We start from the raw sequence: 55,103 nt of genomic DNA, 5'->3' as shown, positions 1-55,103 counted from the left end.
CAGATGATGAACCGCGCCCCGGGCACGGCGTCACGCGTCAGCCCGACCTCGGCCTCATCGGCGAACACGAGCGGAATGATCAGCTTCATGTCAGGCGCGACGGCCTGATAGTTGGGCCAGACGGCACGCAGGTTGTCGCGCGGGAACTGCCGCCCCGCATACGGATACACAATGCTCAGGTCATCGAGGTCGACGACGCCGTGCGCCACCCCGGCCTGCGCGAGCGTCTCGGACAGGGCCCGCGCCAGGGTGCTCTTCCCCGACCCCGGCGACCCGTGCAACACCAGCACATCCACCACGCCGCCATTGAACACGGACCCCGACCGCCACAACACCGATTTACGCCCGTGTGGTTGGCTGGCCGCCATGACTGAGCTCGGACCCGTCGCCTGGCCACCCGCTCCGATCCGGACCGAGCGGCTCGTGCTGCGCGCGTCGGAGGCCCGCGACCGGCCCGCGTTCGTCGAGTTGCTGACCTCGCCCGAGGTGAACACCTATCTGGGCGGTGCCCGGCCGCGCGAGGATGTCGAGGGCGAGTTGCCCGCGGTGCCCGAGCAGTGGCCCGGGAGCTTCGTCGTCGAGCTCGACGGGGGGATGATCGGCCAGGTCCTGCTGCGGCGCCACGACCGGCACCGCCCGGCCGCCGTGGGCAAGGTCGACCTAGGCTATCTCTTCCTGCCACGGGCTTGGGGCTCGGGCTACGCCGCTGAGGCATGCAAGGCCGCCCTGGACTGGGTGGACGACGCCTTGGGCGAGCCGGTCGTGCTGGCCACCCAGACCGCCAACGTGGCCTCGATGCGCCTGGCCGCGAGGCTGGGGTTCGCCGAGGTCGAGCGGTTCCGGGCCTGGGACGCCGACCAGTGGCTCGGCCTGCGGCCCGCGGCGTCTCAGTTGGTGAAGAACTCGTAGATCGTGATTCCCCGGACGACGATCCAGAGAACCAGGAGAAACGTCGACAGCGAATAGACGACGGTGATCGACCAGCCGATGACGATGGCCCAGCGGGCCATCGACTGCCCGCCGAGGCCGGTACCGCGGACCTTGCGGACGGCGACGTGGCCGAGCACCGCGCCGATCGGTGCCGCGACGAAGGTCGTCAGCCCGAAAAGCGAGACGACGAGGGCGGTGGCGGCCCACGGACTGGTCGAAGGGTTGTGCGCCGCGCGTCTCGTTTCCGGCCGACCCCGAAGGGCTGACGGCTCAGGCCTGGCAGGCGATCTCTGAGGAGCGTTGCCGCAGGCGGGCGGCGTGGTCGGGCCAGCCCTCGGCGGCGGCGAAGTCGGCGGCTGTGGAGAGGTCGGCCGCGGCCTCGGGGGCGGTCAGCAGGTGGTCGAGCAGGCGGGTCAGGGCGGCCCGGCGGTCGGCCCGGCGGTCCTCGTCGGCCGAGCGGCCCGCGGCGTAGACCCGGATCAGCTCGTGGATCGACCAGCGGCCGGGGGCGGCCGGCTGCACGAGGTGGTGCAGGGCGAGCTCGCGCAGCTCGTCGCGGATGCACGTGCCGGCCAGGGCATCGGCCGCGTCGGCGTCGAACGTGGGGCCGGGGTGCTGGGCCAGCAGGCGGAGCAGCTCGCGGGCGCGTGGGGAGACGTTGCGGTACGAGATGTCGAGCGCGGCCTGCACGCCGGGGTCGAGGCGGCCCGTGCGGCGGCGCTCGGCCAGCCAGTCGGCGTGGTCGGTGAGCGTCCAGCCGGGGCGTTTGCGCATGTGGCCGGTCACGAGCGCGAGCGCGAGGGGCAGATAGCCGCACGTGCCGGCGATGCGGTCGACGGCCGCCGGGTCGGGGCCGGCCGGGATCTCGGGCACCGCGGCCCGCAGGTAGGCGTGGGCCTCGGCCGGGGTGAACACGTCGACCGGCACCTGCCGCGCGCCGGTCAGGCCGTCGAGGCGGCGCCGGCTGGTGATCAGGGTGATGCTGCCGGGGGTGTCGGGCAGCAGCGGGCGCACCTGGGCCTCGTCGGCCGCGTCGTCGAGCAGGATCAGCGAGCGCGTGCCGGTCAGCCGCAGCCGGAACGAGGTGGCCCGGGCGGGCAGGCCGTGCGGCACGTGCTGACCGGCCATGCCGAGCAGGCGCAGGAAGCCGTCGAGGACCGCGCCCGGCTCGACGGGCGGCTGGTCGGGGTGGCAGCCCCGCAGGTTGACCACCAGCACCCGGTCGAACGGACCGGCCGCGGCCAGCTCGTGGGCCAGGTGCACGGCGAGCTGCGTCTTGCCCGCGCCGGCCATGCCGGAGAGCACCGTCACCGGGGCCGGTTCGACACTGGCCCGGGTGATCAGGCCCGGCGGGTCGGGCGGCAGCGCGTTGAGCACCCGCACCTGGGCGTCGGCGCGGGTCTCGCCGCTGACCACGCGCAGGGCCTGACGCCACTGGGTGGTGTAGCCGACGTCGTCGTGCAGGGCCTCGACGACCGCCACGACCAGGTCGGGGTCGAGCCGGCGGCGGCCCGCGCGGAAGCAGTCGACGACGGTGGTCTTGCCGACCTGCTCACCCGCCGGGCGCACCGCGTTGACCCGGGCGGCGATCGTCTCGTACGACGGGTTGCCGGCCCAGGTCTTGAGCATGCGCAGGCAGCTCGCGACCTCGTCCAGGGTCTGGGCCTGGCCGGGGTCGGGCAGCACGGCGAACTGCGACACGGCGGCTCCCGCGGGGGTCGGGACGTCGGACGTTCGACCTTAGTCGTTCGGTACCGGACGTTGTGTCGGTGGATCGACAACGACCGCACCCTGAGAAGTTGCGGGCGTTGTCAGCCGAACGGCCCGGGGCGTTTCCCCTGAACGTACGGGGGGCGAATCAGACATCCGGATTCGTTCGGATTCCGCATGCGGGCGCCGGATGTGCCGCAAAGTAGGTGGTGCCGGACGGATCCGATAACGGGGGGTCGTTCCCGCACGGGGGCGTGAGCGACACGGAATCCGGACGGCGAGTACCGGGCGTGGCTGCCTTCGAGGCCCACGCCCGGTTCTCGTTTTCGAATGCCGGGTCAGGCCGCCGCGCCGCGCAGGACGCCGTCGACCAGCTTCTCCACGAAGCCCTCGTCGGGCACCCGCGGCTGCCACTGGAACAGCCCGTGCATCATCGACGGCCCGGTCAGCATCAGCAGCGTGAGCTCGATGTCGAGGTCGTCGCGCAGCTCGCCGGTCGCGATGCCGCGGCGCAGCACCGAGCGCATCAGCTCCCGCCGCGGCTCGGTCACGGCCTTGTACATCTCCACGATCGAGTCGTCGCGCAGCAGCTCGGGCAGCAGGCAGGCGGTCACCTTGCTGAAGCCGCGCGCGTGACCGCTGCGGTTCGCCGTGATCAGCGTGACCAGGTCGTCGCGGACGGACTCGCCGGCCAGCGCCGGCAGCGGGCCCTTCATCGCCGCGACGGCGTCGATGATCAGGGCTTCCTTGTTGGCCCAGCGGCGATAGATCGTGGCCTTGCCGACCCCGGCCCGGGCGGCGACCGCCTCGATCGAGATGGCGGCCACGGTCTGGCCTTCGCTGAGCAGCTCGAGCACGGCGCGCAGAATCGCCTCGTCGGCCTGGGCGTTGCGGGGCCGGCCAGGAGCCTTGCGCTCCTGGCCGGCCAACGAGGCAGTGGTCATGTCGTTCATTGTTACCGACGCGTCACGCTTCGACCAGCTCGATGCCTTGCTCCTCGGCCAGCCCCTCGTCGGAGGTCGGCTTCGGGGCATCGGCCGGACGCTTGCCGGGCAGCCAGAGCAGGGCCACCACGGCGCCCAGCACGGCGAACACCGCCGACCCGATCGACGCGTAGTGCATGGCGTCGAGGAAGGCCGCGTTGGCCGCCGGGATCAGCTGCGGCACGGCCGCGCCGGCCTGCTCGGCGACCCCGTACGCCCCGGAGATCGACTCGCGGGCCGCGTCGGCCGCCGGGCCGGGCAGGCCGTCGGTCACGTTGCCGAGGTTGTTGCGGTAGACCGAGCTGAGCACCGCGCCGAGCACGGCCACGCCGAGCGCGCCGCCGAGCTGGCGGATCGTGTTGCTGACGGCCGAGCCGACGCCGGCCTTCTCGCGCGGCAGGGCCGACATGATCGACTCGGTGGCGGGCGGCATCACGTTGGCCATGCCGACGCCCATGATGAAGAACGCGGCGCCGACCACCCAGATCGGGGTGTCCTGGCCGATGAAGATCCAGACCGTCAGGCCGGCCGCGACCAGCAGCAGGCCGACCGTGCTGACCAGCTTGGGGCCGAAGCGCTTGACCATCGCGGCGCTGCGCGGGGCGAAGACCATCTGGGCCACGGCGAACGGGACGAACAGCGCACCCGAGGCGAGCGGGCCGTAGTCACGCACCAGCTGCAGGTAGAACGCGCCGAAGAACATCGCGCCCATCGCGGCGAAGAAGACCAGGCCGATGACGCCCGTGGAGGCCGAGAAGGTGCGGTTGCGGAACAGCCGCACGTCGAGCGACGGGAACTCGGTGCGCAGCTCCCACCAGACGAACGCGGCCAGGACGACCACGGCGCCGGCCAGCGTGCCCCACGCCTTGGGGTCGCCGAACCCGGCCTCGCCGCCCTCGATCACACCGTACGTGAGCAGGGTGAGGCCGACGATCGAGAGCAGGACGCCCGGGATGTCGATCCGGTTCGGGCGCGGATCGCGCGACTCGGGCACCAGGAAGCTGACGAGGAACACGCCGGCCAGCGCGATCGGCACGTTGATCAGGAAGACCGAGCCCCACCAGAAGTGCTCAAGCAGCAGGCCGCCGACGATCGGGCCGATGGCCACGCCGAGGCCGACGGCGCCGGCCCAGATGCCGATGGCGCGCGGGCGCTCCTGCGGGGTGAAGACGTTGGCGATGATCGAGAGGGTGGCCGGCATGACGGCGGCGGCGCCCAGACCCATCAGCGCGCGGGCCGCGATCAGCTGGTTGGCCGTGTCGGCGTAGGTGGAGATCAGCGAGGCCAGCGCGAAGATCGCGAGACCGGTGACCAGCGTGATCCGGCGGCCCAGACGGTCGGCCAGGATGCCCGCGGTGAACAGCAGGCCCGCGAAGACCAGGGTGTAAGAGTTGATCGCCCACTCGAGCTCGCTCTGCGTGGCCCCGAGGCCGTGCTCCGGGTCGGCGATCGTGCGCAGCGCGACGTTCAGGATCGTATTGTCGAGCACGACCACCAGCAGGCTGATGACCAGCACGCCGAGGATGACCCACCGCCGGGGGTGACCGGCCGGCGCGGTCGTTGAACTGGATGACATCTGGCGTATCCCCCATATTAAGAAACGGAACCGTTCCGTATCCGTAGACAGACGCTAGACCGATGAAATGTGAAACGGAACGTCTCCGTATTGGAATGTGGCAACGGTCACGTGTGCCCGCAATCGGACTGCTCCCGACCGGCTCCTCGCGGTGCACCAGCGGCACCCGAAGTTGAGCGCATGGTGACTGGGACGAACGGGCTGTCACGCTGGCTGCCGACCGGCGGCGGGCTGCGCGACGAGGACTGGGCCGGGCGGCATCTGCTGCTCACCCGCCTGCTGGCCGCGAGCATGGCGGCGCTGATCGTCTTCGGGGCCCTGCAGGACGCGCTGGGCGGCGGGGTCGCCACCTGGCTGCTCCTGCTGATCTCGCCGTGCCTGGTGGCCGCGGCCCGGCTGCCCGGGCGGCGGCTGCCGTCGATCTTCGTGGCGTTCGGCTTCGTCTCGGCCTGCGCCTCCTTCGTGGCGATGTGCCACGGCAAGACCGAGGCCCACTTCACCTTCTTCATCGTCGTCGGCGCGCTCGCCCTCTACCGGGACTGGGCGCCGTTCGGCATCTTCCTCGTCGCGACGACGGCCCACCACGGGTTTTTCGGGCTGATCGACCCCACGCTGACCTACGGGCACGAGGCCGGGCACACCCACCCGCTGTTCTGGGCGCTGCTGCACGGCGTCGCCGTGCTGGTCGCGGCCGCCTTCCAGGTGATCTCGTGGCGCCTGTCCGAGGCCGAGGAGAAGCGCGCCCAGGAGAACCTGGACGAGAGCCAGGCCCAGCTCACCGTCGCCTTCGACGAGACGCCGGTCCCGATGGCCATGCTGGCCCCGGACGGCCGCGTCCTGCGCACCAACTCGGCCTACCGGTCCTGGATGGGCCTGCCTGACGAGCTGCCGGCCGGCTTCCACATCGCCGACCTGCCGATCGAGCCCGTCGACCCGGCCGAGCGCCGGGTCATGGACCTGCTCGTCGAGGGCAAGGGCTCCTCGATCCTCGTGCGCGACTACCGCCGCACGACCACCGGCGAGATCATCTGGGTCGAGATCCACGGCACGAGCGTGTACGACAAGAAGGGCGAGCTGCGCCTGATCTTCGTGCACTGCCTCGACGTCACCGAGGCCCGCCGGCACCAGGAGGAGCTGCAGAACCAGGTGCGCCACGACGCGCTCACCGGCCTGCTCTCCCGCTCGGCCTTCGAGAACGACCTGGCCGCGCTGCTGGCCGGGGGCGAGCCGGTCAGCGTCCTCTACCTCGACGTCGACCGCTTCAAGTCGATCAACGACGGCTCCGGTCACGCGGCCGGCGACGACCTGCTGCGCGGGCTGGCCGTCCGGCTGCGCGACTCGGTGCCGGGCGGTTCGCTCGTGGCCCGCCTCGGCGGCGACGAGTTCGTGGTCGCGCTGGCCGCCACGCCGATCATCGGGGCCCAGGTGGGCTATGGCGTGCTGGCCGCGTTCTCGGAGCCGCTGCTGCTGGGCGACAGCCACCTGCAGGTGTCGCTGAGCGTGGGCCTGGCCACCGGCCGGGGCGCCGGGAAGGCCGACAACACCGTGCTGGCCGCCGACACCGCCATGTACGCGGCCAAACGGGCCGGCGGCAACCGGATGCAGATCTTCAGCGACGACATGCGGATCAAGGTGCGCGAGCGGCTGGACGCCGAGGCCCGCCTGCGCGAGGCCCTGGCCGGTGACCTGGTCGAGACCCTGCCCATCTGGTTCCAGCCGATCGTCTCGGCCGCGACCGGCGAGATCACCGGCGCCGAGGCGCTGGTCCGCATGCGCGCGCCGTCGGGCGAGATCCTCGGCCCCGGCCAGTTCATCCCGGCCGCCGAGGAGACCGGCCTGATCGTGCCGCTCGGCGAGCACGTGCTGCGCGGCGCCGTCCGGCAGCTCATCGAGTGGGGCGACCGGCTCGGCTACGTGTCGGTCAACGTCAGCCCGCGGCAGCTGGCCGAGGCCGACTTCGTGCCGATGCTGGCCAACCTGCTCGCGGCCCACCCGCGCCTGGACCCGTCCCGGCTGGTCATCGAGATCACCGAGACGGCGCTGCTCGGCTTCTCGGTCGACGTCCGGGAGCGGCTCGAGATGATCAAGGCGCTGGGCGCGCGGATCGCGCTCGACGACTTCGGCACCGGGTACAGCTCGCTGACCTGGCTGCAGTCGGTGCCCACGGACGTGGTCAAGCTCGACCGCTCGTTCGTGGCCGGGCTGTCGGCCGACCCGCGCAAGGCCTCGATCATCCAGGCCGTGCTCTGGCTGGCCCGCTCGCTGGGCATGTCGGTGGTGGCCGAGGGCGTCGAGGACCCGGCGGACTGGCAGGCCCTGCGCGGGCTGGACTGCCCGTCGGCCCAGGGCTACCTGTTCGGCAAGCCGGCGCCGGCCGCCGAGTTCGGCCGGACCTTGCGGACGGCGGTGGAGCAGGCCGCCTGAATCGGAAGCGGACGTCCGTTTCCGGTTCGTGTACCGTCGTGGACGTGAATGCCACGACCCGCCGTATCCCGCTCAACGCGACCTTCGCCGTCCTGGCGGCGTCGGTCGTCGTCTACACCCTGATGCAGTCCCTGCTCACCCCCGTCCTCGCGACGATGGTGACGGTCCTGCACACCACCCAGGGCACCGTCACCTGGGTGCTGACGGCGTACCTGCTGTCGGCCTCGATCTGCACGCCGATCATGGGCCGCGTCGGCGACCTGCTGGGCCGCCGGGGCGTCCTCGTCCTCACGCTCCTGGCGCTGTCGCTGGGGTCCCTGCTGGCGGCGCTGGCCACGAACATCACGGTGATGATCGTGGCCCGGGTCATCCAGGGTGTCGGCGCCGGCGCGCTGCCGCTGTCGTTCGGCATCATCCGGGACGAGTTCCCGAAGGGCCGGGTGGCCGGGGCCGTCGGGCTGATCGCCTCGCTGAGCGCGGTCGGCGGGGGCCTCGGCATCGTCCTGGCCGGCCCGATCGTCGACCACCTGGGCTACCGCTGGCTCTTCTGGCTGCCCATAATCGCGACGCTCGCGGCCGCCGCGGCGGCACATTTCCTGGTGCCGCCCTCCCCCGCCCGCAGTGGCGGAACGGTGAGCTGGCTGCCCGCGGTGCTGCTCTCGGCCTGGCTGGTGTGCCTGCTGCTGGCGATGAACCAGGCGCCGGCGTGGGGCTGGGGCTCGCCGGCGGTCATCGGCCTGCTGATCGGGGCAATCCTGGTCGGCTGGCTGTGGGTTCGGGCCGAGCAACGGGCCGCCACCCCCCTGATCGATCTGCGAATGTTGCGCCTCAGCGCCGTGTGGACCGCCAACCTGGTCGCCCTGCTCACCGGGGCCGCGATGTACGCGGTCTTCGCCTTCCTGCCGCAGTTCGTCCAGACCTCCCCCGCCGCCGGTTACGGGTTCGGGGCCTCCATCGCCCAGGCCGGCCTGCTGCTCCTGCCCTCGTCGATCACCATGTTCGTCTCGGGCGTGTTCGCCGGCCGCCTCGCCTCGATGGTCGCCGCCAAGCGCGTCGTGGTCCTCGGCTGCCTCATCGGTGGCGCGTCCATGGCCCTGCTCGCCGTCGCCCACGAGCACAGGTGGCAGATCTACCTGTCCTCGGCCCTGATCGGGGTCGGGCTCGGCCTGGTCTTCGCGGCGATGTCCGGTCTCGTCGTCGCGGCCGTCCCGCCGTCGCAGACCGGCGTGGCCAGCGGCATGAACGCCAACATCCGGACGATCGGCGGCTCGTTCGGCGCGGCGCTGATGGCGAGCGTCGTGACCTCGCACGTGATGCCGACCGGCCTGCCGCAGGAGTCCGGCTATACACTCGGCTTCGCCGCGATGGCGGTCGTCCTGGTGCTGGCCGCCGTGGCCGCGCTCTTGATCCCCGAAGCCCCCGGCGCGCCGGGAGAGGAGCCCTCGTGCGCCGAGACGCGGCCCGCAACCAGGAGCTGATCCTGCGCAGCGCCCACGAGGTGTTCTCCGAGCTGGGCACCGAGGTGGGCCTGGACGTGGTGGCCCACCGCGCGGGCGTCGGCGTCGGCACGGTGTACCGCCACTTCCCGAACAAGGACCTGCTGCTCGGCCGCCTCGTCAGCTCGATGTACGAGGGTCTCGTCGCGTCCGCGCAGGGGGCCCTCGCGCGCGGCGACGGCACCGGTCTGGAGGAGTTCCTCCGCCTGCTGAGCCGATCGCTGATCGACCACCTCGGCTATTCCGACCGGTTCGTCAGCGGCCGCGAACCGGGCGTGGGCGAGCAGCTCGACGGCCTGTTCGACGAGCTGCTGGCTCAGGCCAAGACGCACCGCCGGATCAACGACAGCACCACGAAGGAAGACCTGCAGATCCTCATCTGGGGCGTGCGCGGCGTGGTCGCCATCAGCGGCTCCGTCGCCCCGGACGCCTGGGAACGCTTCCTCGACATCCACCTGGCCGGACTCCGCGCCTCCCCGTTCCCCAGCGCCAAGCCGGGGCCGGACGCCGGGCAGATCAGGCGGATGCTCGAGGCTCGCGGCTAACGCTCGAGGATCGCGACCACGCCCTGGCCCCCGGCGGCACAGATGGAGATCAGGCCGCGGCCCGAGCCCTTCTCGTTCAGCAGCTTGGCCAGGGTGGCGACGATCCGGCCGCCGGTGGCCGCGAACGGGTGACCGGCGGCGAGCGACGAGCCGTTGACGTTGAGCTTGGCCCGGTCGATCGAGCCGAGCGGCGCCTCCAGCCCGAGCTTCTCCTTGCAAAACTCGGGCGACTCCCAGGCGGCCAGCGTGCTCAGCACCTGCGACGCGAACGCCTCGTGGATCTCGTAGTAGTCGAAGTCCTGCAGCGTCAGGCCGTTGCGGGCCAGCAAGCGCGGCACCGCGTACGCCGGGGCCATCAGCAGGCCCTCGTCGCCGTGCACGTAGTCGACGGCGGCGGTCTCGCTGTCGGCCAGGAACGCCTGCGGGGCCAGCCCGTTGACGTCGGCCCACTCCTCCGAGGACAGCAGCACGGTGGACGCGCCGTCGGTCAGCGGCGACGAGTTGCCGGCCGTCATCGTGGCGTCGGTCGTGCCGAAGACCGGCTTGAGCTTGGCCAGCTTGTCGAGGCTGGTGTCGGCGCGCAGGTTCTGGTCGCGGGTCAGCCCCAGGTACGGGGTGATCAGGTCGTCGAAGAAGCCCCGGTCGTACGCGGCGGCCAGGCGCTGGTGCGAGGCCAGCGCGAGCTCGTCCTGGGCATCGCGCGAGACGTTCCAGCGCAGGGCGGTGATCGCGGCGTGCTCCCCCATCGACAACCCCGTACGCGGTTCGGCGTTGCGCGGGATGTCGGGCTTGAACGCGAGCAGCGGGTTGAGCTTGGCCGCCGCCCGGAGCCGCTCGGGCAGCGTACGGGCGCGGTTGAGGTTGAGCAGGGCGCGGCGCATGTCGTCGTTGAGCTGCAGCGGGGCGTCCGACGTGGTGTCGACGCCGCCGGCCACGCCCACGTCGATCTGGCCCAGAGCGATCTTGTTGCCGACCAGGATCGCCGTCTCGAGCCCGGTGCCGCAGGCCTGCTGCACGTCGTACGCCGGGGTGCGCGGGTCGAGCCGGGAACCGAGCACGGTCTCGCGGGTGAGGTTGAAGTCGCGCGAGTGCTTGAGGACGGCGCCCGCCACCACCTCGCCGAGGCGCCGGCCGGCCAGCCCGTACCGCGCGACCAGGCCGTCGAGCGCGGCGGTCAGCATGTCCTGGTTCGAGGCCTGGGCGTAGCGGCCGTTCGAGCGGGCGAACGGGATCCGGTTTCCACCCAGCACAGCGACGCGGCGCACGGCAGCCTCCCACAGGGTCGGGCATTCATTACCGTTGAGTAGCTTAGCAATGGCGGGGCCGAGTATTCTGCGGCGCATGGGCGACAGGTACGCGAGCTTCGCGAATTCCGGTCCCGGGCGCGGCCTGGTCAAGCGGCTGGGCCTGCCGGATCCGCCACGGTTGCGGCGCTATCGGCCGGGCGACCCGCTGACCGAGGGCCCGGTGCTGCTCGGTGCGGCCCCGGGCGGGCGCCTGGGCGACCAGGTGCGCAAGGTGCTCTCGGCGGCCGGGGTCGACACGCTCGACGAGCCGCTGACCGACGGCAAGCACGGCGCGCTGATCTTCGACGCGACCGGCATCGCCGACACCACAGACCTTTCCCACCTGTACGAGTTCTTCCACCCCCACGCGCGGTCGGTGCGCCGCTCCGGCCGCGTCATCGTGCTCGGCGCCCCGCCCACGTCGGGCGATTCCCATGCCGACACCGCGCAACGGGCCCTGGAGGGGCTGACCCGCAGCATCGGCAAGGAGTTCGGCCGCGGCATCACCGCCCAGCTCGTCCACGTGGAGCCCGGCGGCGAGGGCGCCCTGGAGTCGACGCTGCGTTTCCTGCTCAGCGGCCGGTCCGCGTACGTGTCGGGTCAGGTCGTGCGGATCGGCGCCGGCAATCCGCCCGCGCCCGCCGACTGGCAGCTCCCCCTGGCCGGCAAGACCGCGCTCGTGACCGGGGCGGCCCGGGGCATCGGCGCGGCCATCGCCCGGGTGCTGGCCCGCGACGGCGCCCAGGTGATCGCGCTCGACGTGCCGCAGGCCGGGGACGCGCTGGCCGGGGTGGCCAACGACGTGCGGGGCCGGGCCTTCCAGCTCGACCTGACCGCGGACGGGGCGGGCGAGCGGCTCGCGTCCTATCTGAGCGGCCCGCTCGACATCGTCGTGCACAACGCCGGCATCACCCGCGACCGGACGATCGCCAAGATGGACGCGGCGGGCTGGCAGTCGGTGCTCTCGGTCAACCTGATCGCCCCCGAGCGGATCAACGAGGCGCTGCTGGCCAAGGATCTGATCCGCGGCGGCGGCACGATCGTCGGCGTGGCCTCGATCGCGGGCATCGCCGGCAACCGGGGACAGACCAACTACGCGACCAGCAAGGCGGGGGTGATCGGGCTCGTGCAGTCGAGCGCCCCGGCTCTGCTGGAACGCGGGATCACGATCAACGCGGTGGCGCCGGGGTTCATCGAGACGGCCATGACCGCGAAGATGCCGGTGACGCTGCGCGAGGCCGGGCGCCGGATGAACAGCATGGCCCAGGGCGGGCTGCCGGTCGACGTGGCCGAGACGATCGCCTGGTTCGCCTCGCCGGGGTCGGCCACCATCACCGGCAACGTCGTCCGGGTCTGCGGCCAGAGCCTGCTGGGGGCGTGACGCCATGCCGGGAACCACGCTGCGGGCGGCGCTGGGGCTGATTCCCCGTCGGCGGCCCGGGTCGCTGCCCGAGGTGGAGCTGGCCGACCGGGGCGTCACCGTCGACCGCGAGCATCTGGCCACGTACGACCGGGTCTGCGGTTTTCGCCTGAGCGACCGGCTGCCGGCGACTTATCCGCACGTGCTGGCGTTCCCGCTCTCGATGCGGTTGCTGACCGATCCCGGCTTCCCGTTCCCGGCGATCGGCCTGGTCCACATCGCCAACTCGATCACGCTGCGCACGCCGATCGACTCCGGCGCGCGGCTCGATCTGGCGGTGCGCGCAACGAACCTGCGCCCCCACGACCGCGGCCGGCAGTTCGACATCGTGGCGACCGCCCGGCTGAACGGCGAGATCGTCTGGGACAGCGTCTCGACGTACCTTTCGCGGTCGGGCGACGCACCTGGCACCAAGCGTGACTTCCCGGCGCCGCCCGTCCCGTCGGCCTCCTGGCGCGTGCCGGCCCGGGTCGGCACCGACTACGCCGCCGTGTCGGGCGACCGCAACCCGATCCACACGTCCCGGCTCGGCGCGCGGCTGTTCGGCTTCCCGCGGACGATCGCGCACGGCATGTGGAGTCAGGCCCGCTGCCTGGCCGCGCTGGAGGGCCGGCTGCCCGACGCGTACACGGTGGACGTCCAGTTCAAGCAGCCGATCCTGCTTCCGGCCACCGTCCACTTCGCTTACGCTGACGGGACGTTCGACCTGTTCGGGAAACGCCCGCATCTTGCCGGGCAAGTGACGCCTGCGTAACGTTACCCGCCAGTTAACTTTGGCGCGGAGGGTGCTCGCATGGAGTTCTGGCTCGACCTCAACGAGGAGCAGACCGAGCTCCGCGACTGGGTGCACGGCTTCGCCGAGGGCGTGATCCGGCCCGCCGCCGCCGAGTGGGACGAGCGCGAGGAGACCCCCTGGCCGGTCCTCCAGGAGGCAGCCAAGATCGGCCTGTACGGGTTCGAGTCGCTCATCAACACGTGGTCCGACCCGACCGGCCTGTCGTTGCCGATCCTCAACGAGGAGCTGTTCTGGGGCGACGGCGGCATCGGGATGGCCCTGTCCGGCACGGCCCTGGCGGTGGCCGCGATCTACGGCTCCGGCTCGCCCGAGCAGCTCGTCGAGTGGGTCCCGCAGTGCTTCGGCGACGAGGCCGAGCCCAAGGTCGGCGCGTTCTGCTCGACCGAGCCCGAGGCCGGCTCGGACGTCGGCGCGATGCGCACCCGGGCGGTCTACGACGAGGCCAAGGACGAGTGGGTGCTCAACGGCCAGAAGGCGTACGCGACCAACGGCGGCATCGCCAACGTGCACGTCGTCACCGCGTCGGTCGACCCGGCGCTGGGCTCGCGCGGGCAGGCCGCCTTCATCGTGCCGCCGGCGACGCCCGGGCTGGTGGCCACCAAGAAGCTGAAGAAGCTGGGGCTGCGCGCCTCGCACACCGCCGACGTCTTCCTCGACGACGTGCGGGTGCCCGGCAGCTGCCTGCTCGGCGGCAAGGAGAAGCTCGACGAGCGCCTGGCCAAGGCCCGCGAGGGCAAGCGTGCCGCGGGTTCGGCCTCGATGCGCACGTTCGAGCTGACCCGGCCGGCCGTGGGCGCGCAGGCCATCGGCATCGCGCGGGCCGCCTACGAATACGCGCTGGAGTACGCGCAGAACCGCGTGCAGTTCGGCCGGCCGATCGTGGAGCACCAGGCGATCGCGTTCGCGCTGGCCGACATGCGGATGGAGATCGACGCGGCGCGGCTGCTGGTGTGGCGGGCGGCGTGGATGGGCCGCAACGACCGGCCGTTCACGGCCGGCGAGGGCTCGATGTCGAAGCTCAAGGCGGGCGAGGTCGCCGTGGCCGTCACCGAGAAGGCCGTGCAGATCCTCGGCGGCGCCGGCTATCTGCGCGAGCACCCGGTCGAGCGGATGTTCCGCGACGCCAAGATCTACACCATTTTCGAGGGGACGTCGGAGATCCAGCGTCTCGTCATCTCGCGAGCCATTACCGGACGGCAGATACGCTGATGATTTTCGTGGCGCGGACGATGGCACGGCGCGGACTCCTCACCCCCGGGCCGCCACACCGCGTCGCGCGGCAGTTCGCGGCCCTGCACAAGTGGAAGTTCGGGCTGGCCGGGGAGCTGCGGCAGGCCGCCGCGCGATCGCCGTCACGGGTCGCGCTGATCGACGAGGGCGGCCCTGTCACGTACGGGGAACTGCTTGATCGGACCGCACGGCTGGCCGGGGCCCTGCCCGTCGCGCCCGGGGATCGAGTGGGGATTCTTGCCCGCAACTCGACGGCGATGGTCGAGGCGCTGATCGGCGTGGCCACGCTGGGCGCCAATCCGGTGCTGATGAACACGGGCCTGTCCTCGGGCCAGCTGGCGGCGGTTACGCGCGATCAACAGCTGCGGCTGTTGATTCACGATCCCGCTTTCACCCCGCCGCAGGGCGTGCCGGTGCTCCCCCTCGGACAAATCAGTTATGCCGCTCCGTTGACGAAACCTCCGGCACGACCGGGTCGCACGATCATCCTGACGTCCGGAACGACAGGGGTGCCGAAGGGTGCGCAACGCCCGACGCCGAGCGGCTTCCGTCCCCTGTGCTCGATCATCGACCGGATCCCGCTGACGGCCGGCATCCGCATGTTCATCGCGGCGCCGCTGTTCCACGCGTGGGGCTTCGCGGGCCTGCAGATGGCGCTCGCCCTGCGCGCGACGGCCGTGCTGCGCCCCCGCTTCGAGCCCGCCGACGCGCTCGAGACGCTGGCCGCCCACGACTGCGCGGCCATGATCGCCGTCCCGGTGATGCTGCAACGGATCATGGAACAGCCCGCGCGCGAGGTGCCGCTGCGGATCGCCGCCGTCAGCGGGTCGGCGCTGCCCGGCGGGCTGGCCACCCGGTTCATGGACCGCTACGGCGAGGTGGTCTACAACCTGTACGGCTCGACCGAGGCGTCCTGGGCGTCGATCGCCACCCCGGCCGACCTGCGCGCCGCACCGAACACGGCCGGCCGCCCGCCGCACGGCACGATCGTCGAGGCGCTCGACGAGCACGGCCGGCCGGTGCCGCGGGGCACGCCGGGGCGGCTCTTCGTGGGCAACGAGATGCTGTTCGAGGGCTACACCAACGGTGCTACGCGCGAACTGCACAAGGGGTTGCTGGCGACCGGCGACCTCGGCCATGTCGACGAGGCGGGCCGGGTGTTCGTCGACGGCCGCCAGGACGACATGATCGTGTCGGGTGGCGAGAACGTGTTCCCGTCCGAGGTCGAGGACGTGCTGGCCGCCCGGCCCGAGGTGCGCGAGGTCGCGGTGATCGGGGTGGCCGACGAGCAGTACGGGCAGCGCCTGGCCGCCTATGTCGTGCTGCACGACGGGGCCGAGCTGACCGCCGAGGCCGTACGCGACCACGTGCGCGCCGAGCTGGCCCGCTTCTCGGTGCCCCGCGACGTCGTCTTCCGGCCCGAGCTCCCCCGCAACGCCACCGGCAAGATTCTGAAGCGGCTGCTAGCTGACGAGCAGGCCTGACGACCCGCCGCTCAGGTGCAGCCGGCTCAGGGCGTACGTCATGGTCATCACGGGCGGCTGGGGACGCTCGCCCGCGCCGGCCAGCATCCGCGTGGCGTGCCGGGTGGCCAGCGGCAACGTGGGATACCGGCTGGCGGCGACCCGGTCGACGGGCTCGTGCTCCCGGCCGAACGAGGCCACCGAGCGCCACTGCCCGAGCGAGGCCACCCGATCGCCGTCGTAGCCGGGCGGGCCGGGCAGCACGGTGACGCTGTCGAACGAGGGGCTGCCACCCAGCCACCACTCGGCCGCGTCGACCGCGGTGCTCGACGCCGACTCGCACCAGTACGGGATCAGGCCCGCCGAGCGTGCCTGCCACGGGTCGAGCAGCCGGCCGCACTCGACGACGCAGCGGTCCCGCTCCTGGTGACGCCACTTGCGCAGCAGGTCGGCGACGCCCGCGCTGAGTATCTCGGGCCGGGCGTAGAGCACCCGGTACGACGTGCGGCCGATCTTGTTGAGGTCGACGCCGAGGGCGGGCTCGCCGGACCGCTCGGCATAGCGGGGCGGGGTCGCCGGGTCGGGGGCGACCCAGGTCAGCGCGCCCAGCTCGTCCAGCATGTGCCGGAACTCCCAGTTGTCGGCGCGATAGGCCTCGGGCCGCACGCCGGTGACCGGGCTGCCGATCTGGAACGCGTACCGGCGGGAGACCGACACGACCGGCCACGCGCGCAGGTCGCGCATCAGCAGCGTGCAGCCGCCGGGCGCGATGCGGGTGCGCAAGAACTTCTCGTACGCGGCGGGCAGCGCGTGCCAGCGCAGGTGCAGCCGCACGGTGGCGCCGCAGAGCGGGCCGTCGGCCATCGGGTCGTGCACCTGGCGCACGGTGACCGACGGGTTGCGGTCGCTGATCGTGGCGGCCAGGCCGGCGCCCCACGCGAGCGCCCCCGGCCAGTTGCCGGCCGAGCCGCCGGGCCAGCTCACCGTGACCGGGATGCTGGTCGGCAGCCAGGCGGCCCCGAGCGCGACGGCCAGGTGGGCGGCGGCGCCGTGCGGCGAGCCGAGCAGCACCGACGGGTAGGTGGAGGCCTGGTAGTGCCCGACGACCCACTCCGCGACCGCCTCGGCGTCGAGCTGGGCGGCCACCTCGTGGGGAACAGCTTCCGCGTACGCCTCCCGGGCGAGCTCCTCCCGGCGGCGCTCGGCGGGCAGCTGGCCGTGACGACCCAGCAGCGGCGTGCGGTGCGCCCAGTCGCCGGGAGCCCCGGAGACGGCGGCGAGCAACGTCCGGCTGAGGCTCTCGGCGCAGAACGCGCTCTCGGCGGGCAGGTCCCCGCGCGCCGCGGACAGGGTCTCGTACGTCGTCACCAGCGAAGCTCCCTCGGATAGGCCGCGCCCGCCTACCCACAGGGACTTGCGTCAAACATCAGACATGTTCACCGCGGCGCCGGTGTCTCGCGGCCCGCCTCGGAGTGTTCATCGCGGCGCCGGTGTCTCGCGGCCCGCCTCGGCGTGGAAACGGACAACCTTGTGGGTGCCGTCGCAGAACGGCTTGGTGGCCGACTTGCCGCACCGGCAGAGCGCGATGGTGCCGCGGCCGGGGTCGATCGGCTCGCCGTCGGGGGTCTGCAGCTCGAAGTCGCCGCGCACGATGAGCGGGCCGTCGGGGTAGGGGACGATCGTGGAGGACATGGCCGCGCGAATGCCCGGTGAGCTGCGGTCGAAACAGATCGTTTACCGGCCGGGGTGCGGGGAAATCGCGCTGCCATGCACCTTCCCGCAGCCCGTGGCCGGGTCTCCGCCGCGCTCATCGACGTCCTCGGCGGCCGGGCCGCCAAGCTCCCCACGTTCGCCCGCTTCGACGGCGACGAAGACCTGCACCTGACCCTTTTCGTCTGCTACGAGCTGGCCTACCGCGGCTGGGACGGCGTCGACGACCGCTGGGAGTGGGACCCGGGCATGCTGCGGCTGCGCGCGGCGGCCGAGCAAAGGTTCCTCGAGCACCTGTACGAGGTGGTGGGCCCGCCCGAGACCGGGGTGGACCCAGCCTCCGTGCCGTCCCGGCTGGTCGAGATCGTGGCGGCCGACGACGGGCCGGCCCTCTCCAAGCACCTGCGCGGGCGGGCCACGTACGAGCAGTTCAAGGAGTTCGTGACCCACCGCTCGGTCTATCACCTGCGCGAGGCCGACCCGCACACGTTCGCGATCCCGCGGCTGGGCGGGCGGGCCAAGGCGGCGCTGGTCGAGATCCAGGCCGACGAGTACGGCGGCGGGAGCGAGCCGCGCATGCACCAGGAGCTGTTCAAGCGGACCATGCGCTGGTTCGACCTCGACCTCACGTACGGGGCCTACGTCGACTCGGTCGGGGCGCGCACGCTGGCCGTGAACAACGTGATGTCGCTCTTCGGCCTGCACCGGGCCCGGCGCGGCGCGATCCTCGGGCACCTGGCCGCGTACGAGATGACGTCGTCGCTGCCCAACCGGGCGTACGGGAACGGGTTGCGCCGGCTCGGCGGGGACGCGGACGCGACCGCGTTCTACGACGAGCACGTGGAGGCGGACGCGGTGCACGAGCAGATCGCCGCGCACGACATGTGCGGTTCCTTCGCCGTGGGCGAGCCCGCGCTGGCCGGGGACGTGCTCTTCGGGGCCAAATGCGCGCTGGCCGTCGACGCGTGGTGGGCCACCGGGGTGGTGGACGCGTGGAACCGGGGCGCGTCGTCGCTGCGGCTCGCGACCACGGTTGAGGCGGGACTGGCCGGGTAGTCAGCCGTGATGCAAGCCAGTGTCACCTTCGTCGGCAACGCCACCGTCCTGCTCCGGCTGGGCCAGTTCACACTGCTCACCGATCCCGCGTACGGGCCGGCGGGCAGCCGCGTCCACCTCGGCTACGGGGCGTGGACCAAACGCGTACGGGATCCGGCCCTGGACGTGCTGACCGGGGTGCGGCTCGACGCCGTCATCCTGTCTCACCTGCACGGCGACCACTTCGACAGCGCGGCCCGGCAGCGGGTCGAGCCGTCCCTGCCGATCCTGACGACCCCGCAGGCCGCCCGCAAGCTGCGCCGCAAACGGTTCCTGGCCCCGCACGGCCTGCCACCCTGGGAATGCCACGAGTGGACCCGTGACCGCCAGCGCCTGCGCGTGACCGCGGTGCCCGGCCGGCACGGCCCCGGCGTGGTGAACAGCCTGCTGCCCGACGTGATGGGCTCGGTCATCGAGCTCGAGGTGGACGGCCGCCTGGCCACCCGCCTCTACATCACCGGCGACACGCTGATGGACGACATGCTGGGCCAGATCCCGCGCCGCTTCGGCGAGATCGACGCGATGCTCATCCACTTGGGCGGCACCCGGCTGGCCGGCCTGCTGCTGACCATGGACGGCCACCAGGGCACGGAACTCACCCACCTGATCCGGCCCACCCTGACGATCCCGATCCACTACGACGACTACAAGGTCATGAAGTCCCCACTGACCGACTTCACCACCCGCGCCGAACACCAGGGCCTGACCGGCATAACCCCGATCCCCCGCGGCGGCACGATCGACATCCCCCTACGCCCGGTTGTGACCGGCTTCAGCCACCCCCACAACCCGGCCGGCTGACCTACGCACCTTCTTCCCGTACGAGCTCCGAGATGAGCGCGTCGAGCACAGCCGGGTCGTAGCGGTCCGCTCTAGGTGCGGGCAGCTCGACGGGCAGGCCGCTCGGCGGCAGCTCCCACAACACCCGGCCCGGCGCCACCACTTCCCAAGCTCGATACCACTCCCGCAGGGGTGCGGCCAGGCGAGCATGCAGCGCGAAGTTACGCCGCCGGCGAGTGCGGTCGCCGTTCCGGCGGGCCAGCAGCTCGTCGCCGGACGGCAGCGAGACCAGCACGAGATCGGCGAATCCCAGCCGCCCGTCCGCAATCGCCGCCCGATTCGCGGCGACCTCGCGCTCCCAGAGCTCCTGACTCGCCTCGCCCATCCGCAGCAGGGACCACGTGTAGTGGAGCTTCATCGGGTCGTCGTCGCACACCGCAAGACCGGACGCTTCCTCACGCTCGACCGCGGCTCGCCACCGGTCGCAGTTCACCGAGCACCAGAAGGCCGTGGTGTCCCCGTCCACCGGTTCCGCCCCGGTCGGCGCGTACTCGGCGATCAGATAGTCAGCACAGTGCCGCCGGCACCACGTTGTCTTCCCGGCCGCACTCGGCCCGGTCACCACGACAATCACGGTGACCAGTGTGCGGTTTTTGAAGGCTCTCGCGGGCGGACGGGTCCCGCCTGATTAGCATGCTCTTCATGGATGACGTCAACGCCGGCGAGCTGCCCGAGCTGACGTTCACACTCCCGACCATCCCGGCCTCGGCCGGCGCCCTGATCCGTGGACGCAAGAACCGATTGCTCATCTTGAAACCGACATACAAGGGTGGCTGGACGATCCCGGGCGGGGTTGTCGAGGTCGGCGAGTCACCGTGGGACGCGTGTCGCCGCGAAACCGCGGAGGAGTGCGGCCTCACCGTCACCGCGGGCCGGCTCAAATGCGTCGACTTCCTCCGGCCACGGCCTCACCGCCCGGGCGGTATGCGCTTCCTCTTCGACTGCGGCATCTTCGACGACGCCGTCTTGGACACGGTCGTCATCCAGCCGCTCGAGATCGCCGAAAGCCGGATCCTGCCGATCGACGAGGCGCTGCCCCTGCTCAGCGGACCCGTCCGACGCCGGGTACGCGCCGCCTGGAAGGCGAAGCGGGTGCACTACCTGGAGGACGGCCGCCCGGTACAGGGAATCAGCCCTTAGCGATCCAAAACCGGCGACGTAAGCGGCTTTGATCGAGTCATTCTGGGCGTCAGCGAAGCCAATGAGCCGCCTGATGCAGAAGCGGACCGGGCTCTAACCACCCATCCGGAATGTCCGCATCAATTTATTTCCCTGGCGCGGCACAACGTTTCCAATGCACTCACATCGGCACATCCGGAAGCCGGCGACAGATCCTGGCTCGGTGTGCTCAGAGGTTTCTATGTCGCTTGCGCTCGTCGCACCTTTTCCGCAGTTCGTGGTCGCGGAACACCATCGACAGCAGTGCAAATGCCGTAGACCCGGGCGTAGCTCGTCCAGCCGTTGACACGGCCCCGGTTGTTGCTGATCTGCAGGCGGCCGGCCGGAGCGTTGACTGCGGAGACCAGGTGCAGGTAGGTAGTACCGGCAACACGAACCAGGACGATGTCGCCGACTTCCACCTTGGCCGGGTCGACCGGGGCGACGGTTACTAGCTGACGACTCCGAATCAGCGGGACCATCGACGAACCGGTCGGTCGAAACTCGACTGTCTGTCCGTCAGCAACTCGTCCAGCGTGCGAATCCAAGGCTCCCATCGACTGAATCATCTCGGATACGCCGCTACGAGGCGACCCAAGCTTGTGCGCCGGTGCGACCGATCAGGGTGCCGGTGCGGGATTGATCTCCGGTTGGCTGGAGGCGTTGTACGCGTTCTTGGCTGCGATCACGGCCGGCTGGACATGGTCGGGGTCGACGCCGTGGACGTTCAGCGGTGGGTGGAGGCGTGCGACGAGTTCAGTCTCGACGGAGGTTGGCTCCTCGTCTTCGGCCCAGGTCAAGCGTAGGTGCGCGTGCATCCACGTGGTCAGTCGCAGCTCGTCCTCGGGGGTCAGGACCACGCGATCGGTCCAGGTTGTCCGGTAGCTCTCGGATACGAGGAGGCCGGCCAACGTACGGCGGAGGGTGGAGCTGCCCGACCGCCTCAGGTGGTTGCGCACAATCCGGCCGCGCAGGCTCGTCGCCCGGCCGATGTAAAGCAGTCGGAATGACGGGTCGGTCTCGTTCGGTGGTCCGGGCAGGTCGGGCAGGACGGAGAGCGTCGCCCACCACGCGTAGACGCCGCTGCCCCGGCCGAGTCTCTTGACGGCGGCGTCGAGCCCGACCGGTTCGACGGACAGCAGGTGCAGGGCCTTGTCCGCCCGTGTCCAGGGCGTTGAGGCGTAGGTGGGTCGTTCTCCGGGAGCGGTCATCGAGGCCATGGTAGGCGTTCGAGGTCGAAAGTCAGGCCTCGACGTCGGTGGTGGCAGGCAGGTCGAGGCTTGTGCGGAGGGTGGCGCGGGGCAGGAAGATCGCGGCCAGCAGGCCGACCACGGCGATGGCCGCGCTGATCAGGAAGATGTGGCCGGTGGCGTCGCCGTAGGCGGCGCGGACGATGTGCTGGACCGCGTCCGGCAGGGCGGCGATGTTGAGGCTGCCGCCGGTGTCGCCGCCGGTGACCGGGACGCCCGCGGCGGTGAGGTCGTGGGTGATCTGGTCGGTGACGCGGTGGGCCAGCACGGCGCCGAGCACCGAGACGCCGATCGCGCCGCCCATCGAGCGGAAGAACGCGACAGTGGCCGAGGCGGCGCCGATGTTGCGCAGCGGCACCGTGTTCTGGACGGCCAGGACGAGGTTCTGCATGCTCGCGCCGACGCCCAGGCCGACCAGCAGCATGCCCAGGCCCACGAAGACCAGCGACGTCTCGTGGTCGATCGTGCCCAGCAGCACGAAGCCGGCGAACAGCACGATCAGGCCGCCGACGATGTAGGGCTTGATCGAGCCCGTACGGGTGATGATCCGGCCGACGATGATCGAGGACAGCAGGACGCCGGCCATCAGGGGAATTGTCAGCAGGCCGGCCTCGGTCGGGCTGTAGCCGCGGCCGATCTGGAAGTACTGGCCCAGGAAGACCGCGCCGCCGAACATGGCCATGCCGACCGCCAGGCTGGCCACGATGGACAGGGCCGTGGTGCGTTCGCGCACGATCTCGAGCGGGACGACCGGTTCGGCCGCGCGCGACTCGACCAGCACGGCCAGCGCCAGCAGGACGATCGAGCCGCCGACCATCGTGTACGTCTGCCACGACAGCCAGGCGAAGGTGCCGTCGACGAACGAGACCCAGATGAGCAGGATGCTGACCCCGGCCGCGATCAGCGCCGCGCCCAGGTAGTCGATCTTCACGTTCTCCCGGCGCTCGGTGTGCACGTGCAGGGTGAGCTGCAACAGGATGAGCGCGACGATCGCGAACGGCACGCCGACGAAGAAACACCAGCGCCAGCCCAGCCACGACGTGTCCACGATCAGGCCGCCCAGCAGTGGGCCGCCCACCGTGGCCAGGGCCATCACGCCGCCCAGGTAGCCGTTGTAGCGGCCCCGCTCGCGCGGCGGGATCATCGCGGCGATCACGACCTGGACGAGCGCCTGCAGACCGCCGACGCCGATGCCCTGGAACGCGCGAGCCGCGATCAGCTGACCCGCGGTCTGGCTGAACCCGCTGATCACCGAGCCCAGTACGAAGATGACGATGGCGATCTGGACGAGCAGCTTCTTGCTGAACAGGTCGGCCAGCTTGCCCCAGATCGGGGTGGTCGCGGTCGCGCTGAGCAGGGTCGCGGTGACCACCCAGGTGTACTGGGTCTGACTGCCCTCGAGCGCCCCGATGATCTTCGGCAGGGCGGTCGAGACGACGGTGCTGCTGAGCAGCGCGACGAAGAGCACCAGCAGCAGGCCGCTGAGGGCCTCCAGGATCTGGCGGTGGCTCATGTCCTCGGCGTTCTTGGTGATCGCGGGAGCGCTCAACGCGCCGCCTCCTGAGGTTCGAGTGCGCCGGAGAGCGCGATGATGAAAGTGCCGAGACCCAGGCTCAACCGCCGTACTTCGAGCGGCTCCCACTCGGCCAGCGCGTGCCCGAGCAGGCTGCCGAACCAGACGCGGGCGGCCTCGAGCAGGTCGTGCCCGGCCGGGGTCAGCGCCAGGGCCGACGCCCGCCGGTCGCTGCTGTCGGCACGCCGCTCGACGAGCCCCTGCCCGACCGCGGCGGCCACCGCCCGGCTGACCGTGGACGGGTCGAGCCCGGAGCGCTCGGCGAGATCTTTGGCGTGGCAGCACCGGTCGTCGCCGGTGCCGATCTCGTCGATCAGCTTGAGGATGCTGACCGTGCCGATCGGCACGTCGGGCCGCTCCCGCAGCCACTGCTGCCGCGCCTTGCGGACGAGCTGGGACAGCTCGAGGAGCTGGGCCGCCAGAACGTCTTCCATCGATGCCTGCCCGGGTCCGGTGTGTGGGTGGCCCAAGCATCCATCAATTCTGCCCATTGGGCAAGTTTGCTCGTCGCGCACTTTGAGTCGGGTGCGATCATGCCGGAATGACCACCACTGCCGACTGGTACGTCGACTTCGCCGACCGTCAGGCCCGGGGCAGCTCCCCCACCTACGAGCGCCTGTCCCGCGAGATCGCCCGCGACCCCGAACTGCTCGCCCTGCTCGACACGGTTCCCGAGCCCAAACGCCAGCCCAACCTGCTGCTCGCCGTCGTGCGCCTCCTGGGCGGCCCGCTCGGCGACTACCAGACCTTCCGCTCGTACGTCGTCACGCGCTGGCCGGCCGTCGAGCCCGAACTGCGCCGCCGGGCCACCCAGACCAACGAGATCGGCCGCTCGGCGCTGCTGCTGCCCGTGCTCTCCGAGCTCCCCCAGCCCCTGGCCCTGCTCGAGGTGGGCGCGTCGGCCGGTCTCAACCTCTACCCCGACCGCTACTCGTACGACTACGACGGCACCCGGCTCGGCACCTCCGGCCCGGTCCTCTCCTGCCACCTCACCGGCCGTACGCCCCCGGCCGCGCTGCCGACGGTCGCGTGGCGGGCCGGCCTGGACCTCAACCCGCTCGACATCACGGCCCCCGACGACCGCGCGTGGCTGGAGGCCCTGATCTGGCCCGAACACGACCACCGACGCGACCGCCTGCAGGCCGCCGCCACGATCGCCGCCGCCGACCCGCCCCGCCTGATCCGCGGCGACCTGGTCGACGACCTGCCCGCCCTGGCCGCGGAGGCGCCCACCGACGCCACCCTGGTCGTCTTCCACACGTCCGTGCTCTATCAGGTGCCGGCCGAGCGACGGGCCGCCTTCATCGCCCTGACCAAGACGCTGCCCGGCCACTGGCTGGCCGCCGAGGACCCGGAGGTCACCGGCCACCCCGACCGCCCCGCCGACGGCCTGCACAAGAACGTCCTCAGCCTGGACGGCCACCCCCTGGCCTGGGCCGACGGCCACGGCCGCAGCATGTCCTGGTTCTAGAGCGCGGCGCCGGCCCGGGTCAGCACGGCGCTGAGGACTCGGGCCGTGGTCTCGCGGTCGGCGGTGGGCAGGTCGCCCCACAGAGACTCCGTGATGCGGCTCGTGGCGGCCCGCACCGACTTCCACACCTCCAGGCCGCGGTCGGTCGGCGCCACCGTGAGGTCGGCGGTGGTGACGACCAGACCGGCCCCGGCCAGGGCGACGAGGTGCTCGCGGGCCACCGGCTCGGCCACGCGCAGGGCCTCGGCGACGCGGGCGGCCAGGGAAGCCGGCGGCAGCGTGCCCTCCGCCAGCACGGCCAGGGTCAGGGCGACCCATTGCGGCTCGGTCAGCCCGGTGCCGGCCAGCTCGCGGTCGAGCAGGGCGTTGAGGGCCTTCTCGGTGCGCCCGATGAGCTGCGGCCCGAACGGAATTGCGGTCATGACACGCTCCTATCGTTAGTCACACTAACGCTAATTAGTTAGTCCGACTAACGCAAGTGCTAGGCTGCGGCCGTGGAGAACATCGGGGCCGAGCGGCTGCGCACCCTGCGCACCCGGCTGCTGTCGATGGCGGCGACGCGGTCCGACCGGCGGGTCACCGAGGAGCTGGCCCGCGCCGACGCCCGCAAGTGGCACTACGCGGTGCTGGCCACGCTGGCCGAGCTCGGCCCGGCCAGTCAGGCCCAGCTCAGCGAGCGCACCGGCATCTACCGCAGCGACCTGGTCGCCGTCATCACCGAGCTCACCGAGCGCGACCAGGTCACCCGCGCCCCCGACCCGGCCGACCGGCGCCGCAACCTGATCGAGCTCACCGCGGCCGGCCGCCGCCAGCTGCGCCGCCTCGACCAGATCCTGGCCGCCGTGGACGACGAGATCTTCGCGCCGCTGAGCGCGGAGCAGCGGGAGCAGCTGTCCGCCCTCCTGACGCTCATGCTGGACGCACCAGCACCTTGAGGCTCTCCCGGTCGGCCATCCGCCGATAGCCGGCCGGCACTCCGGCCAGATCCGTGCTCACGTCGAACACCCGCCCGGGGTTCACCGTCCCGGCCAGCACGTCGGGCAGCAGGTCGGCCATGTAGGCACGCGTCGGCGCGGCCCCACCGGTGAGCCGGACGTTGCGGAAGAACAGGCTGCCCAGGCCGACGGGCGCCTCCTCGTACTGCGGCACGCCGACCCGGCTGATCGTGCCGCCGTTGCGGACGGCGCCGACGGCCTGGTCGTAGGCCGCGCGGGTGCCGACCGCCTCGATGACGACCGAGGTGCCGTGCCCGGCGGTGAGCTCCCGCACCGCGGCGACGCCCTCGTCTCCGCGGGCCGCCACCACGTCGGTCGCCCCGAACTCGCGGCCGAGGTCGGTGCGGGACCGGTGCCGGCCCATCAGCACGATCCGCTCGGCCCCTAGCCGCCTCGCGGCCAGCACCGCCAGGAGCCCGACCGCGCCGTCGCCGATCACCGTGACGCTCGACCCGGGCGCGACCCCACCCCGTACGGCGGCGTGGTGTCCCGTGCCGAACACGTCCGACAGTGTGAGCAGCGAGGGGACGAGCGCCGAGTCGGCCGCGACGGGCAGCTTGACCAGCGTGCCGTCGGCGTACGGGACCCTGATGGCCTCGGCCTGGGCGCCCTCCGCGTCGCCGAACCCCCACATGCCGCCGTGGGTGCAGGAGGTGGTCAGGCCCTCCCGGCAGTATTCGCAGATGCCGTCGCTGAACACCCAGGGCGCCACGACCAGGTCGCCCTTGCGCACACTGGTCACCTCGGCCCCGATCTCGTCGACCACGCCGACGAACTCGTGGCCCATCCGGGCCGGGGCGCCACCGGCCGGGTGCGACCCGTACGGCCACAGGTCGGACCCGCAGATGCAGGCGGCGGTCACGCGGACCACGGCATCGGTGGGCTCGACGACGCGGGAGTCGGGGACCTCCTCGATCCGCACGTCGCCGACGCCGTACAGCAGGGTTGCACGCATTCTGTCTCACTCCTGGAACTGGGGAATCTCGTGCTACTTAGGCAAGACCCTCGCCGCGGGCGGTGGCAGCATCGGTTCATCGGGGGGAGAGACGCCACCCCCTTACCGCGTCGATCTCGACGTACGGTGGTCGGCGTGAACAACCGCGCCGCCGTCCGTGACTTCCTGATCAGCCGCCGCGCCCGCGTCACTCCCGCCCAAGCCGGGCTGCCCACCAGTGGCCGGCGGCGGGTGCCCGGCCTGCGCCGCGAGGAGGTCGCCGTGCTGGCCGGGGTGAGCACGGAGTGGTACACCCGGCTCGAGAAGGGCCACATCCGCGACGTCTCGTACGACGTGCTCGACGCGGTCGCCCGGACGCTGCGCCTCGACGACGAGGAACGGCTGTACCTCTTCGACCTGGCCCGCGCGGCCCGCGCCGAGACGCCGGACGGCACCAGCCAGGACTGCCGGAGCGTGGCCGCGGCCGACGTGGAGCTGCCGCCGACCGTGCAATGGCTGCTCGACAGCATGACCCTCTCCAGCGCCACGGTGACCAATCGGCGCCTCGATGTGCTCGCGATCAACCCGCTCGGCCGCGCGCTCTACTCCCCCATGTTCGACAGCCCGGCGAGCGGCGAGCCCAACCACCCCAACCTCGCCCGCTACCACTTCCTCTGCCCGAGCGCCCGCGACTTCTACGGCGACTGGGACGTGACGGCCGACGTGCTGGTCGGGCTCCTGCGTACGGAGGCCGGCCGCGCCCACTGCGACGACGTCCTGCACGGCCTGGTGGCGGAGTTGTCCGACGCCAGCGCCGAGTTCCGCGCCCGCTGGGCGAAGCACCACATCGTCATCCACAACCGCGGCACGAAGCTGTTCCGGCACCCGTTCGCCGGGCCGCTCACGCTGGCGTACCACTCGATGCTGCTGCCGATCTCGGTGCAGGAGGCACAGATGACGACCCTGTGCACAGCCGAACCCGGCTCGCCCGACGAGGACCGCCTGCGCATGCTGGCCAGCTGGTCGGCCCCGTCCTCCCCCACCCCGGCGATCTCGTGACCACGCAGCTCGAGCGGATGATCGCCGCGCAGCCCGAGGTGATCGAGGGGCTGGCCGTGTCGGGGGCGGCCACGGAGGCGCGAGCTCGGCTGGCCGGAGCACGGCGGGTCTGGCTGATCGGCACCGGAACGAGCCTGCACGCGGCGGAACTGGGCGCCGCGGAACTGACTCGTACGGGCGTCGACGCGCGGTGGATCGCTTCCAACGGGTTCGAGCGCGAACTCCTGCGGGACGGTGACGCGGCCGTCGTGATCACGCACACCGGTCATACCGAGTACGCGCGGCGCAGTCGCTCTCTGCTTCTGGAGGCCGGAGTCCCGCTCGTATCGATCACCGGCCCTGACGTGGACTGGCCAGAGGCCGTGCGGACGCCGATCGCCGAGACTTCAGAAACGTATACGGTCAGCTACACGGCCGCTTTGGTCGTTCTGGCGCAGCTGGCCGGGGCCACCGCCGAATCCATCCAGACAGTCGCCGCAGCCCTTGATGCCGAAGACAATGACGTGCCGATGCCGGCGCGGGCCATGGCAATCGTCGGGCCGGGACCATGGTCGGTCACGGCCCGCGAGGGCGCGCTGAAGATCCGCGAGGGCGCGCGAATTCTCTGCGAGGGCTTCGATCCCGATCGGTTGCTGCACGGCGGCGCCGTTCCGTACACGTCGGCCGACACGCTCCTCGTCCTGCAACCGGACGAACTCACCAACGGCATCCGCCACGCCGCCCGCCTGGAACGCATGGCGGTGACAACGTGGACCAGCAAGGTCAGGACCGGGTCGCCGCTGCTCGACCAGATCCCGATGACCGTACGGCTGCAACGGTTGGCTCTGCGCTTCGCCCGGCTCCGCGGTCAGAACGCCGACGTGGCCATCACCGGCGCCTGGGCCGACCCCGAGCTATGGCCCAACTAGCCGGGTAGTCACGTCGGCAAGCTCGGCCGCCGACACGGCTCGGCCCTCCACGGCGTGGCTGAGCACCCCGTCGGCGACGATTCCCAGCCACGTGGCCAGCCGATCGGGCGTCCAGTCGGCCCGCACGACCCCCTGTCCCTGACCGGCTCCGATGACCGACGTGAGCACGTCGTGGGTCAGTGTGGCCTCCGCTGAGAGCAACGCCGTGACCGAGGGGTTGCCGGGGACGCTGCCGAGCACCGAGACGAAGCCGGCCAGGTCCTCGTCGGCTGCCTCGGAGAGGACGTGGTCGCGCCACACGGCGAGCGCGGCCAGGGCGTCCGACTCTCCGACCGTACGGATGTGGTCGAACGCCGCTCGGGTCTGGGCGAACGCGTCCTCGAGGACGGCGACGAGCACTGCGGCCTTGGTCGGGAAGTGATGGAAGAACGTGCCCGACGAGACGCCGGCCTCGCGGCAGATCTGGGCGGTGCTCGTGCGCTCGTAGCCGTTGCGCGCCATGCACCGGTAGGCGGCCGACACGATCGCGGCCCGCCGGGGGTTCGTCATGGCCACTAGAGTAGCCACTCTAGAGTACGTACTCTAGTCGCCATGCGGCTGTACGTGAGTCTGGTCCTGGGCGCGTTCGTGATCTCGTTTCGCGGGCCGCCGGTCGACGCGTTGCCCGGACCGCTGGCCGGCGACCCGTGGAAGTGGCTGGCCGCCCTCGCCCTGGTGGCAATCGTTCTCGGCGTCGAGCGGAAAGGCCTCGGCTCCCTGCTGCTGCGCCGGCCGTCGAAAAAGGATCTGGAGTGGGTCCTCTACGCGTTCGGGATCGTCATGACCTGGTCGTGGGTCATGAGCCTGCTCGCCCCGCAGGACGACAACGACGGCATCGACACGATCACCAGCCTCGGCATCCTGGGTGTCAGCGCCCTGATCGTCACCGCCGCCGTGACCGAGGAGGTCATCTATCGCGGCTTCCTGGCCGAGCGGCTCGGCACCGCCCTCCGATCACGATTGATCGGCGCTGCCCTGAGCGTGGTCGTCTTCGCGATCCCCCACGTGGTCTTCTTCGGGCCGTCCTGGTTGCTGCACCAACTTCCCGGCACCTTGGCGCTCGCTGCCATCGCCCTCTGCCGCCGCAATCTGCCCGCCGCGATGCTGCTTCACCTGCTGATCAACCTGCCGATTCTGATCCCCACGACATTGATGGTCATCAAGACTGGACACGGATAGTAAAACTAACTAATAATCGTCCTCCCCCGATATCCCCAGTGGAGGACGTCAATGCGCCGCTCCAGAAGACTGTTCCTGTCCGTCGCCACCGCGGTCGTCGCCGCGGGCATGGCCCTCTATGCCGTCACCCCGGCCAGCGCTGCCGCCACCACCGCCACGTTCGCCAAGGTCTCCGACTGGGGATCCGGCTGGCAGGGCGAATACACGATCACCAACGGCGGCAGCACCGCGCTGAACAGCTGGAAAGTCGAGTTCTCGTTGCCGTCCGGCACGAGCGCCGGCTCGTACTGGGACGCGCTGCTCACCACGAGCGGGCAGCGTTACACGTTCACCAACCGCGAGTACAACGGCCGGATCGCGGCCGGCCAGTCGGTCAAGTTCGGCTTCGTCGGCACCGGTTCGGGCGCTCCGACCGGTTGCTTGCTCAACGGAGTGTCCTGTAATGGAACAGTGACGCCACCGACAACGCCATCCGGGACCACCCCGGTGGCCAAGAACGGTCAGCTCAAGGTCTGCGGCCGGCAACTGTGCAACGCGCAGGGCAAGGCCATCCAGCTGCGCGGCATGAGCACGCACGGCCTGCAGTGGTATGCGAACTGCGTCAACGACGCCTCGCTCAACGTCTTGGCCAACGAGTGGAACGCCGACGTCCTGCGGATCTCGATGTACATCCAGGAGGGTGGCTACGAGACCGACCCGGCCGGCTACACGGCCAAGGTCAACGACCTCATCGAGAAGGCCACCGCCCGCGGCCTGTACGCGATCGTCGACTGGCACATGCTCTCGCCGGGCGACCCCAACTTCAACCTGGCCCGGGCCAAGACGTTCTTCCAGCAGATCGCGTCGCGGCACAAGGACAAGACCAACATCCTGTACGAGATCGCGAACGAGCCGAGCGAGGTGCACTGGTCGGCCATCAAGTCGTACGCGGATCAGCTCATCCCGGTCATCCGGGCGCAGGACCCGGACGGCGTGGTGCTGGTCGGCACCGAGGACTGGTCGTCGCTGGGCGCCTCGGGCGACGGTCAGGGCGTGGCGCGCATCCAGGCCAGCCCGGTCAACGCCACGAACATCATGTACACGTTCCACTTCTACGCGGCCTCGCACGACGACTACTACCTGAACACGTTCCGGGACGCGATCGCCAAGCTGCCCATGTTCGTCACCGAGTTCGGCACCCAGCAGGCCTCGGGCGACGGTGGCAACAACTTCGCCATGGCCCAGCGCTACCTCGACCTGATGCAGCAGCACAAGGTCAGCTGGGTCAACTGGAACTACTCCGACGACATGCGTTCCGGCGCGGTCTTCACCCAGGGCACCTGCAACGCCGGGTCCTACTCGGGCACGGCCCGCCTGAAGGAGGCCGGTGTCTGGATCCGCGACCGGATCCGTACCGCCGACGACTTCTAAGCGGGCGCCGATGACGGCAGACTGATCGTTCATGCGCCACTACTCGGTTCACCTTGACCATGGCACCGTCGCCGTCTACGGGCATTGGGGAAGGCCGCTGCTGGTCTTCCCGACCGAGAAGGGCGACGCCTGGGAGTGGGCGAACAACGGGATGGTGGGCGAGGTCGACAGCCTGATCGAGGCCGGCCGGGTGAAGCTGTACTGCGTCGACTCGTTCGACGCGGGCACCTGGTCGGCCCATCACCTGCCGCTCGAGGAACGGGCGCGCAACCACGCCGCGTACGAGTCGTGGATCCTCGACCAGGTCGTCCCGCACATCAGGGCCGACAGCGGCCACGCGGCCGAGATCGCGACGGCCGGGTGCTCGCTGGGCGCCTATCACGCCCTCAACTTCGCGTTCCGCCGCGCCGACCTGTTCCCGCTGGCGCTGTGCTTCTCGGGCAACTACGACCCCGGTACGTGGAACGCCTGGGGCGAGCGGGGCGACGCCGTCTACTTCAACAACCCCACCGACTACGTGGCCCACCTGCACGGCGACCACCTCGACTGGCTGCGCGAACAGCTGTCGATCCTGCTCGTCTGCGGTCAAGGTCAATGGGAGGACACGACGGGCGCCCTGGCCTCGACGCCGCGCCTGGCCGCGCTGCTGCGCGACAAGGGCATCCGCCACGAGCTCGACATGTGGGGAACGGACACGCCCCACGACTGGCCCGCGTGGCACGCCCAGTTGATCAAGCACCTGCCGCGCTTCTGCTAAGCCCGCCCGGGAAAGCGCCGACTGGGCAGGCATGCGGGTGATCTTCGCCCTCCGCGTGGGCGCGGTCGTGCTCACCGTCCTGTTCGCGGGCCTGCAACCGCTGGGCGACGTGCCGCTGTGGGCCGAGGCGGTGACGCTGAACGGTGTCTACCTGTGCGCGACTGCGCTCGTGGTGGCGCGGGCCGTGCTCGTGCGCCCGCACCGGGTCGTGTGGGCGCTGATCGGCGCCGGGCTGTGCTTCTACACGGCCGCGACGGCGTACACGTGGAGCGAGCAGTGGCAAGGTGACGTGCTGCCGTATCCGTCGCTCGCCGACGCGGGATGGCTGAGTTTCTATCCCCTCGCGTACTGCGGGATTCTGGGTTTCTTCGGTCGCCGCTGGCCGTCGCGGCGGCTCCTGCTGGACGGGGCGATCGCCGGGCTGGGTGGGGCCGCGCTGTTCTCGGTCCTGGTGGTCGACATTCTGCTCGGCAGCTTGAGCGGGTCAGGACTCGCCCAGTTCGTGACCCTGTGCTACCCGCTCGGCGACTCGTTGCTGCTGGGGACCCTGGTGTGTCAGGTGACCGCGGGGCAGGCGGCCGCGCGGCGCAACCCCGTGCTGATCGCCGGCGTCGCCATGTTCGTGGTCGCCGACACCAGCTACGTCGTGCTCTCGGCCAAGGGCCTCTACTCGTCCGGCGGCGCCGCCAACCTGCTCTACCTGACCGGGCTCACCCTGATCGGCATCTCGGCCTGGCACCGGCTCGACACCCCTACGGCCGTACGGGCCTCGCCGGCTCGGATGGCCGTGCCGATCTCGTTCGCGGTCGGCGCACTGGTGCTCCTGACCGTGGCCACCCGCGTCCGCCTGTCGTCGCTCACGGTGGCCCTGGCCGGGGCCACGCTCGTGCTCGTCGTCGGGCGCGTCTTCGAGGCGCTGCGCGAGCTCGAGTCGATCGGCCGCGAACGCCACAGCGAGGCCCGCCGCGACCCGCTGACCGGCCTGGCCAACCGCCGCGCCGTCCACGAGCACATCGATCAACTGCTCTCCCGTACGCGACCCCGCCCGATCGCCATGCTCCTGCTCGACCTCGACAAGTTCAAGGAGGTCAACGACTCGTACGGGCATCCGGCGGGCGATCAGCTGCTGCAGCTCGCCTCGGGCCGGCTCAAGCAGGTGACCCGGCAGTCCGACCTGCTCGGCCGGCTCGGCGGCGACGAGTTCGTGCTGGTCATGTCGGGCGAGTCGCTCACCGCCGACGAGGCCGACCGGCTGGCCGCCCGGATCCGGGCCGAACTGCTCAAGCCGTTCCTGATCGACGGCGTGCAGATCACCATCGACGTCAGCATCGGCATCGCCCACGACGGCGGGGAGGACGCCGACTCGCTGTTCCAGCACGCCGACATCGCCATGTACAACGCCAAGCGGGCCGGCGGCGGGCACGTCGTCTATCGCCGCAACGACGACCAGGAGTCGCGGCTGCGCCTCGAGCTGACCACGGCGCTGAGGCGCGACGTGGCCACCGCGGCGATGATCCTGCACTACCAGCCCAAGCTCGACCTGCGTACGGGGGTCATCAGGGGTTTCGAGGCCCTGGTGCGGTGGCAGCACCCCGAGCGGGGGCTGCTCATGCCTGACGTGTTCCTGCCGATCGCCGAGCAGAACGGCCTGATGTCGGCGCTCACCCAGAACGTGCTGTCGCAGGCGATCCGCGAGTGCGCCCGGTGGCACGCCGAGGGCAACCGGGTGTCCGTGGCGGTCAACGCCTCCGCCACCGACCTGCGCTTCGAGTGCTTCCCGCAGCAGATCCTCGACCTGCTCGACGCGCACGACCTGCCGGCCAAGGCGCTCACCGTCGAGATCACCGAGACGATGATGCTGACCGACTGGGCCACCACCGACCGGGTGCTCGACCGGCTCACCTCGATGGGCGTCCGCGTCTCGATCGACGACTACGGCACCCACCACTCGACGCTGTCCTACCTGCGCCGCCTGCACACCGCGGCCGAGCTCAAGCTGGACCGCTCGTTCATCGCCGACATGCTGACCGCGCCCCGGTCGGCCGCGATCGTCCGCTCGACGATCGACCTCGCGCACGACCTGGGCATCACGGTCGTGGCCGAGGGCGTGGAGGACGCCGAGACCCTGGACACGCTGCGCGAATGGGGCTGCGACCAGGCGCAGGGCTACCACATCGGCCGCCCCGCACCCATCGCCGCATTGAAGCCTCAGTTCGCGAAGTCCTGAGCCTTTCGTTCGCGAAGTCCCGAGCCTTTAGTTCGCGAAGTCCTGAGTCAGCCAGACCCGGCCGTCGCCGCCGCGGGTAACGGCCAGGCCGATCCGGGTGAAGCCGGGGTTGAGCAGGTTCTTGCGGTGGCCGTCGCCGGGCGGCGTCTCGGCCAGCATGAGGTCGGTCAGCCCGTTCGCGGCGGCCAGGATCGAGGCCGCGCTGTTCGAGGCGTTGCCCTGCCCGACGTTCTCGCCCGCCGCGTTCCACCGGACGCCGGCCGCGGTGAAGCGCTCGCCCAGCCCCTGCTCGCCCGGGCACTGGTGCGAGAGGCCACAGCCGCCGGCCATCAGCGCGGTGTGCGCCTCGGCCGCCCGGGTCAGGTTCGCGTCGAGCACGTACGGGGTCAGGTTGTTCGCGCCGCGGGCGGCGTTGATGTGGGCCAGCGCCTGATCGATCACGGAGTCTCCGGCGGGCGGGGTGGTCGGCGGCGTCGTGGGCGGGGTGGTCGGCGGTGGAACCGTCGTGGGAGCCACTGTAGTGAGGGCTGTCGTGGGCGCTGTGGTCGTCGGGGCCGTGCGGTCCTTCACATCGACGAACAGCGCGCCGGTGGGAACGCCGCACGCGACTCTGCGCCCCCTCGCTCCCCGTCGCACCCTTTCCGAGGAAAACTTAAAGATCGGCGCCCCGGCCATCCGCGCCCCGAATGCCCGGTTCGCCGATAGTCTGACCTCGTGCACTTGATCGTCGAGGTGGGTAGCCAGCTCGATCCGGATGTCGCGTGGCCCGAGGGGGCGGCGCTGACGATGTTCGCCGGTGAGCCCGTGCAGCTGATGCTCTTCCTGAGCCACCCGCACGAGCTGGAGGTGCAGGCCGTCGCGGCCGCGCCGACCCAGTTCGCGTGGGTCGACAGCGAGCACGCGGGCGTGCTGCTCTATCGGCTGGGCCCGGTGCTCTCGTGGTCCGAGGCGACCTACACCCCGCATCTGTTCGAGCCGGACGAGGGCCTGCCCAGCGTCGACGACGACGCAGTGGTGCAGATCGTGCTGGTCGACCGGGACACCAACGTCGTCAAGGCGCTGCACCGGGTGCGCTGGCCGGAGGAGTTCGCCGCGGCCGTGCGTGCCTCGGTCACGCGCATGCGGGACACGCCGTACAGCCCGCTGGCGTACGAGCACGCCTTGGCGGCCCTGCATCGGCGCTATCCGTCGCCCGAGGACATGGTGGTCGACCGGGCCGACGCCCACTGCGTGGCCGAACCGGTCAACGGCGGTCTGGGCTGACCACAGCGTTCTCGCCCCTCAGCGGCGGCCCGGGCTGACCAGCCCGTTCTCGTAGCCGAAGACCACAGCGTGCACGCGGTCGCGCAGCTTGAGCTTGTGCAGGATGCGGCTCACGTGGGTCTTGATGGTCTGCTCGGCGATGAACAGCTCCTTGGCGATCTCGGCGTTGGACATGCCCATCGCCACGTGCCGCAGCACCTCGCGTTCCCGGTCGGTCAGCGCGTTGAGCGCCGTCGTGGGGGCCGTGGGCTGGGTCTCGACGAAGTTCTCGATCAGCCGGCGGGTGATCCGCGGGGACAGCAGGGCCTCGCTGCCCGCCACGACCCGCACGGCCCGCATCAGCTCCTCGGGATCGCTGTCCTTGAGCAGGAACCCGCTGGCGCCGGCCCGCAGCGCCTCGTAGACGTAGTCGTCGATGTCGAACGTGGTCAGCATCAGCACCCGCGGGGTGTCCCCGCCCGCGCCGAGGATCTCGCGGGTGGCGGCCAGCCCGTCCAGCTCGGGCATGCGCACGTCCATCAGCACCACGTCGGGCCGCAGGCTGCGGGTGCGCTCGATCGCCACCCGCCCGTTCTCGGCCTCGCCGACCACCGACAGGTCGGGCTGCGAGTCGAGGATCGCGTGGATCCCCGCGCGGATCATCGGCTGGTCGTCGACGACGAGAACCCGGATCATGAAGTGCCTTCCTCCATCGGAAACTCCGCGACGACTCGGTAGCCGCCCTCGGGACGTGGGCCGGTGGTCACCGAACCGCCGGCCAGCCGGGCCCTTTCCCGCATGCCGACCAGGCCGTGGCTCGCGCCGTGGCCGTCCTCGATCGGCCGCGGCGGCTGGGTGGGCCGGTCGTTCTCGACGACGACCTTGAGTGTGCCCTCGTCGGCCGTCACCAGCACGCGGGCCGACGCTCCTGGGGCGTGCCGCACGACGTTGCTCAGCGATTCCTGCACGATCCGGTACGCGGCCAGCCCCACCGTATCGGGCAGGTCGGCCGCTTTCAGGTCGTCCGCCACGTGCAGCTCGACCGAGATGCCGCCGTGCCGGGCCGAACCGGCCAGCTCCTCGAGGTGTTCCAGGTCGGGCATCGGGCGCAGCTCGCGTTCGGCGTCCTCGTCGCGCAGCAGGGCCAGCAGCTGCCGCATCTCGCGCAGCGCGCCCCGGGTGCCGCCGGCGATGCGGCCGAACTCCTCGCGCGCCTCCGGGTGCAGGTTCTTGATCCGGTACGCCGCCGAGGTGGCCTGCATGTGGATGACCGACATGCTGTGAGCCACCACGTCGTGCAGCTCGCGGGCGATCCGGTTGCGCTCCTCGACCAGGGCCCGCTGCGCCTGCTCGAGCTCGACGTCCCGCTGGGCCTCGGCCAGCTGGCGCCGCGCGGCCTCCCGCTGGCTCCACGCGATCATGCCGAACAGCACCAGCACGGACGTGGTGGCGTACAGGGTCAGGGAAACGTCGCCGTCCTCGAGCTCGCGGCCGCGGGGGTCGGCCAGCGTGAGCGCGATGGCGCCCAGCGCGCTGACCCACCAGGCCACCACGGCGTCGCGCCAGGGCCGGGTCGCCCCGATCAGGCCGATGTGCGCGACCAGCAGCAGCATCACCGGCAACGGCAGCGGCCACAGCCCGTCGGAGGGTGGTTGCACCCAGGCGAACAGGGCGACGCCGGCCAGCTGCAGCGCGAGGGCGAGCCAGGTCTGTCGCAAGGCGAGCGGCAGGGCCACGCATTGGGCGGTGGCCGCGGCGTACGAGACCAGCAGCGGCACGTCGTAGATCGACGTCATCAGCAGCGAGGTGACGACCAGCAGGAAACCGGCGGCGGCGCCCACGACGAGCACCCACATCCGCCGTACGGGTTCCGCCCGCGTCACGTCCACCTTGCGACCGTACCTACTTGATCTTGCGATTGGCGTCCCGCCCGCGAGCCATCCGACCCCCTACCACGGAGCTACCCGGAACGGCTCCGCGGACGGACGCCGGGTGCGGAGCCTTCCCCGGATCGTTCTCGGCAACGGAAAACCACTCCAGGAAGGCACCACATCATGCGCATCCTCATCGGCGCCGACACCTACGCGCCCCACGTCAACGGAGCGTCGTACTTCGCCCAGCGCCTGGCCGTCGCGCTCAGCGCCCGCCACGAGGTGCACGTGGCCGCGCCCTCGACCCGCGCCCGCAGCTTCACCGGCATGACCCGCGAGGGCATCGTCGAGCATCGGGTCCGGTCGCTTGCCGTCCCCGGGCACCCGGGCTTCCGGTTCTGCCCGCCGGTCGGGCTGCGGGCCGAGGCGCGCCGCATCCTCGACGAGGTCAAGCCGGACGTCGTGCACGTGCAGAGCCACTTCCCGCTGTGCCGGGCCCTGATCGACGCGGCGAACGAGCGGGGCGTGCTGGTCATCGCGACCAACCACTTCATGCCCGAGAACCTGACGCACTACCTGCCGATCGGCGCCGGCGGCCGCGGCGTGGTGCACGAATGGGCGTGGCGGGACGCGGCCCGCGTGTTCACCAAGGCCGACGTGGTCACGGCCCCGACCCCGTACGCCGCCGCGCTGGCCACCGTGGCCGGGGTGCCCGGTCCGGTGCTCCCGCTGTCCAACGGCATCGACCTGACCCGGTTCCGCGAGCAGGCCACGGCGGGCGAGTTCCGGCTGCGCTACGGCGTTCCGCACAAGCCCACCATCACGTACGTCGGCCGCCTCGACGCCGAGAAGAACCTCGACGTCGTGATCCGCGCCTTCGCGGCCGTGCGCCGCAGCCTCGACGCGCACCTGCTGATCGTCGGGGCCGGCGCCGAGCGGCGATCGCTCACCCTGCTGGCCGCCGAGCGCGGCGTCAGCGAGCACGTGACGTTCACCGGGTTCGTGGCCGACTCGGACCTGCCTTCCGCGTACGCCGCCACGACGGTCTTCGTCAACGCCGGCACCGCCGAGCTGCAGAGCCTGGTCACGCTGGAGGCGATGGCGAGCGGGCGCCCGGTCGTGGGGGCCGACGCCGCGGCGCTGCCGCACCTGGTGGTGAACGACGAGACCGGCTACCTGTTCCCGCCCGGCGACAACGACGCGCTGGCCGATCGGCTGGTCACGCTGCTCTGCAACCCCGCTTTGGCCGAGAAACTGGGGCGGCGGGCCCGGGCCGTGGCCGAGCAGCACGACGAGGTGCGCACGGTGGCGGCGTTCGAGCAGCTGTACGCGATCCGTCCGGCGCGGGAGGCGGCGGTGCCCGAGGCGGTCGCGGCATGACCGACCGGCACCGCCGCGCGCGGCCGGCCGATCGTGGGGCCGGCCGGCCCAGCGTTGTGCGGCCGGCCGGTCGTGGGGCCGGCTGGTCCAGCGTTGCGCGGCCCGCCCTGGCGGTGTCCGCGGTCGCCGGGGCCGGCCTTCTGGTCGCCGGCGACGTGGACCCGTGGCACGAGATGGTCAGCAATGCGATCCGCACCGTGCCGGGGGCGATCCTGCTTACGATGGCGACGTGCGGGCTGGCGGTGGCCGGGTTGGGGCTGATGGCTGGCGCCCGCCGCATGCTGCCGCGCTCGCGAGCGCTGACCGTGCTGCTGTCGGTGTGGTGCGTGGCGCTGGTGGCGGTGGCGTTCTTCCCGACGAACCTGCCGGGCACCGATCCGGGCGTCTCGGCGGTCGTGCACCGCTACGGGGCCGCGATCATGGCGATCCTGCCCCCGGTGTTCGCGCTGCTGCTGGCCCGGCTGGCGGCGACGCCCCGGGCCCGGCACCTGCGGACGGCGGGGCTGGCCACGCTGGCGGCCTGCCTCGCGTTCGGGGCCTCGCACATCGCGGACCTGATGCCATACGGGGGGCTCTTTGAACGGATTTTGCTCGCGCTGATCCTGGTGGTGGTCGGGCTGTCGATCAGAGTCGTGGCCTCAGCGGACGCGGGTCGCTCAACGCTCGCGGACCCGGGTCGTTCAGCGCTCGCGGACCCGGGTGGCTCAGCGCTCGCGGACGCGGGTGGTGATCGCCTCGCCCAGCTCGATCGTCGTGCCCTTGCCGTGCAGGTCGGGGGTGAGCGGGGCTTCCTCCGGCCCGTGGGCGAGGACGTCCTCGATGGCGCCGAGCAGGTGGGCGGCCGCTTCGGGGTGGCCCAGGTGGTCGAGCATCATCGAGCCGCACCAGATCTGGCCGACCGGGTTGGCGATGCCCCGGCCGGCGATGTCGGGGGCGGACCCGTGCACCGGCTCGAAGAGGCTGGGGTGGGTGCGGTCGGGGTTGATGTTGGCGCTCGGGGCGATGCCGAGCGTGCCGGTGCAGGCCGGCCCTAGGTCGGACAGGATGTCGCCGAACAGGTTGCTCGCCACCACGACGTCGAACCGGTCGGGGTGCAGCACGAATTGGGCCACCAGCGCGTCGATGTGGAACTTGTCCACCCGTACGGCGGGGAATTGCTCTGTCATCGCGGCGACGCGCTCGTCCCAATAGGGCATCGTGATCGAGATGCCGTTGCTCTTGGTGGCCGACGTCAGATGCTGCTTGGGGCGGCGGGCGGCCTGCTCGAAGGCGAACCGCAGCACACGGTCGACGCCGACGCGGGTCATCACCGTCTCTTGCAGCACGGTCTCGCGCTCGGTGCCCTCGAAGATCCGGCCGCCGATGCTCGAATACTCGCCCTCGGTGTTCTCCCGCACGACGACGAAGTCGATGTCGCCCGGCTCGCGGCCCGCGAGGGGGCTGCGGACGCCGGGCATGAGCCGGCAGGGGCGCAGGTTGACGTACTGGTCGAAGGTGCGGCGGAACTGCAGCAGGCTGCCCCAGAGCGAGATGTGGTCGGGCACGATCTCGGGCCAGCCGACGGCGCCGAAATAGATGGCGTCGTACTGGCGCAGCGTCTCCTCCCAGCCGTCGGGGAGCATCGTGCCCTCGCGCTGCCAGTGGACGGCGCTGGCGAAGTCGAAGACGTCGAACTCGAGTCCGATGCCGAAGCGGTCGGCGGTCGCTCGGAGGGCGTCGACGCCGGCCGGCACGACTTCCAGGCCGATGCCGTCACCGGGAATGACAGCGATGCGATGTGCTTTCACGGCGCCTCCCTCAATGCGGCCAGTCCGCCCTGCGCGTCCTCGAGTGCGAGCTTCTCGGCGGCCGCGGAGTCGCCGGCGCGCAGGGCGCGAACCAGGGCCCGGTGGCTGGTGTAGCGCTCCAGCCCGAACGTATCGTCCTCGGCCACCCGGCGCAGCACGAGCTCGCGGCGGTGGGGGCGGCTGAACACGCGGCTCTGTTCGAGCATGCGCACGAGCACCGGATTGTGCGCGCAGGCGCTCACGGTGTCGTTGAACTCCTGCATCGTGTCGAGCAGCTCGGACAGGTGACGATCGGCCGACTGCCCCTGGCGGCGCCGTTCCTTGGCCAGAATGAGCAGGTCGTCGGCGCGGTCGAGCACGGCGTCGAGCGCGTCGAGCTGGCCCGGGGTGGCGTGCCGGGCGGCGAACCGGGCGACCAGTCCGCGCAGGCCGACCTCGACCTCGGCCAGGTCGTCGATGGCGGCGTCGCGGATCGCGGCGACCAGCACCGTGCGCGGGCCGATCCTTTCGATCAGGCCGTCCAGTTCCAAACGGCGCAAGGCTTCCCGTACGGGGGTGGGGCTGATCGCGAGGCGCTCGGCCATCCCGCGCTCGGTCACCTTCTGCCCCGGGGCGAGCTCGCCGGTGGCGATGGCGGTGCGGACCTGACGGTACGCCTGATCGGCGAGCGTCTCCGTGGCTGTCATGACCGGCACTGTAGCGCATGCTGTTTGGAAACCTCGTTGCAACTGTTGACGCTTTTGCTACAGCAAATTAACGTGACGGCGGACACATGGAGGCGACATGGCCGAAATGAAAGCCCGCGACGACGCGGCGTACCGCTCCGACCGCCCCGACCACTCCCGCTCCTACCGCAAGATCACCTTTTTCATCGCGCTGGCCCTGTTCGCGCAGGAGGCGACCTGGAACTTCTACGACAACCAGGTGCCCGTCCTGCTGCGCGAACACGTCGCCAGCGCCGCACTGGTCGGCGCGCTGATGGGCCTGGACAACCTGCTCGGGATCTTCATCCAGCCCTGGATCGGCAACCGCTCCGACAACACCCGCACCCGTTGGGGCCGGCGCATCCCGTACCTGGCGGTGGGCATGCCGGTGGCCGCGATCCTGTTCGTGTTCCTGCCCTGGACCACGTCGGCCGCCATGCTGATCGCCGTCATGGTCGGCTACGCGCTGGTCGCCAACACCATGCGCCCGCTGGCGGAGTCGCTGGTCCCCGACTTCATCCCGCCTGAACGGCGCAGCCGGGCCAACGCCGTCGTGAAGATCGCGGCCGCCCTGACCATCATCGTGGCCTCACTGATCAGCCTGCTCGTCGTGGACGACCATCCCCACGCGGCGTTCGCCATCCCGTCGGCGATCCTGCTGGTAGTCACCGCTTTCGTCGTGTGGAAGGTCCGCGACAGCGAATCCCCCGGCTACCAAGCAGCGGCGGCCGCCCCCGCCCGCGTCCCGTTCCGCGCGATCCTCCACGACCTGCTCACCGACCGCGACCGCCGCCGCCTGCTGTTGTTGCTGACGGTCATGCTCTTCGGCGGCGCCTGGTTCGCCTCGAGATCCTTGATCACCCCGTACGGGATGGAAGCCCTCGGCCTGACCCGAGGCGAGGCAGGCGGCCTGACCCTGCCCAGCGGCATCGCGTACGTGATCGCCGCCTACCCCGCAGCGTTGCTGGCCGAACGCTACGGCCGCCTCAAAACGATGGGCGCCGGCATGGCCCTGTTCGCCGCCTCCATGGCCGCCGGCGCCGTAGTGCAAACCCCCACCGCCACAGTCATCATCTTCTGCGTGGCCGCCGTAGGCGCCGCAGGCTTCCTCATCAACGCGGCCGTGGCCCTGTGGAACCTCGCCCCCTCCAGCCAGGTCCTAGGCACCTACACCGGCTTGTACGCAGTCACGTGGTACCTAGGCGGCTTCGGCGGCCCCGCCTTGATCGGCGGCGTGGTCGACCTGACCGGCTGGAAACCGATGCTCCTGGACATCGCCGTGCTGGCCACCCTGGCCATCGCCGTGGTCGCCCACCTGGGCCGCCTCCAACGCCGAGCCACCACCCCGATCCTCAAGTGACCACCCACCCCACGCCGGAGTTCCGCGCAGCAACCGCCGCCCCCACGATCCAAACCCCGGCGGACGCGCACACAACTCCGCGCACCCACGACGCAAGACGCGCACCCATCCGACCAACTTCAGTCCAAACGCGCACTCACCGCGCACTTCCGGCCGGGACGCTCATCACTCGCGCACTCCGAACCAGGACGCCCATCAATCGCGCAACTCCGACGCGATCGCGCAATCACCGCGCAACCCCGACCTACAACGCGCACTCACCCGCGCAACCCCGACCTACACCGCGCACCCACCCGCGCAACGTCGAGCCGGAACGCGCACGGACCCGCGCAACCCCGACCTACAACGCGCACCCATTCGCGCAACGTCGAGCCGGAACGCGCACTCATCGGCTCGGGCGCGAACCAGACGCGCGCTCACTCGCACAGATCCGGGCCAAGACGCGCACTCACGCGCCAACGCGCACCCACCTACCCAAGGCCGAGCGAGCGTCTTCGCCCATCCGCGCAACTCCAACCCAAAACGCGCAATCACCCGCGCAACCTCGAGCCGGAACGCTCACCCAGCCCGCGCAAGGTCAAGCCAAACGCGCAATGTCGAGACAGAACGCTCACCCCACCCCCACAACGTCAAGCCAAACGCGCAACGTCGAGCCAGAACGCGCACTCAGCCCGCGCAACGTCGAGCCAAACGCGCAACGTCGAGCCAGAACGCTCACCCCGCCCGCGCCGACTTGCTTCGCCTAGCCCGCCCCTGACGTTGCCGAACGAATGAAGGGTTCAGATGTCGAGCATTTTGATCACTACCGACTACCTCTCGCCGGGGGATGAGGTGGATGTCTATCTGACCGGGCTGGGCTTTGCGACCCGGCACTCCCCTATGCGTGGAGCGCGGACCGCGGGTGAGCTCGTGTCGCTGCTGGACGGGGTCGAGGGTGCGCTGATCGCCAACGAGCCGATGAGCGCGACAGTGCTCGAGCGTGCGCGTTCGTTGCGCGCCGTTGTGCGTGCGGGCGTGGGTTATGACTCGGTGGACGTGGTGGCGGCCGCTCGGCTGGGCATCAGCGTGAGCAACCTGCCGGGGATCAACGCCAACGCGGTGGCCGAATACACGATCGCGCTCATGCTCGCGCAGGCCCGGAACCTCGTGAGCATGGCCGCGGGTGTCGCCGCCGGCGGATGGCCGCGGCGGGACGGGTTCGAGTTGCGCGGCAAGACGTTGGGCATCATCGGGCGGGGTGCGGTGGCGCAACGGGTGCGGCCGTTGGCAGAGGCGTTCGGGATGAGCGTTCTGGACGGGGATCTGGACAAGTTGTTGCGCGAATCCGACTTCGTGTCCGTGCACACGGCGCTCACTGAGCGAACGCGCAATCTGATCGACGCCGCCGCGCTGGCCAGGATGAAGCCGTCCGCTCATCTGATCAACACCGCGCGCGGCCCGATCGTCGACTCACAAGCGCTCGTGGACGCCGTCCGCTCGGGCCGGATCGCGGGCGCCGCCCTCGACGTCGTCGACACCGAACCCCTGTCGGCGGACAGCCCGTTGCGCGATGTCGACGGCATCACCGTCTATTCGCACATGGCCGGTCAGACCGCCGAGGCCCGCCGCGACGCCGGCCTGCTCGGCGCCCGCGAACTGGTCGCCGCCCTGGCCGGGAAGCCGCAACATCCCGTCGCGCACAAGTCTGGGGAGGGCGCGTGAACGCCGACGTCATCGTGGTGGGGGCCGGGCTGTCCGGGCTTGTTGCCACCGCCGAGCTGGCCGGGGCGGGGCGGTCCGTCATCCTGGTCGAGCAGGAGCCGGCGCAAAGTCTTGGTGGGCAGGCGTTCTGGTCGTTCGGGGGGCTGTTTCTTGTCGGGTCGCCGGAGCAGCGGCGGATGGGGATTCGGGACTCGCGGGAGTTGGCCTGGCAGGACTGGCAGGACAACGCGGGGTTTGATCGGGTCGAGGACGAGTGGCCGCGGCGGTGGGCTGAGGCCTACGTGGACTGGGCGGCCGGCGAGAAGCGGGCCTGGTTGCGGTCCAAGGGCATCAAGCTGTTCCCGATCGTGGGCTGGGCCGAGCGGGCCAACAACTCGGTCCCCCGGTTCCACATCACGTGGGGTACGGGGCCGGGGGTGCTCGAGCCGTTCATCGCGGCCGCGGTCTCGTCGGGGCGGGTCACCATTCTGCATCGGCATCGGGTGGACTCGCTGATCACCACCGGTGGCGCGGTGACCGGGGTGGCGGGGCGGGTGCTGGCGCCGAGCGACGTGGCCCGGGGTGAGGCGAGCTCGCGCGACGAGATCGGGGACTTCACGATCGGGGCGCAGGCGGTCGTGGTGACCTCGGGCGGCATCGGGGGCAACCATGACCTCGTACGGGGAAATTGGCCCTCTCGCCTCGGAAAGCCCCCGGCTCACATGATCAGCGGCGTGCCGGTCCACGTCGACGGGCGGATGCTCGGGATCGCCACGGCGGCCGGCGGCACGATCATCAACCCGGACCGGATGTGGCACTACGTCGAGGGCATTCAGAACTGGAACCCGATCTGGGACCGGCACGGCATCCGGATCCTGCCCGGCCCGTCCTCGCTGTGGCTCGACGCGCTCGGCCAGCGGCTGCCGACGCCGCTGTATCCCGGGTTCGACACGCTGGGCACGCTCGCGCATCTTCGGACGACCGGGCATGACCACAGCTGGTTCGTGCTGACCCAGCGGATCATCGAGAAGGAGTTCGCGCTTTCCGGCTCCGAGCAGAACCCCGACCTGACCGGCCGCAGCGTGCGTCAGGTGATGGGCCGGCTGCGTGGCGGCGCCCCGGCCCCGGTCGAGGCGTTCAAGCGCAACGGGGCCGACTTCGTGGTCGCCGGCAGCCTGGACGACCTGGTCACGGGCATGAACGCGCTGACCCCGGCGCCGCTGCTCGACCCGGCCGCGATCCGCCGCACGATCGCGTCGCGCGACCGCGAGCTGGACAACGACTTCGGCAAGGACCTGCAGATCGCCGCGATCCGGGGGTTCCGGGGCTATCGCGGCGACCGGCTCATGCGTACCGCCCCGCCGCACCGGCTGCTCGACCCCGCCGCGGGACCCCTGATCGCCGTACGGCTGCATGTGCTGACCCGGAAATCGCTGGGCGGCCTGCACACCGACCTGGACGGACGCGTGCTGGACTCCGCCGGCGCGCCGGTCCCCGGGCTGTACGCCGCCGGGGAGGCCGCCGGTTTCGGTGGCGGGGGCATGCACGGGTATCGCGCACTCGAAGGCACGTTCCTGGGCGGTTGCCTGTTCTCGGGCCGCCAGACCGCACGAGCCGTCAGCGCTCAGCTGTGATCCACGAAGTGAGGAAGTCATGAACGAGGTCCGCATTCTCACGCCGAGCGGCATGCTTGGCGCCGGGTTCCCGCCCGAGACCGTCACCCGCGGCATCGAACTGGGCGCCGACGTCATCGCCGTCGACGGCGGCTCGACCGACTCCGGGCCCTACTACCTGGGAACCGGCACCGCCAAGACCGCGGCCGCGGCGGTGGCCCAGGATCTGCGGCTGCTGCTGCGGGCGGCCGCCGCGGCCCGGATCCCGCTGATCGTCGGCTCGTGCGGGACCAGCGGCACCGACTCCGGCGTCGACTGGGTCGCCGGGATCGTCCGCGAGATCCTCGCCACCGAGGGCCTGCAGTTGCGGGTCGCGACCATCTACAGCGAGCTGCAACCGGCAGCGCTGCACGACCATGTCGGCCGGATCCGTCCGTTGCCGCCGGCCGGTGAGCTCGATCCGTCGGTGCTGGACAGCTGCACACACATCGTCGGCATGATGGGACACGAGCCGATCGTGGCCGCGCTCGAGGCCGGCGCCGACGTGGTGCTGGCGGGCCGGGCGACCGACACGGCCGTCGCCGCCGCCTACCCGATGATGAAGGGCCTGCCCGCCGGCCCGATCTGGCACGCGGCGAAGATCGTCGAGTGCGGCGGGCAGTGCACGACCAACCCGCGCGCGGGCGGGGTGCTGGCGACGATCGATCACGACGGTTTCACGATCGAGCCGCTCGACCCGGACAACAAGTGCACACCCATGTCCGTTGCCGCGCACATGCTGTACGAGACGGTCAACCCGTTCTCGATGCGCGAGCCCGCGGGCACGATCGTGGTGTCCGACGCGACCTACCGTGCGATCGATGACCGCCGCGTACGGGTGGAAGGTTCTCGCTTCGAGCCCGCCGCGCAGCACACGATCAAGCTCGAGGGTGCGCGGATCACCGGCTACGAGACGATGTCGTTCACTGCGATCCGTGACCCGCACATCCTCGGCCAGATCGACACGTGGGCCGCGCTGCTGCGCAAGATGATCGGCGAGTGGGTCGGCCGGACCCTGGGCCTGGGCGACGGCGACTACGAGCTCGACCTGCGCCTGTACGGCCACAACGCGATCCTCGACGAGATCGAACCCGATCGCAGCCCGCCGCGCGAGGTCGGCGCGATGCTGCTCGTGCACGCGGCCGACCAGCGGACGGCCACCGCGGTCGCCAAGGTCGCCAACCCGCTCCTGCTGCACCTGCCCACGCCGGACATGAACTACCTGCCCAGCCTGGCGTTCGCGACGTCGCCGGCCGAGACCGAGCGCGGGCCCGTCTTCAAGTTCGCGCTCAACCACGTGGTCGAGGTCGACTCCCCCACCAGCCTTTTCCGCATCACGCTGCCGGAGGCCGACAATGCCTGATCCCCGTACGATCGGCGACCTCGCCCTGGAGGTCCGCTCCAAGAACGCCGGCCCGTTCTGGGTGACGATGGAACTGTTCATGCGCGACGCCGAGGGCTACGCGCTCGTGGCCGACCCGGGCTTCCTCGACGCGCCGGTCGTCGCCCGCCTCTACGGCGTCCCGGCCGACACCATCCAGATCTTCCGGATCCCGGCCCTGAACGTCGTCAAGATCTCTTTCCCCCGCCCGGTCTCCCAGGGCAGCCTGCGCGACCGCGACATCCACGCCGGCCAGCACCACGTGCCCCTGGCCCTCTATCCCGTGGCGGCAACGTGATCGCGGCTCCGCTCGCCGTCCTGCTGGCAGTCACCATGGCCCCGACGGGCGGCCGGACGGCGGACGACTGTCCGAGTGGCGCAACATGCGTGCGCGGGCAGGACGCCAACGGCGCGTACTACACAATGGCCGTGCCCGAGCGGTGGAACGGGGCGCTGGTGGTGCACGCCCATGGCGGCCCGGCCCAGGAGTACGACCGGTCCAGCACGGACGAGGATCTGGCCGAGTGGTCGGTCATGGTCGAGCAGGGATATGCGTGGGTCGCGTCGTCGTATCGGCGCGGCGGCTACGGCGTACGGATGGCGGCGGCCGACACGGACAACGTACGCCGGCTGTTCGTTGCGCGTTTCGGACAGCCGAAGCGCACGTATGTGCACGGTCAGTCGTTCGGCGGCAACGTGGCCGCGAAGGTCGCCGAGACGTACGGGGGCTATGACGGCGTTCTGCTGACGAGCGGCCTGCTCGCCGGTGGGTCGCGCGGTTACGACCACCGGGTGGATCTGCGCGTCGTCTACCAGTACTACTGCCGGAATCTGCCCCGCCCGGACGAGCCGCAGTATCCGCTGTGGCAGGGCCTGCCGGTCGATTCCCCGCTGACGCCGGACGACGTGCACGAGCGGCTCGAGGAGTGCACGGGATTGTCGTCTGCTTCTACGACCCGTCGTTCCACCCCGGCCCGTACGCGTCCCGGGTCAACCCCCGGCCGGGCGGGCTGACCTGGCCGGCCATGACCGTCGCCCAGGAAAGGGCCTGGAGCCGCATCCCCGGGATCGGCATCGCGCCCTAGATCAGGAACGTGTGTGTTTCCCCGCGTCGGCAGCGGGAAGCCAGTAGGTGTTCGTTCCACAGCGAGAAGGAGCACGTCATGGGCTTCATGGACAAGGCCAAGGACTTCGCCGACAAGCACGACGAGCAGGTCGACCAGGGCATCGAGAAGGCGGGCGACCAGGTCGACCAGCGCACCGGCGACAAGTACTCGTCGCATGTCGACCGGGCCCAGGACGAGGCGCAGAAGCGCACCGGCGAGGGCGACACCCAGCAGCAGTAGCCGGCTCAGAGGCCCGGGTGGGGGTTAACCCTACCCGGGCCTGGCGGCTCACCCCCATCTTGAGCTGGGAAAACGAAATCGCGTTCGGCAGCGGGCGGCGGCGGGCACTGCGGTGTTCGTCCCGATGGTCGTTACCGAACGAAAGAAGACCAGCGATGCCGTACATCACCACCCCTGACGGAGTCGAGATCTACTACACCGAGCAGGGTCAGGGGCAGCCGATCGTGCTGAGCCACGGCTGGCCGCTCAGCTCGGACGCCTGGCAGGTCGAGCTGAAGAAGTTCGCCGACGCCGGCTATCGCACGATCGCGCACGACCGTCGCGGCCACGGCCGGTCGGAGAAGACCTACTACGGCAACGACATGGACACGTACGCGAAGGATCTGGCCGCCGTCATCGAGGCGCTCGACCTGCGTGATGTCATCCTGATCGGCCACTCGACCGGTGGCGGCGAGGTCGTCCGCTACGCCGCGCAGTACGGGCAGGCGCAGGGCCGGGTGGCCAAGGTCGTCACCGCGGGCGCCGTTCCGCCGGTGATGGTTAAGTCGGAGAGCAACCCCGACGGGCTGCCGATCGAGGTGTTCGACGACATCCGCGCGAACGTGCTCAAGGACCGTTCGCAGTTCTGGAAGGACCTGTCGGAGAGCTTCTTCGGCGCCAACCACGGCCGGGCCGTCTCGCAGGGCGACAAGGACGACTTCTGGCGGCAGGGCATGCTGGTCAACCTGGCCGCGGCCTACGACTGCGTGAAGGCGTTCTCGGAGACCGACTTCACCGAGGACCTCAAGGCGCTGACCGTGCCGATCCTGATCGCGCAGGGCGACGACGACCAGATCGTGCCGATCGGCGACGCCGCGCTCAAGTCGATCAAGCTGGTCAAGGACGGCACGCTCAAGGTCTACGAGGGCGCGCCGCACGGCATCCAGGGCGACTACCAGGAGCGGCTCGACCAGGACATCCTCGCCTGGATCAAGGGCTGACCGACGGGGCCCCGGCCACGGCCGGGGCCCACGCCACGTCAGCCGATCGACAGGTTCAGCGTGCGCGTTCCCGCGGCCGGGATGCCGATCCTGGTGGCGCTCGCGAAGTCGGCGGCCCGGTTGTGCCAGCCGGTCTTGTCGATCCCGTCGCCGTAAAGCATCCAGCGCACCTTGACCTGCTGGTTCCCGGTGACCGGGATCGTGTAGGACTGGCCCGCCGAGCTGTCGAACATGCCCAGCTCGTCGCCCGTCACCGCGTTGACGACGTTGATCCGCCACTGCACGCCGGCGGGCGCGGTCACCTTGCCCCGCAGCGTCGACGACGCCTTCATCACGTAGTCGTACGTGCCGGTCGCCTTCTCGGCCTGGAACCGGTTGCCGACGGTGCCCGACCACTGCCGGGGGTAGTCCGCGCCGCCGAACAGCAACGGCCACCCGTACGGGCCGAGGCCGTCGACGGTGTAGCGCCCCTGCGGGTTCGTCTTCGTGTTCCACGCCGGCCCCGCGTCGCCCCACGCCGAGAACGCGACATCGATCCCGCCGAGCGGTTCGCCGGCCACGTTCGACACCGTGCCCGTGATCGGAGCGGCCGGGTCGAGCCGCACGGCGGGCGCCTTGACGGTCTTGCCCGGGGTCACCACGATCCGGGCCGCCGCGCGCTGGTCACCCGTGCCCCCGGTCCGCGCCACCCATTGATGCCCGTACGAGCCCGGCGCGTACGCGAACAGCTCGTAGGTGCCCGCCTCCATCGCCTGCGTAGTCGCCTTGCCCGTCCGGTCCGTGCAGTTGCCGTACCCGTCGGGCAGCCCGCCCTGGCCGATCTGCCGGAAGATCGGGCACGTGTCGGCCACCGCCGCGCCGGTCGCGCGGGAGGTCGCCGCGAGCGCCACCCGGCCGCCGAGCCGCACCGGGATCGTCACCGTCGTGGTCTGCCCCGCGGTCAGCCGCACCGGCACGTCCCGCTTCTGCAGGTAATAGCTGCCCTCGCCGGGTGAGACGGTCGCGTTGAAGGCGCCGCCGGGCAGGTCGGTGATCGTCAGCCGGTTGCCGGTCGTGCAGCCGGAGCCGTCGTTCGGGCTGTCCAGCCACACGCAGAAGTCGCTGATCGCCGCGCCGGTCGTGGCGTCGACCGCGTTGACGACCAGGGTGGCGCCGGGCTGCCAGGTGTCGTCGACGGTCACCGTCGTGCCCGCCGTGACCTTGATCAGCGCGGCGTCGGCGGCCGTCCCTTTCCCGTACGCCCATTGCGTGCGCCGATAGTCGTCGGTGACGAACATGACCCGGTAGTCGCCCGGGAAGACACCCGACACGCTCCACCGGCCGTCGGCGTCGGTCTCGGTGTCGTAGTTGACCCAGTTGTCGTCGTCGTCGAGCGTCACGCTGACGTGGTAACCCGACTTCGCGCCGCCGTCCGGGTCGGTCAGGCGCCCCCGTACGGTCGTGGTCGTCAGTTGCTTGTCGTCGATCGTCGTGAGCTCGCCCGCCGTGATCGTGAACGACCGGGCCCGCGCGGGATCGAGCGTCCCCGCCACCCACTGCTCGGCCCCGCCGTCCACCGAGAACGACACCTTGTAGCCGTCACCGGTGAGCACCTCGCCGAACGAGTAGCGGCCGTCCTCGTCCGTTCCCGCATTCCCGATCGTCCGGTCGTCGTAGTGCAGCGTCACGTCCGCCCCGGTCAGCGGGTCACCGGCCGCCGTGACCAGCCGCCCGCCCGCCGTACCGGTCGGCAGCCGCTGGTCGTCGACCGTGGTCGTCCGGCCGGCCGCGACGGTGATCGTCTCGGCGTCGTCCTCCGAGCGCTGCTGCACGGCCCATTGGCGCACGCTGTCCCACTCGAAATAGACCTTGTACGTCCCCGGCAGCGCGTCGACGCTCCAGCGGCCCTCGTCGTCGGTCGTCGCGTACAGGTAGGTCCAGTGGTCGACGCCCACCAGCGTCACGTTGGTCAGCGGGGCGATCGTGCCCGCCGCCTTGCCCGTGGCCGGCTGCCGCTCGTTCACGGTCAGCGTCGCGCCTTCGCCCATGGCGTACGCGGTGGCCTGTTCGCGCTCGCGCACCCCGGGCGACCACTGCTCGCGGCCGTGATCGTCGAACTGCAGCTTGATCTGGCCCGCGTCGAGGCCGCCGATCGAGTAGCGCCCGTCCTCGTCCGTGCTCGTGTCGGCCAGCCAGTCGTCCTCGGCCGAGTAGGCGACGACTGCGGCCCCCGCGATCGGCGTGCCGGCGCTGGTCACGAACGTGCCCGCGACCGTCGCCCCGGCTGCGGCCGCCGCGGGCGCGCCGAACAGCCCCGCGACGAGCACTCCGGCCAGAGCCGCTGTTCCGGCGCGAGCCAGCCTCGATCTCCCCATGGTCATTCCCCCGTGTAGTGATGCGGTCAGCCGATCGTAATCGACAATCACCGATCTCCGGAGGCCCGCTTGCGCAGATGCGCCTTGAGGATCGTCCGCGCCACGAGCAGCGCCGCCACGACGACGAGCTGCCCGCCGAGCACGATCCGGTTCACGTCGACCGCCGGGCGCCACGTCACGGTGCCGCCCGACAGCACGAACACGCCGAGCGGTTTGGCCACGATGCCGAGCCCGCCACCGTTGCCGGCCGCCTCCTGCCCTTCGGGCGCGGGCCCGGTGCCCCCGCCTCCGCCCGCACCGCCGCTGATCTTCGCGACCGGCAGCACCACCACGCCGTCGTGGTGGATCGGCTCGCCGAAGACCCGGTCCGCGGCGGCGCTCTCGACGATCTTGTTCAGGGCCTGTTGCACGTCTGTCGTCGTCTCAGCCATGCCGTCCACTGTGCTCCCGCCGGGCCCGCTCGGGAACCGGTCAGCCGGGCTGATAACCCGCGGCCTGGATGCGGAACAGCCCGGCGTAGCGGCCGTCGGCGGCCATCAGCTCGGCGTGGTTGCCCCGCTCGACCAGGGCGCCCTCGTGCAGCACGAAGATCTGGTCGGCGTGGATGACGTTGGCCAGCCGGTGGGTGATCAGGATCGTCGTGCGCCTGCCCTGGCGGCCGCGGATGGCCTGGAACAGCGCGTCCTCGGCGCGCGGGTCGAGGGCCGACGACGGCTCGTCCATGATCAGCAGGTCGGCGTCGCGGTAGAACCCGCGGGCCGCCGTGATCCGCTGCCACTGGCCCCCGGACAGGTCGTGCCCCTCTTTGAAGGTGCGGTCGAGCAGGGTCCGATAGCCGCGCGGCAGGGCCAGGATCGTCTCGTGCGCGGCGGCCTTGCGCGCGGCCGTCTCGATGCGCGTCTGCTCGGCGTCGGTGTCGAGGTCTCCCATCGCGATGTTCGTGGCCGCCGTGTACGGCCACTTGTGATGCTCCTGCAGCACCACCGCGATCCGGCCGCGCAGCGCGTCGCGGTCCCATTCGCGCAGCGACCGGCCGTTCCACTCGATCGCGCCCTCGCTCGGCGACCGCAGCGCGGCGATCATCGCGGCCAGCGTCGACTTGCCCGACCCGTTCTCCCCCACGAACGCGACCGTCTGCCCGGCCTCGATGCTGATCGTGACGTCGTCGACGGCCGCCGTGTCGCGGTCCGGGTAACGCAGGCTCACCCCGCTGATGTCGAGCCGGCGCAGCGGGGGCGGGGCGGGCCGGTCGCCGGGCTCGTCGTCCGGGATGTACTCCCGCGCCCGGTCCAGGAACCCCACATACTCCTTGAAGAACTGCCCGTCGGTGAACATGTGGTCGAGCTGCATGGTGACGGTGAACAACGATCGCTGCGCGGCCTGCACAGCCACGACGCAGGTGACCGCGGCCGACAGCGGGATCTGCCCGCCGGCCAGCAGCAGCCCGAGCAGCACCCAGACCCCGCCCAGCCCGACGCCGCTGATCACCGCGCCCAGGCTCATGGTCGTCGTGACCCGCCGGGCCAGCGTGAGCTCCTCCGCGGTCTGCGCGCCCATGACCATGTCGTACTGCCCGAGCAAAAACCTCCGGAGCCCGTACGACCGCAGCTCCGGCGCCGATTCCCGCTCGGCCATCTGCCGCTGCAGCACGAACAGCCGCCGGCGCCGCACCGACCCGGCCAGGAAGTTCGCGTACCGCAGGTGCCCCGCGCGCAGGGCCGCGTACCCGTTGGGCAGTGTTGCCACAAGCAGCGCGAGCAGCAGCAACGGGTTGATCACGACGACGGCCACGGCCACCGCGACCAGCCCCACGACACCGGCCAGCAGGTTGGTGGTGTCCGACACGAGCCCGTTGGCGGCGTCGCTGCCCCGCGTGGCCCGCTCCATGTCGTCAGCGAACGCATCGGCGTCAAAAGCGTCCAGCCGTACGGCCGTGGTCGTCTCGAACAATCGGCGCTCGGCCTCCTGATTGACGCGTGGGGTCAGGCCGTTCTGCGCGTAGCCGACCGCGATGCCCAGCCCGCCCCGCACCGCCGTCACCGCCGCCAGCACGGCCAGCGCAGGCAGCGCCGCCTCGACCCGCTCCGGCGTGGGCCCCGCCCCGAACAACTCGACGAGCACCCGCTGGGTCGACAACAACCCGAAAGTGGCCATCGCCCCCGCCGCGATCGTCGCCACCCCGACCAGAGCCGTACGCACCCGATCGGCCCGCCAAGCAACAGCCACCGCCTGCCGCACGAACTGGGGCAGCTCCGCGAAGACCCCGAACACCCCGGTCTCCGCCCGGCGCCGCACCCCATGCTCCCACCAGGCATTACGTAGTTCCGGAAGGACAGACTCCTCCGTGACGCTCACGAGCACCTCACTCCGGGTAGTCAGCGAGTCACCCTCCACACTCGCCGCTGGGAGCCGTTCTGTCGCCTACCCAAAGGAGTTAGGCACATCAATCCACACACAGTGTGCGACTTCCCCCACCCCTCACCCCACCCCGGCCCGCCCGCCGCCGTTGACCCCGCCCACCGCGCGCTATTGGCCCCGCCCGCCGCGCCTACACCGCTCGACCGGCCGCATTCACCAGCTGCGCCACGCCCGACCAGGCGCACGAGACCCGGCCCTGCACGGCAACGCCCAGCCCGCCGAGCCTGCCCGGACCGGCTCGCACGACCGTCGCCCGGCCGCGCCGCACCAGCACAGCGCGGCGTTAAGGGTGCGGCGCGGGGTGGGGCGCCCGCCGGGTGGGGCGGCGCGGGGCGGGGCGGGGCGGAGTGGGGCGGCGCGGAGTGGGGCGGCGCGGAGTGGGGCGGCGCGGAGTGGGGCGGCGCGGAGTGGGGCGGCGCGGAGTGGGGCGGCGCGGAGTGGGGCGGCGCGGAGTGGGGCGGCGCGGAGTGGGGCGGCGCGGAGT

The 55,103-nt window shown here is 71.2% G+C and carries 52 protein-coding genes and 2 pseudogenes (1 of these 54 running past the window's edge); 30 read left to right on the top strand and 24 right to left on the bottom strand.

Annotation, left to right across the window (positions count from 1 at the left end; translation table 11 throughout):
* On the bottom strand, nucleotides 1-299 hold the 5' portion of the coding sequence (locus JKJ07_RS24585; protein ID WP_202994100.1) for a P-loop nucleotide/nucleoside kinase family protein. Its footprint begins 238 nt before the window's first position; 299 of the gene's 537 nt are visible here — the first part of the coding sequence; the start codon lies at nucleotides 297-299; the stop codon falls past the left edge of the window.
* A gap of 67 nt (nucleotides 300-366) precedes the next feature.
* On the opposite strand from JKJ07_RS24585, the gene JKJ07_RS24580 reads away from it, so the two are divergent.
* The gene (locus JKJ07_RS24580) at nucleotides 367-909 is read left to right on the top strand and encodes a GNAT family N-acetyltransferase (protein ID WP_202994099.1); all 543 of its coding nucleotides are present in this window, start codon (nucleotides 367-369) and stop codon (nucleotides 907-909) included.
* On the opposite strand, the pseudogene JKJ07_RS24575 reads toward JKJ07_RS24580, so the two are convergent.
* The 4 genes and pseudogenes from JKJ07_RS24575 to JKJ07_RS24560 form a co-directional block, all read right to left on the bottom strand.
* A pseudogene (locus JKJ07_RS24575) lies at nucleotides 888-1,121 on the bottom strand (DUF4190 domain-containing protein); the annotation flags it as partial. The gene JKJ07_RS24580 and the pseudogene JKJ07_RS24575 overlap by 22 nt on opposite strands.
* 79 nt (nucleotides 1,122-1,200) lie before the next feature.
* Nucleotides 1,201-2,631 (bottom strand): NB-ARC domain-containing protein, encoded by a 1,431-nt coding sequence (locus JKJ07_RS24570; RefSeq protein WP_202994098.1) that lies wholly within the window; start codon nucleotides 2,629-2,631, stop codon nucleotides 1,201-1,203.
* Nucleotides 2,632-2,978: 347 nt separating this feature from the next.
* The gene (locus tag JKJ07_RS24565; protein WP_307834388.1) at nucleotides 2,979-3,584 is read right to left on the bottom strand and encodes a TetR/AcrR family transcriptional regulator; all 606 of its coding nucleotides are present in this window, start codon (nucleotides 3,582-3,584) and stop codon (nucleotides 2,979-2,981) included.
* A 22-nt stretch (nucleotides 3,585-3,606) separates the two neighbouring features.
* The gene (locus tag JKJ07_RS24560) at nucleotides 3,607-5,199 is read right to left on the bottom strand and encodes an MFS transporter (RefSeq protein WP_202994096.1); all 1,593 of its coding nucleotides are present in this window, start codon (nucleotides 5,197-5,199) and stop codon (nucleotides 3,607-3,609) included.
* Between the two features lie 180 nt (nucleotides 5,200-5,379).
* Here JKJ07_RS24560 and JKJ07_RS24555 point away from each other — a divergent pair, with 180 nt between their 5' ends.
* From JKJ07_RS24555 to JKJ07_RS24545, 3 genes are read left to right on the top strand one after another with little or no spacing between them, the layout of a single operon-like run.
* The gene (locus tag JKJ07_RS24555; RefSeq protein ID WP_202994095.1) at nucleotides 5,380-7,623 is read left to right on the top strand and encodes a putative bifunctional diguanylate cyclase/phosphodiesterase; all 2,244 of its coding nucleotides are present in this window, start codon (nucleotides 5,380-5,382) and stop codon (nucleotides 7,621-7,623) included.
* A 44-nt stretch (nucleotides 7,624-7,667) separates the two neighbouring features.
* Nucleotides 7,668-9,101 carry an MFS transporter gene (locus JKJ07_RS24550; protein ID WP_202994094.1) on the top strand — a complete coding sequence of 478 codons (1,434 nt, stop codon included), beginning with the start codon at nucleotides 7,668-7,670 and terminating at the stop codon, nucleotides 9,099-9,101.
* Nucleotides 9,068-9,664, top strand: coding sequence for a TetR/AcrR family transcriptional regulator (locus tag JKJ07_RS24545; RefSeq protein WP_202994093.1), 597 nt, complete (start codon nucleotides 9,068-9,070; stop codon nucleotides 9,662-9,664). Before JKJ07_RS24550 ends, JKJ07_RS24545 begins: the two co-directional genes overlap by 34 nt.
* On the opposite strand, the gene JKJ07_RS24540 is transcribed toward JKJ07_RS24545, so the two are convergent.
* Nucleotides 9,661-10,929, bottom strand: coding sequence for an acetyl-CoA C-acetyltransferase (locus JKJ07_RS24540; RefSeq protein WP_307834387.1), 1,269 nt, complete (start codon nucleotides 10,927-10,929; stop codon nucleotides 9,661-9,663). The genes JKJ07_RS24545 and JKJ07_RS24540 overlap by 4 nt on opposite strands.
* A 76-nt stretch (nucleotides 10,930-11,005) precedes the next feature.
* Here JKJ07_RS24540 and JKJ07_RS24535 point away from each other — a divergent pair, with 76 nt between their 5' ends.
* From JKJ07_RS24535 to JKJ07_RS24520, 4 genes are read left to right on the top strand one after another with little or no spacing between them, the layout of a single operon-like run.
* Complete coding sequence (locus JKJ07_RS24535; RefSeq protein ID WP_202994091.1) at nucleotides 11,006-12,331, top strand: 3-oxoacyl-ACP reductase; 1,326 nt, start codon at nucleotides 11,006-11,008, stop codon at nucleotides 12,329-12,331.
* 4 nt (nucleotides 12,332-12,335) lie between these two features.
* Nucleotides 12,336-13,124 (top strand): MaoC/PaaZ C-terminal domain-containing protein, encoded by a 789-nt coding sequence (locus JKJ07_RS24530; RefSeq protein WP_202994090.1) that lies wholly within the window; start codon nucleotides 12,336-12,338, stop codon nucleotides 13,122-13,124.
* A gap of 39 nt (nucleotides 13,125-13,163) precedes the next feature.
* Entirely contained in the window at nucleotides 13,164-14,375 is a 1,212-nt protein-coding gene (locus tag JKJ07_RS24525; RefSeq protein ID WP_202994089.1) for an acyl-CoA dehydrogenase family protein, read from the top strand.
* A 20-nt stretch (nucleotides 14,376-14,395) separates the two neighbouring features.
* A complete protein-coding gene (locus JKJ07_RS24520) occupies nucleotides 14,396-15,880 on the top strand; it encodes an AMP-binding protein (RefSeq protein ID WP_236029847.1) in 1,485 nt (494 codons plus the stop codon).
* Here the strand turns inward: JKJ07_RS24520 and JKJ07_RS24515 are convergent.
* Nucleotides 15,860-17,227, bottom strand: coding sequence for a hypothetical protein (locus tag JKJ07_RS24515; protein ID WP_202994087.1), 1,368 nt, complete (start codon nucleotides 17,225-17,227; stop codon nucleotides 15,860-15,862). The genes JKJ07_RS24520 and JKJ07_RS24515 overlap by 21 nt on opposite strands.
* Nucleotides 17,228-17,335: 108 nt before the next feature.
* The gene (locus JKJ07_RS24510; protein ID WP_184950220.1) at nucleotides 17,336-17,551 is read right to left on the bottom strand and encodes a CDGSH iron-sulfur domain-containing protein; all 216 of its coding nucleotides are present in this window, start codon (nucleotides 17,549-17,551) and stop codon (nucleotides 17,336-17,338) included.
* A gap of 75 nt (nucleotides 17,552-17,626) precedes the next feature.
* Here JKJ07_RS24510 and JKJ07_RS24505 point away from each other — a divergent pair, with 75 nt between their 5' ends.
* Both JKJ07_RS24505 and JKJ07_RS24500 read left to right on the top strand, forming a co-directional pair.
* Nucleotides 17,627-18,625: an iron-containing redox enzyme family protein gene (locus tag JKJ07_RS24505; protein WP_202994086.1), complete on the top strand. Its 999-nt coding sequence runs from the start codon at nucleotides 17,627-17,629 to the stop codon at nucleotides 18,623-18,625.
* A gap of 9 nt (nucleotides 18,626-18,634) precedes the next feature.
* Nucleotides 18,635-19,465, top strand: coding sequence for an MBL fold metallo-hydrolase (locus tag JKJ07_RS24500; protein WP_202994085.1), 831 nt, complete (start codon nucleotides 18,635-18,637; stop codon nucleotides 19,463-19,465).
* 1 nt (nucleotide 19,466) lies between these two features.
* Here JKJ07_RS24500 and JKJ07_RS24495 read toward each other — a convergent pair whose 3' ends face one another.
* Nucleotides 19,467-20,078 (bottom strand): hypothetical protein, encoded by a 612-nt coding sequence (locus JKJ07_RS24495; RefSeq protein WP_202994084.1) that lies wholly within the window; start codon nucleotides 20,076-20,078, stop codon nucleotides 19,467-19,469.
* Between the two features lie 68 nt (nucleotides 20,079-20,146).
* Between JKJ07_RS24495 and JKJ07_RS24490 the strand changes: the two genes are divergently transcribed.
* Nucleotides 20,147-20,644: an NUDIX domain-containing protein gene (locus tag JKJ07_RS24490; RefSeq protein WP_202994083.1), complete on the top strand. Its 498-nt coding sequence runs from the start codon at nucleotides 20,147-20,149 to the stop codon at nucleotides 20,642-20,644.
* A gap of 638 nt (nucleotides 20,645-21,282) precedes the next feature.
* On the opposite strand, the gene JKJ07_RS24485 is transcribed toward JKJ07_RS24490, so the two are convergent.
* The 3 genes from JKJ07_RS24485 to JKJ07_RS24475 are packed head-to-tail and all read right to left on the bottom strand — an operon-like array spanning nucleotide 21,283 to nucleotide 23,919.
* Entirely contained in the window at nucleotides 21,283-21,873 is a 591-nt protein-coding gene (locus JKJ07_RS24485) for a GIY-YIG nuclease family protein (protein ID WP_236029846.1), read from the bottom strand.
* Nucleotides 21,874-21,904: 31 nt separating this feature from the next.
* A complete protein-coding gene (locus JKJ07_RS24480) occupies nucleotides 21,905-23,461 on the bottom strand; it encodes an MDR family MFS transporter (protein WP_202994081.1) in 1,557 nt (518 codons plus the stop codon).
* Nucleotides 23,458-23,919, bottom strand: coding sequence for a MarR family winged helix-turn-helix transcriptional regulator (locus tag JKJ07_RS24475; RefSeq protein WP_202994080.1), 462 nt, complete (start codon nucleotides 23,917-23,919; stop codon nucleotides 23,458-23,460). The genes JKJ07_RS24480 and JKJ07_RS24475 overlap by 4 nt, the downstream gene beginning before the upstream one ends.
* Nucleotides 23,920-24,026: 107 nt before the next feature.
* Here JKJ07_RS24475 and JKJ07_RS24470 point away from each other — a divergent pair, with 107 nt between their 5' ends.
* On the top strand, nucleotides 24,027-24,956 hold the full coding sequence (locus JKJ07_RS24470) for a DUF2332 domain-containing protein (protein WP_202994079.1): 930 nt from the start codon (nucleotides 24,027-24,029) through the stop codon (nucleotides 24,954-24,956).
* Here the strand turns inward: JKJ07_RS24470 and JKJ07_RS24465 are convergent.
* Complete coding sequence (locus JKJ07_RS24465) at nucleotides 24,953-25,378, bottom strand: MarR family winged helix-turn-helix transcriptional regulator (RefSeq protein ID WP_202994078.1); 426 nt, start codon at nucleotides 25,376-25,378, stop codon at nucleotides 24,953-24,955. The two genes, JKJ07_RS24470 and JKJ07_RS24465, sit on opposite strands and share 4 nt — an antisense overlap.
* A 72-nt stretch (nucleotides 25,379-25,450) precedes the next feature.
* On the opposite strand from JKJ07_RS24465, the gene JKJ07_RS24460 reads away from it, so the two are divergent.
* On the top strand, nucleotides 25,451-25,891 hold the full coding sequence (locus JKJ07_RS24460; RefSeq protein ID WP_307834386.1) for a MarR family winged helix-turn-helix transcriptional regulator: 441 nt from the start codon (nucleotides 25,451-25,453) through the stop codon (nucleotides 25,889-25,891).
* Here the strand turns inward: JKJ07_RS24460 and JKJ07_RS24455 are convergent.
* Entirely contained in the window at nucleotides 25,866-26,906 is a 1,041-nt protein-coding gene (locus tag JKJ07_RS24455; RefSeq protein WP_202994077.1) for a zinc-binding dehydrogenase, read from the bottom strand. The genes JKJ07_RS24460 and JKJ07_RS24455 overlap by 26 nt on opposite strands.
* Nucleotides 26,907-27,041: 135 nt before the next feature.
* Here JKJ07_RS24455 and JKJ07_RS24450 point away from each other — a divergent pair, with 135 nt between their 5' ends.
* Together JKJ07_RS24450 and JKJ07_RS24445 are read left to right on the top strand one after the other, a co-directional pair.
* The gene (locus tag JKJ07_RS24450; RefSeq protein ID WP_202994076.1) at nucleotides 27,042-27,944 is read left to right on the top strand and encodes a helix-turn-helix transcriptional regulator; all 903 of its coding nucleotides are present in this window, start codon (nucleotides 27,042-27,044) and stop codon (nucleotides 27,942-27,944) included.
* A 38-nt stretch (nucleotides 27,945-27,982) separates the two neighbouring features.
* Nucleotides 27,983-28,852 (top strand): SIS domain-containing protein, encoded by an 870-nt coding sequence (locus tag JKJ07_RS24445; protein ID WP_202994075.1) that lies wholly within the window; start codon nucleotides 27,983-27,985, stop codon nucleotides 28,850-28,852.
* Here the strand turns inward: JKJ07_RS24445 and JKJ07_RS24440 are convergent.
* Nucleotides 28,838-29,401, bottom strand: a complete 564-nt coding sequence (locus JKJ07_RS24440) for a TetR/AcrR family transcriptional regulator (RefSeq protein WP_202994074.1) — start codon at nucleotides 29,399-29,401, stop codon at nucleotides 28,838-28,840. The two genes, JKJ07_RS24445 and JKJ07_RS24440, sit on opposite strands and share 15 nt — an antisense overlap.
* A gap of 42 nt (nucleotides 29,402-29,443) precedes the next feature.
* Here JKJ07_RS24440 and JKJ07_RS24435 point away from each other — a divergent pair, with 42 nt between their 5' ends.
* From JKJ07_RS24435 to JKJ07_RS24420, 4 genes are read left to right on the top strand one after another with little or no spacing between them, the layout of a single operon-like run.
* Complete coding sequence (locus JKJ07_RS24435; RefSeq protein ID WP_202994073.1) at nucleotides 29,444-30,070, top strand: CPBP family intramembrane glutamic endopeptidase; 627 nt, start codon at nucleotides 29,444-29,446, stop codon at nucleotides 30,068-30,070.
* A 51-nt stretch (nucleotides 30,071-30,121) separates the two neighbouring features.
* Complete coding sequence (locus JKJ07_RS24430; protein ID WP_202994072.1) at nucleotides 30,122-31,480, top strand: cellulase family glycosylhydrolase; 1,359 nt, start codon at nucleotides 30,122-30,124, stop codon at nucleotides 31,478-31,480.
* Between the two features lie 31 nt (nucleotides 31,481-31,511).
* Nucleotides 31,512-32,237: an esterase family protein gene (locus tag JKJ07_RS24425; RefSeq protein ID WP_202994071.1), complete on the top strand. Its 726-nt coding sequence runs from the start codon at nucleotides 31,512-31,514 to the stop codon at nucleotides 32,235-32,237.
* 31 nt (nucleotides 32,238-32,268) lie between these two features.
* Nucleotides 32,269-34,464: a putative bifunctional diguanylate cyclase/phosphodiesterase gene (locus tag JKJ07_RS24420; protein ID WP_202994070.1), complete on the top strand. Its 2,196-nt coding sequence runs from the start codon at nucleotides 32,269-32,271 to the stop codon at nucleotides 34,462-34,464.
* Between the two features lie 27 nt (nucleotides 34,465-34,491).
* Here the strand turns inward: JKJ07_RS24420 and JKJ07_RS51820 are convergent, their stop codons facing one another.
* A complete protein-coding gene (locus JKJ07_RS51820; protein ID WP_307834385.1) occupies nucleotides 34,492-34,905 on the bottom strand; it encodes a CAP domain-containing protein in 414 nt (137 codons plus the stop codon).
* 273 nt (nucleotides 34,906-35,178) lie between these two features.
* Here JKJ07_RS51820 and JKJ07_RS24410 point away from each other — a divergent pair, with 273 nt between their 5' ends.
* The gene (locus JKJ07_RS24410; protein WP_307834384.1) at nucleotides 35,179-35,727 is read left to right on the top strand and encodes a hypothetical protein; all 549 of its coding nucleotides are present in this window, start codon (nucleotides 35,179-35,181) and stop codon (nucleotides 35,725-35,727) included.
* A gap of 18 nt (nucleotides 35,728-35,745) precedes the next feature.
* On the opposite strand, the gene JKJ07_RS24405 is transcribed toward JKJ07_RS24410, so the two are convergent.
* Both JKJ07_RS24405 and JKJ07_RS51815 read right to left on the bottom strand, forming a co-directional pair.
* Nucleotides 35,746-36,402 (bottom strand): response regulator, encoded by a 657-nt coding sequence (locus tag JKJ07_RS24405; protein ID WP_202994068.1) that lies wholly within the window; start codon nucleotides 36,400-36,402, stop codon nucleotides 35,746-35,748.
* Nucleotides 36,399-37,595 (bottom strand): sensor histidine kinase, encoded by a 1,197-nt coding sequence (locus JKJ07_RS51815; RefSeq protein WP_202994067.1) that lies wholly within the window; start codon nucleotides 37,593-37,595, stop codon nucleotides 36,399-36,401. Before JKJ07_RS51815 ends, JKJ07_RS24405 begins: the two co-directional genes overlap by 4 nt.
* Nucleotides 37,596-37,760: 165 nt before the next feature.
* On the opposite strand from JKJ07_RS51815, the gene JKJ07_RS24395 reads away from it, so the two are divergent.
* Nucleotides 37,761-38,957, top strand: coding sequence for a glycosyltransferase (locus tag JKJ07_RS24395; RefSeq protein WP_202994066.1), 1,197 nt, complete (start codon nucleotides 37,761-37,763; stop codon nucleotides 38,955-38,957).
* Nucleotides 38,954-39,562 (top strand): annotated as a pseudogene (locus JKJ07_RS52265) (DUF998 domain-containing protein); the annotation flags it as partial. The gene JKJ07_RS24395 and the pseudogene JKJ07_RS52265, both read left to right, overlap by 4 nt.
* A 99-nt stretch (nucleotides 39,563-39,661) precedes the next feature.
* On the opposite strand, the gene JKJ07_RS24390 reads toward JKJ07_RS52265, so the two are convergent.
* Both JKJ07_RS24390 and JKJ07_RS24385 read right to left on the bottom strand, forming a co-directional pair.
* Entirely contained in the window at nucleotides 39,662-40,744 is a 1,083-nt protein-coding gene (locus tag JKJ07_RS24390) for a tartrate dehydrogenase (RefSeq protein ID WP_202994065.1), read from the bottom strand.
* Nucleotides 40,741-41,430: a GntR family transcriptional regulator gene (locus JKJ07_RS24385; protein WP_202994064.1), complete on the bottom strand. Its 690-nt coding sequence runs from the start codon at nucleotides 41,428-41,430 to the stop codon at nucleotides 40,741-40,743. Before JKJ07_RS24385 ends, JKJ07_RS24390 begins: the two co-directional genes overlap by 4 nt.
* A 97-nt stretch (nucleotides 41,431-41,527) precedes the next feature.
* On the opposite strand from JKJ07_RS24385, the gene JKJ07_RS24380 reads away from it, so the two are divergent.
* The 8 genes from JKJ07_RS24380 to JKJ07_RS24345 all read left to right on the top strand — a co-directional run bounded on the left by JKJ07_RS24380 (nucleotide 41,528) and on the right by JKJ07_RS24345 (nucleotide 49,847).
* Nucleotides 41,528-42,808, top strand: a complete 1,281-nt coding sequence (locus JKJ07_RS24380; RefSeq protein ID WP_202994063.1) for an MFS transporter — start codon at nucleotides 41,528-41,530, stop codon at nucleotides 42,806-42,808.
* Nucleotides 42,809-43,591: 783 nt separating this feature from the next.
* Nucleotides 43,592-44,509, top strand: a complete 918-nt coding sequence (locus tag JKJ07_RS24375) for an NAD(P)-dependent oxidoreductase (protein ID WP_202994062.1) — start codon at nucleotides 43,592-43,594, stop codon at nucleotides 44,507-44,509.
* On the top strand, nucleotides 44,506-46,122 hold the full coding sequence (locus JKJ07_RS24370; RefSeq protein WP_202994061.1) for an FAD-binding dehydrogenase: 1,617 nt from the start codon (nucleotides 44,506-44,508) through the stop codon (nucleotides 46,120-46,122). The genes JKJ07_RS24375 and JKJ07_RS24370 overlap by 4 nt, the downstream gene beginning before the upstream one ends.
* Before the next feature lie 19 nt (nucleotides 46,123-46,141).
* Nucleotides 46,142-47,503, top strand: a complete 1,362-nt coding sequence (locus JKJ07_RS24365) for an acyclic terpene utilization AtuA family protein (protein WP_202994060.1) — start codon at nucleotides 46,142-46,144, stop codon at nucleotides 47,501-47,503.
* Nucleotides 47,496-47,819: a DUF4387 domain-containing protein gene (locus JKJ07_RS24360; RefSeq protein ID WP_202994059.1), complete on the top strand. Its 324-nt coding sequence runs from the start codon at nucleotides 47,496-47,498 to the stop codon at nucleotides 47,817-47,819. The genes JKJ07_RS24365 and JKJ07_RS24360 overlap by 8 nt, the downstream gene beginning before the upstream one ends.
* 89 nt (nucleotides 47,820-47,908) lie before the next feature.
* Nucleotides 47,909-48,535 (top strand): alpha/beta hydrolase family protein, encoded by a 627-nt coding sequence (locus JKJ07_RS24355; RefSeq protein WP_202994058.1) that lies wholly within the window; start codon nucleotides 47,909-47,911, stop codon nucleotides 48,533-48,535.
* Nucleotides 48,536-48,684: 149 nt separating this feature from the next.
* On the top strand, nucleotides 48,685-48,867 hold the full coding sequence (locus JKJ07_RS24350; protein ID WP_202994057.1) for an antitoxin: 183 nt from the start codon (nucleotides 48,685-48,687) through the stop codon (nucleotides 48,865-48,867).
* Nucleotides 48,868-49,022: 155 nt separating this feature from the next.
* Nucleotides 49,023-49,847, top strand: a complete 825-nt coding sequence (locus JKJ07_RS24345; protein WP_202994056.1) for an alpha/beta fold hydrolase — start codon at nucleotides 49,023-49,025, stop codon at nucleotides 49,845-49,847.
* 38 nt (nucleotides 49,848-49,885) lie between these two features.
* Here JKJ07_RS24345 and JKJ07_RS24340 read toward each other — a convergent pair whose 3' ends face one another.
* The 4 genes from JKJ07_RS24340 to JKJ07_RS24325 form a co-directional block, all read right to left on the bottom strand.
* Entirely contained in the window at nucleotides 49,886-52,201 is a 2,316-nt protein-coding gene (locus tag JKJ07_RS24340) for a carboxypeptidase-like regulatory domain-containing protein (RefSeq protein WP_202994055.1), read from the bottom strand.
* 47 nt (nucleotides 52,202-52,248) lie between these two features.
* Complete coding sequence (locus JKJ07_RS24335; RefSeq protein ID WP_202994054.1) at nucleotides 52,249-52,632, bottom strand: spore germination protein GerW family protein; 384 nt, start codon at nucleotides 52,630-52,632, stop codon at nucleotides 52,249-52,251.
* A 40-nt stretch (nucleotides 52,633-52,672) separates the two neighbouring features.
* A complete protein-coding gene (locus JKJ07_RS24330; RefSeq protein ID WP_307834383.1) occupies nucleotides 52,673-54,556 on the bottom strand; it encodes an ABC transporter ATP-binding protein in 1,884 nt (627 codons plus the stop codon).
* Between the two features lie 193 nt (nucleotides 54,557-54,749).
* Nucleotides 54,750-54,893, bottom strand: a complete 144-nt coding sequence (locus JKJ07_RS24325; RefSeq protein WP_202994053.1) for a hypothetical protein — start codon at nucleotides 54,891-54,893, stop codon at nucleotides 54,750-54,752.
* Nucleotides 54,894-55,103: the final 210 nt, after the last annotated feature.

The organism is Paractinoplanes lichenicola (assembly GCF_016785085.1).
Lineage (GTDB): Bacteria > Actinomycetota > Actinomycetes > Mycobacteriales > Micromonosporaceae > Actinoplanes > Actinoplanes lichenicola.
This window is presented reverse-complemented; position numbering and strand designations above follow the sequence as displayed.

What these genes read in the sequence shown, in the direction of transcription:
- JKJ07_RS24580 (WP_202994099.1), top strand. Translation starts at nt 367, where the DNA reads ATGACTGAGCTCGGACCCGTCGCCTGGCCACCCGCTCCGATCCGGACC.
- JKJ07_RS24565 (WP_307834388.1), bottom strand. Translation starts at nt 3,584, where the DNA reads ATGACCACTGCCTCGTTGGCCGGCCAGGAGCGCAAGGCTCCTGGCCGG.
- JKJ07_RS24560 (WP_202994096.1), bottom strand. Translation starts at nt 5,199, where the DNA reads ATGTCATCCAGTTCAACGACCGCGCCGGCCGGTCACCCCCGGCGGTGG.
- JKJ07_RS24555 (WP_202994095.1), top strand. Translation starts at nt 5,380, where the DNA reads ATGGTGACTGGGACGAACGGGCTGTCACGCTGGCTGCCGACCGGCGGC.
- JKJ07_RS24535 (WP_202994091.1), top strand. Translation starts at nt 11,006, where the DNA reads ATGGGCGACAGGTACGCGAGCTTCGCGAATTCCGGTCCCGGGCGCGGC.
- JKJ07_RS24530 (WP_202994090.1), top strand. Translation starts at nt 12,336, where the DNA reads ATGCCGGGAACCACGCTGCGGGCGGCGCTGGGGCTGATTCCCCGTCGG.
- JKJ07_RS24525 (WP_202994089.1), top strand. Translation starts at nt 13,164, where the DNA reads ATGGAGTTCTGGCTCGACCTCAACGAGGAGCAGACCGAGCTCCGCGAC.
- JKJ07_RS24520 (WP_236029847.1), top strand. Translation starts at nt 14,396, where the DNA reads ATGGCACGGCGCGGACTCCTCACCCCCGGGCCGCCACACCGCGTCGCG.
- JKJ07_RS24510 (WP_184950220.1), bottom strand. Translation starts at nt 17,551, where the DNA reads ATGTCCTCCACGATCGTCCCCTACCCCGACGGCCCGCTCATCGTGCGC.
- JKJ07_RS24505 (WP_202994086.1), top strand. Translation starts at nt 17,627, where the DNA reads ATGCACCTTCCCGCAGCCCGTGGCCGGGTCTCCGCCGCGCTCATCGAC.
- JKJ07_RS24500 (WP_202994085.1), top strand. Translation starts at nt 18,635, where the DNA reads ATGCAAGCCAGTGTCACCTTCGTCGGCAACGCCACCGTCCTGCTCCGG.
- JKJ07_RS24490 (WP_202994083.1), top strand. Translation starts at nt 20,147, where the DNA reads ATGGATGACGTCAACGCCGGCGAGCTGCCCGAGCTGACGTTCACACTC.
- JKJ07_RS24485 (WP_236029846.1), bottom strand. Translation starts at nt 21,873, where the DNA reads ATGACCGCTCCCGGAGAACGACCCACCTACGCCTCAACGCCCTGGACA.
- JKJ07_RS24475 (WP_202994080.1), bottom strand. Translation starts at nt 23,919, where the DNA reads ATGGAAGACGTTCTGGCGGCCCAGCTCCTCGAGCTGTCCCAGCTCGTC.
- JKJ07_RS24470 (WP_202994079.1), top strand. Translation starts at nt 24,027, where the DNA reads ATGACCACCACTGCCGACTGGTACGTCGACTTCGCCGACCGTCAGGCC.
- JKJ07_RS24465 (WP_202994078.1), bottom strand. Translation starts at nt 25,378, where the DNA reads ATGACCGCAATTCCGTTCGGGCCGCAGCTCATCGGGCGCACCGAGAAG.
- JKJ07_RS24455 (WP_202994077.1), bottom strand. Translation starts at nt 26,906, where the DNA reads ATGCGTGCAACCCTGCTGTACGGCGTCGGCGACGTGCGGATCGAGGAG.
- JKJ07_RS24440 (WP_202994074.1), bottom strand. Translation starts at nt 29,401, where the DNA reads ATGACGAACCCCCGGCGGGCCGCGATCGTGTCGGCCGCCTACCGGTGC.
- JKJ07_RS24435 (WP_202994073.1), top strand. Translation starts at nt 29,444, where the DNA reads ATGCGGCTGTACGTGAGTCTGGTCCTGGGCGCGTTCGTGATCTCGTTT.
- JKJ07_RS24430 (WP_202994072.1), top strand. Translation starts at nt 30,122, where the DNA reads ATGCGCCGCTCCAGAAGACTGTTCCTGTCCGTCGCCACCGCGGTCGTC.
- JKJ07_RS24425 (WP_202994071.1), top strand. Translation starts at nt 31,512, where the DNA reads ATGCGCCACTACTCGGTTCACCTTGACCATGGCACCGTCGCCGTCTAC.
- JKJ07_RS24420 (WP_202994070.1), top strand. Translation starts at nt 32,269, where the DNA reads ATGCGGGTGATCTTCGCCCTCCGCGTGGGCGCGGTCGTGCTCACCGTC.
- JKJ07_RS24405 (WP_202994068.1), bottom strand. Translation starts at nt 36,402, where the DNA reads ATGATCCGGGTTCTCGTCGTCGACGACCAGCCGATGATCCGCGCGGGG.
- JKJ07_RS24395 (WP_202994066.1), top strand. Translation starts at nt 37,761, where the DNA reads ATGCGCATCCTCATCGGCGCCGACACCTACGCGCCCCACGTCAACGGA.
- JKJ07_RS24385 (WP_202994064.1), bottom strand. Translation starts at nt 41,430, where the DNA reads ATGACAGCCACGGAGACGCTCGCCGATCAGGCGTACCGTCAGGTCCGC.
- JKJ07_RS24380 (WP_202994063.1), top strand. Translation starts at nt 41,528, where the DNA reads ATGGCCGAAATGAAAGCCCGCGACGACGCGGCGTACCGCTCCGACCGC.
- JKJ07_RS24375 (WP_202994062.1), top strand. Translation starts at nt 43,592, where the DNA reads ATGTCGAGCATTTTGATCACTACCGACTACCTCTCGCCGGGGGATGAG.
- JKJ07_RS24365 (WP_202994060.1), top strand. Translation starts at nt 46,142, where the DNA reads ATGAACGAGGTCCGCATTCTCACGCCGAGCGGCATGCTTGGCGCCGGG.
- JKJ07_RS24360 (WP_202994059.1), top strand. Translation starts at nt 47,496, where the DNA reads ATGCCTGATCCCCGTACGATCGGCGACCTCGCCCTGGAGGTCCGCTCC.
- JKJ07_RS24350 (WP_202994057.1), top strand. Translation starts at nt 48,685, where the DNA reads ATGGGCTTCATGGACAAGGCCAAGGACTTCGCCGACAAGCACGACGAG.
- JKJ07_RS24345 (WP_202994056.1), top strand. Translation starts at nt 49,023, where the DNA reads ATGCCGTACATCACCACCCCTGACGGAGTCGAGATCTACTACACCGAG.
- JKJ07_RS24340 (WP_202994055.1), bottom strand. Translation starts at nt 52,201, where the DNA reads ATGGGGAGATCGAGGCTGGCTCGCGCCGGAACAGCGGCTCTGGCCGGA.
- JKJ07_RS24335 (WP_202994054.1), bottom strand. Translation starts at nt 52,632, where the DNA reads ATGGCTGAGACGACGACAGACGTGCAACAGGCCCTGAACAAGATCGTC.